The organism is Streptomyces sp. NPDC033136 (assembly GCF_055578235.1).
In genome coordinates this window covers 351,100-406,099 of record NZ_JBVIPD010000005.1, presented here as the reverse complement: position 1 = coordinate 406,099, position 55,000 = coordinate 351,100, and the positions used below count along the sequence as shown (strand labels likewise).

The following is a 55,000-nucleotide window of genomic DNA, read 5'->3' as shown; positions in this document are numbered from 1 at the left end:
GGCGCCGCCGTAGGAGGAGGCGGTGGCGTGCGCGGGGGACGCGGCGGCGGCGACGGGGATGGCGGCGATGAGCGCCGCGGCGGCGACCTGTCTGCGGGTGAGAGACATGGGGGCGGCCTTTCAGGGCGGTGTTTCGGGGCTTTCGGCAGTGCCTCTTACTTCGGGTGTGGAGGGTTGTGGGGGGTGGGGTGGGGGGGGTGGAGGGGTTGAGGGGTGGGGCCGGCGGCGGGGCGCGATGGGTGTCCACCGCCGCCCCTGTCCGGTTGGGGCGTGGGGGGATCAGCGGGCCGGGATCAGCCCTTCTGCTCGTTCCATTCCTTCTGGGCCTCGTTGAGCTGCTCGGCCATCTTGTCCAGGAAGTCCTTGGCGCTCATGTCGCCGAGCAGGACCTTCTGGAAGCCGGCCTCGTTGTCGGCCTTGGAGATGGTGTTCCAGTCCGGCAGGTAGTACGGCAGCTGGACGATGCTGGTGGAGCCGTCGTTGAGGGCCTCGGCGGCGAGCTTGGTCGGCTCGGCCTTGGAGATCCAGGCGTCCTTGGCGGCGTCCTTGTGGGACGGGATGGCGCCGGCCGACTCGTTCCACTTGGAGTTGGACTCGTGCGAGGCGGCGAACTCGATGAACTTCCAGGCGGCCTCCTTGTTCTTGGAGCTCTTGAACAGCCCGAGACCGTCGACGGGGTTGGAGACCTGGACGCGCTTGCCGCCGGGGCCGGTCGGCTGCGGGATGCCGCGGAACTTGTCGGTGCCGAGCGCCTTCACGTGGTCCTGGTAGGAGCCCAGGTTGTGGTTCAGCATCCCGATGGTGCCGGAGTCCCACTGGGCGACCATCTTGGTGAAGTCGTTGTTGAGGTCGGCGGCCGGCGTGTACTTCTTGTACAGGCCGGCGTACTTCTCCAGCGCTTCGACGTTCTTCGGGTCGTTGAGCGTGGTCTTCTCACCGCCGGCGTCCCAGAAGGACGTGATGCCGGACTGCCCGTACATGGCGTCCAGCGCCTGCGCGATGGAGCCCGCGCCGCCGCGGATGGTGTAACCGAACTCGTTCTTCTTGACGGCGGTGAGCTTCTCGGCGGCCTCGTAGAACGCGTCCCAGGTCGTGGGCGCGTCCAGGCCCGCCTTGTCGAACAGGTCGGTGCGGTAGTAGAGGGTGCCGTTGTTCGCGGAGGTCGGGATCGTGAACATGTTGTCGTCGGAGCCGCCGGCCACCTTGACCGACTCGACCATGCCCTCGTTGAGCTTGCCATTGAGGGAGGACTTGGCCAGCCGGTCCTCCAGCGGCTCCAGCGCGTCCTGCGCCGCGATGCCCGCGAGCATGGCCGCGCCGACACCGCCGACGTCGGGCAGGCCGCCGCCCTGGATGGCGGTGTCGTACTTCGACTGCACCTCGGTGGAGGGGATCCCGACGTACTCGACCTTGATGTCCGTGTTCGCCTTCTCGAAGTCGGCGATGATCTCCTTCCAGATGTCGGTGCGGACACCGCCGTTGTTGTCCCAGAAGACGATCTTCCCGGTGCCACTGCCCTCGGCTCCGTCACCCCCACCGCTGCCGTCGTCACCGCAGGCGGTGGCGGTCAGGGCGAGCACGGCCCCCAGAGCGACGGCGGCCGACGTCCGGCGCCTTCCCGTACTGGTGCTGCGATTGCTGATCTTCATTGGTCGGCTCTCTTCTTCTGGATCCAACGGAGATGTGCGGGTGTGGGGGTGTGGGAGTGTCAGTGCCGGTCGTACGGCGCCCAGCCGTCCGACCCGTTCAGGTAGCGGGCGACGGTGTACGACCGTGCCTCGGCGTCACTCAGGTGCGGCCGGTCCTCGGTTCCGGTCTCGGCCGCGCCGGGCCCGTAGTTGCCGTACTCGGCGAACCGCGCGTCCCGCCAGGAGAAGCCGCTCATGTCGGTCCACGGCGCGGCCTTGATCGCGGCGGGCAGCTTCGTGTCCCGGATCAGTACCTGGGCGATGGCGTCCGGCTGGCCGCCCGGGTGCCAGGGCCGCCCCAGGTGGAACGATCCGGCGGGCGCGTCGCTGACGATCTCCGACCGGGTGATCAGGAACCCGTACGGGTTGTCCTTCCAGGTCGAGGCGGCGGTGATGTAGCCGTTGTTCGTCGCCGATCCCCGGCTCAGCGCCCGGATCACCGACCGCTCGATGACGGTGGTGGCCCGCCCGTAGATGAAGTCGACGTCGCCCTCGATGTACGAGTCGCGGATGTAGACCCGGCTGACGGTGGTCAGCCTGGGGCTGTCGGTCATCAGGGTGTCCTGGTTGCCCAGGAAGGCGGTGTCCTCGAAGACGATCCGGTCGCCGGTCGTCTTCATCGCCAGCGCCTGCTCGCCCTTCAGCTCGTGCGCGGCCTCGTCGAAGTCGTTGCTGAAGGTGAGGTTGCGTGCGGTGACGTCGCTCGCGGCGATCCGGACGGTCGCGCTCCCGGTGGAGCCGCCGTACTCGGCGGGTGTGTCGTAGACGATGACCGTGTCCGAGCGGTCCTGTCCAGTCCCCCGCAGCACGATCTTCGGCTTGTCCGCGGGAACGAGCACCTTCTCGCGGTACGTGCCGGGCGCGACCGCGATGGTCACGGGCACGTCGTTGCCGGACGGCACGGCGTCCACGGCCGACTGCACGGTCGGGTACGCCGCCCGGACGTGCAGCGTCACCGCGTCGCCGATCCTCTTCTGCGGGCCGGAGAAGCGCTTGACCAGCGCGGGGACGGCCGCGGCCGGGTCGAGGCGGTAGTCGTAGAACGCCCGTGGGTCGAAGGCGTCACCCCGGGTGTCGTGCCGCCCCGTGGTGTTCCTCAGGATCGAGCCGCGCTGCACCAGCTCGGCCGTGGCATCGGCCTGGTGGGGGTGCTGGACGCCGTCGTAGTAGCTGTTCTCGATGACCATCTCGGTCCTGCCGCGCGCCCAGCTGCCGTACGTCCACTGCGGGTCGCCGTCGGCCACCTGACGGGAGAAGTAGTTGTTGTACAGGTGCGCGTAGGCACAGTTGTCGGCGGACGGGTTGCGCTGCTTCGTCCCCGTGAACCAGTTGTGGTCGATGGTGATCTGCGTCTTGGCGTTGTCCGTCCAGCCGATGCCGAACGCCTTGTTGTGGTCGGCGAACTCGTTGTACGAGACGGTGATGTACTCGCTGTCCTTGCGCACGTCGAGCAGCCCGTCGCCCATGCGCGTGAAGCGGTTGTGGTCGATCCAGACGTGGTGGACGGAGTCCATCTGGATGGCGTCGAAGTCGGTGGTCTTGCCGTCCCAGTCGCCCTCGACGTAGGAGTCCCGGATCGTCAGGTTGCGGATGATGACGTTGTGGGTGCCGGGTTTGAGGTGCAGCTCGCCGTGGACGATCTCGCCGGTGTCGCCGACGCCGATGATGGTCTTGTCGGACGCCACCACGATGTTCGAGCCGAAGGGCTCGACGGCGATCGAGCCCTTGACGCGGATGACGTACGGTTCCTCGGCCGCCGCGTATCGGGCCAGCGAGGCCTGGTCGGTGACCGTGACGACCTTGCCGCCCGCGCCTCCGGTGGTGCCGCCGGCGAGGGCGGCGAAACCGTGCGGCCGGTCGGTGAAGCGGTCGGCGGTCGTGATGGCCGGCGTGGTCCGCGCCGTGTCCGCGGCGGGGGCGGCGGCTTTCGCCTCCCCCACCGCCCCCAGGGCCAGGGCGGCGACCAGGCCGAACACGGCGGCCATGGTTCTGCCGGATCCCGGCAAGCGCTTGCTTCGGAGGTGCGTCATTGCGGCTCCCAACAGGCGGGGTGGTGACGGGTTACAGGGTTCTGATCCGGAACTGCGTGAAGGTGGCGGCGCCTGCGTGTCCGGGGTCGGCGGGCGCGAGGGCGAACAGGCCGAGCAGGGCGCCGACCCAGCGCCACGGGGTGGCGGCGAAGACCGGGCCGGAGGGCCGTAAGCCGTCCCCGACGTCGCAGGAGAAGCGGCAGCGCGCCCCGGCGCCGATCTCGATGCGCAGCCGGGCCCGGCCCTCGGGCGCCTCCCGGGGGTGCGCGGCGTCACGTTCCTTCTCCGCGACCGCCTCGGCGAACCGGTGCACCAGATGCACGGTCCCGTCCGCGCCGCGCTGGAGACCGATCCAGCCGAACGCGTCACCGAGGACCGCGAGTCCGGCCCGCGCGCCCGGTTCCTCGCTGTTGAGACAGAGGTCCACCTCGACCACGCAGGGCGTTCCGGGCAGCCGCTGAGTGAGGATGTGCGGCAGTTTGCGCAGGTCATGCGCGTCGGCCGAGCGGACGCAGGTCAGCCGGAGCCCGTCGCCGGAGTGCTGGGTGGCCCAGCCGTCCTGGGGGTTGGCGGTCCACTGCCACTGGCGGCCGAAGCGTCCGCCGGGGAAGTCGTCGTCGGTGGCGGGCGCGGCGGGCGGCTGCGCCGGCAGATCGGGCCGTGGGTGCACGGCCACGGGGGCGCCCTCGTGGCCGAGCACGGGCCAGCCGTCCGCAGTCCAGCGCATCGGCTGGAGGTGCACGACCCGGCCGTAGGCACCGCGCTGCTGGAAGTGCAGGAACCAGTCCTCGCCGGACGGGGTGCGCACCCAGCCGCCCTGGTGGGGGCCGTTGACGTCGGTGTCCTTCTGCTCCAGGACGATTCTCTCCTCGTACGGCCCGAAGAAGCCGCGCGAGCGGAGGGCGCCCTGCCAGCCGGTCTCCACTCCCCCGGCGGGCGCCAGGATCCAGAACCAGCCGTCGTGCCGGTAGAGCTTGGGCCCTTCGAGGGTGAACCAGCCGGGGATGCGGTCGCCGTCGACGATCACCTTGCCCTCGTCGAGGAGCTCGGTGCCGTCGGGGCGCATACGGTGGCCGGTGAGGCGGTTCTTGACACCGGAGCGGGACTTGGCCCAGGCGTGCACGAGGTACGCCTCGCCGGTCTCGTCGTCCCACAGGGGGCACGGGTCGATCAGGCCCCGGCCCGACTTGACCAGGTGCGGGCGGGTCCACGGGCCCCGGACCGCCGGGGCGTTGACCTGGAAGATGCCCTGGTCGGGGTCGCCCCAGAAGATCCAGAAGCGGTCGTCGTGGTATCTCAACGAGGGCGCCCAGACGCCGCAGTCGTGGCGCGGTGCCCTGAACTCGCCCGCCGGTTCCAGGCGTTCGAGAGCGTGGCCGACCAGGGTCCAGTTGACCAGGTCGCGGGAGTGCAGCAGCGGCAGGCCGGGGACGCGGCCGAAGCTGGAGGCGGTCAGGTAGAAGTCGTCGCCGACGCGCACGACGTCCGGGTCGGACCAGTCGGCGTCCAGGACCGGGTTGCGGTACGTGACGTCGGTCTGCTCGGCGCTCACGGGCTCGCCGCCTTGCGGACGAGGGACGCGGCCGCGTCCCGGTCGAGGCGGCCGTCGGCGACGACGGTGACGACGCGGCGTACGACGGTGTCACCGGACGGGATCGGCAGCCGTTCGTCGTGCGCGAGGGAGGAGCCCACACCCGGGTACTCCTCGGTGCGTACGAACCACGGGTCCCGCCGGGTCTGTCCGGTGGCCCCGGCGAAGACCAGCGTCCAGGTGGAGCCGGCCAGGGCGAGCCAGTCGGCGCGCCGTCCGTGGACCTGGGCCTCGCCCTCGGTGTCGGCGGTGAAGACGTCCGGGGCCGCGGATTCCTTGCGGGCCCGCCAGAAGAAGCCGCCGTAGGCCGCGCCCGGGCGCCCGTTGGTGGCGGGGCTGCCGATGGACAGCGGGTGCGGGGTGACGTTGGTGAGGGAGAAGGTCAGGTCCAGCGCCCAGGCGTGGTCGGTGAGTCCGGTGGCCGCGACCGTGCGGCGTTCACGCAGCAGCTCGCCCGGCGCGGCCACCCAGCGCAGCTCCTCCACGAAGCCGTCGGGGTCGCGCAGCTGGAAGGCGGAGTGCCGCTGGGAGCCGTGGTTGTCCAGCTCGGTCGGGCCCTGGTCGCGGACGAAGGTGCGCCCGCCCCAGAAGTTGTACCCCTCGACGTCGGGAACGGCGACACCGACGCCGAGGTGGTGTGCGTGGTCGGCCGGGCCGAGCTCGGTCACGGCCGTGCCGGCCAGGGTGGTGACGGGGTGCAGGTACGGGCGCGGGGACAGGCGCGCGGGGAGCTCGGGCCGGGTGACGTACCGGCCGACGGGCCGGCCCGCGACGCGCAGGACCGCGGTGTCGGTGGTCATCGGGTGCTCACCTCTTTCCGGCGGGCGGGCGGGAGCGTCCAGGGGGCACCCAGCTCGGAGTACAGGGAGAGGGTGTCGGCGGCGGCCGCGACCAGTCCGTCGATGCCGGGCACGACCCTGCGGTTCTCGCCGGGGATCCGGTGCCAGGCGGTGTCGGGCAGCGGGGCCGGGTCGGGGGCCTGCCGGATCGCCTCCACGACCTTCATGAAGGCGCCGGTCCCGTCCGGGGTGACCAGCAGGCCGGCGCCGGTGGTGAGGTGCGCGACGAGGTTCTCCAGCAGGTCGGTGCGGCCGTACTCGTACTCCTGCGGGCCGTGGCCCGCGCGCTGGAGCAGCGCCCGGTCCTGCTTGTACCAGAAGGTGATCCGGCCGCTGCTGCCGTGCACCAGGACGTACGGCTCGTCGGGCCGCTCGGCGCACAGGGTCGCGGCGACGGTGACCGGGTGGCCCTGCGCGGTGGTGACGCGGACGCAGGAGGTGTCGTCGGACTCGATGGCGTTGGCGCGCAGCAGTTCGGTCTCGATGGCGGTGACGTCCTCGGCGCGGGTGCTGCCGCCGAGGGCGAGGGCGGTGGCGACGGCGTGGGCGAGGGGGTTGGTCAGCGCCCCGTCGATCACGTCGGCGCCGTTCATCCGCCGCTTGCCCGCCCAGGGCGCCCGGCGGAAGTAGGCCTCGTCGCGCACCCAGGCACCGGCTCCGCCGAGCCCGACGAGTTCGCCGATGGCGCCCTGGGCTATCAGTTCGCGGATGGCGGGCAGGGCGTGCGAGCCCAGCGACTGGAACCCGATCTGGCAGGCGACACCGGCCTCGGCGACCCCGTCGGCCATGCGTCGGTACTCGGCGTAGGAGGGCGCGGGCGGCTTCTCCAGGAGGATGTGGACACCCCCCCGCGCGGCCGTCAGCGCGAGGTCGGTGTGCGTCGGGATCGGCGTGCAGATCACCGCGATCCGGGCGCCGGTGGACTCCAGCAGTGCGCCGAAGTCGGCCGACTGCTCGGGGAGTTCGCCGCCGAACTCGTCCTCGGTCAGCGGGGTCAGCTCGCAGATGCCCGCGAGCCGGACCAGTCCCTCGCGCTCGAGCCGGCGGATGTTCTCCACGTGCCAGCGGCCGTGGCCGCGGGCGCCGGCGAGGACGACGGGCAGGGGTGTGCTCATGGGATCCTCCCCGCTCCCGCGCCGCGGGCCACCGCTCGGTCGGCCGACGCGGCGCTGTCGATCTTCGTGTGCAGGGCCGGTGTCCAGCCCACGTCGGCGGTCAGGTCGCGCTCGCTGCCCGAGTTGTAGGCGTTGTGGATCGCGAGCAGGTCGACCGGATAGCCGTTGAAGAGGGTGCCGCTCTGGTGCAGGGCGCTGCCGTTCCAGCTCTTGACCAGGTCGGCCGCCTCGACGTGGCCGGGCGTGGTGAAGGCGTTGTTCTCGGCGTAGAGGGCGGACTCGGTGCCCACGCCGAGGGAGTAGCGGTAGGGCGCGCCGTCGGGGACGACGTACCGGTTGTTGTAGAGGTGCACCTGGCCGAAGCGGACCCGCGGGGCGCGCTGGACGACCGACGTGAACTCGTTGTGGTGCAGGGTGACCCGGAGTTTGCCCCGGTCGCTCGTCGCCGAGTCGCTGTTGCCGATGAGCATGGCCTTGTCGTGGCCGGCGAAGCGGCTCCAGGAGACGGTGACGAGGTCGGAGCCGTTGGTGATGTCCAGCAGGCCGTCGTGGCGCAGGTAGTTGCGGCCGAAGTAGGTGGGTTCCCTGTCGTCCGGGTGCCCCTGGTCGGAGAGCGTGACGTGGTCGATCCAGACGTGCGTGGCGCCGCGCAGCCAGATGTTGTCGTAGGCGGTCTTCCAGTCGCCGAGGCCGCCGGTGTTGGGCTGCCAGACGGGGAAGCAGTCGTAGGCGTCGCGCAGGTCGAGATTACGGATGATCACGTTGTGCGCGTTCTTGACCTGGAGGCTCGCGCCCTTGAGCACCGCTCGGGAGCCCAGTCCGACGATCGTGGTGTTGGAGCCGACGGGCAGCACGATCCGCTCGGCCTGCCGGGCCGCCGACGCCTGGCGGGCCTCCTCCTGCGGGCCGCTGGGCCCCGCCGGGCCCCAGGTGCGGGGGTCGTAGGCGGCGAGGTACTTCTTCAGGCCGTAGCCGTCGGTGGCGTAGTCGGCGCAGTCCAGGCGGTCGCCGTCGTCGTCGGTGTTGGCGTCGACGGTCCCGGCGATCTTGATGATCTTCGGGGTGTCGCTGCCGCCGTCCAGGGCGCGGACCAGTCCGGCGCGGTCGGTCACGGTGTGGACGTGCGCGTCGTCGGCCGCGGCACCTCCGGTGGTGCCGCCCCCGGCCGCCGCCCAGCCGTCGTGCGTGGGCAGGGTGTCGCGGCTGATGTCCCGGGCCTCGGCGTGCGCGGGGACGCACAGCAGCCCCAGCAGGCCGGCGGCCACGGCGAGGTGACGTGCTCTCATCCCTTCACCGCCCCCGCGCTGAACCCGGTGATCAGCCACTTCTGGATGAAGGCGAACACGAGCACCACGGGCACGGCCGCGATGATGCCGCCGGCGGCGAGGGCGCCGAGGTCGACGCTGTCCGCGCCCATCAGGGTGTTGAGGCCGACCGGGATGGTCTGCTTGTGCTGGTTGTTGAGGAACATCAGGGCGAACAGGAAGTGGTTCCAGGAGTGCACGAAGGCGAAGGAACCGACGGCGATCAGGCCGGGCCGCAGCAGCGGCAGGACGACGATCCGGAAGGCCTTGAACCGGTTGCAGCCGTCGACCCAGGCGGCCTCCTCCAGGGAGTACGGCACGTTCTTGATGAAGTTGCTGATCAGGATCATCGACAGCGGCAGCTGGAAGACGGTCTCGGCGATGATGACGCTGGCCAGCGAGTTGATCATCTGCAGCTCGGCGAAGATCTCGAACAGCGGGACCAGCAGCAGCGCGCCCGGCACGAACTGGGAGCACAGCAGGGCCAGCATGAAGAGCTGCTTGACCTTGAAGTTGAACCGGGCGAGTGCGTAGCCGCCGGCCAGCGCGACCAGGGTCGTCATCACCAGCGTGGCGACGCCGACGAGCACGCTGTTCTGGAAGTAGACGCCGAAGCTGCGCTCCGTCCACACCTTCTCGAAGTGGTCGAAGGTCATCGGCCAGGGCACCAGCGAGGTGGAGCCGGCCGGGCGCAGCGAGAACAGCAGGATCCAGTAGAACGGGATCAGCGTGAAGACGAGGTAGATGCCCAGGGGCAGGTAGATCTGCCAGCGGGGCGCCTCGTCCCAGGCGCGGCGGGACGTGCCCACCGGCCGCGGCGGTTCGGGGGTGACGGGTGCGGGGGCGGGCGCGGCCTTGGTGGCCACCTTGGTGCTCACTTGTTCTCGCCTCCGAACTTGCTCATCCGCAGATAGACGATCGAGCAGAAGAGCAGGATCACGAACGCGACCGTGGTCAGGGCCGACGCGTAGCCGAAGTTGTGGGACTCGACGCTGGTGCTGGCGACGTAGAGCGGCAGCGTCGTGGTGACACCCGCTGGTCCACCGCCGGTCAGCGTGTAGAGCAGGTCGACGTTGTTGAACTCCCAGACCGCGCGCAGCAGCGTGGACAGGATGATGGCGTCCTTCAGATGGGGCAGCGTGATGTGCCAGAACTGCTTGATCCGGCTGGCCCCGTCGACCTCGGCGGCCTCGTAGAGGTCCTTCGAGACGGACTGGAGGTCGGCGAGGATCAGGATCGCGAAGAAGGGCACGCCGCGCCACAGGTCGGCGACGATGGCCGCCGGGAACACGGTCGAGGTGTCGGACAGCCAGCTGGTGCCGTAGGAGCCGATGCCCAGGTCCGCGAGGTAACGGGTGATGCCGGTCTGGGAGTTGTAGAGCAGCACCCAGATCGCGGAGGTCAGCACACCGGAGACGGCCCAGGGGGAGAAGACCATGGCGCGTCCCAGGCCCCGCCCGACGAAGGTCTGGTTGACGATGAGGGCCAGGGCGAGGCCGAACAGCAGTTGCAGGCCGACTTCGACGAAGACCCACTTGGCGCTGAAGACGAGACTGTCCCAGAACAGCGGGTCGTCGGTGAAGATGCGGACGAAGTTGTCGAAGCCCGCGAATCCGTTCCGCCAGGGCTTGGTGGGGTTGTAGTTCTGCAGGCTGTAGTAGAAGACGCTGATGACCGGGTAGGCGATGAAGCCCAGCATGAGCAGGGCGGCCGGTGCGATCAGCAGGTAGGGGAGCCTGCGCGGGGTGGCGGAGGCACGGCGCCGCCTCGGTGGCGCGGGCGGTTTCGCCACGGCTGCGGCTTGGGCCATGACTGTTCTCCGTTCTCAGTACGTCGTGCGTGCGCGGGAAGCGCTTTCTTGCTGTGCCGGGTCGTGCCGGGTCGTGCTGAGGTACCTGGGCGGTGCGGTGGTTCAGCCCGCGTACGGGTCCCGCACCGTGCCTGGACGAGCCAGGAACTCGAAGTCGCAGCCGGTGTCGGCCTGCGTGATCTGCTCGTTGTAGAGCGCGCCGTAACCGCGCTCGTAGCGGGTGGGCGGGGGCGTCCAGTCCGCCCTGCGCCGGTCCAGCTCCGCGTCGTCCACATGGAGATGGAGGGTGCGGGCCGCGACGTCGAGGGTGATGGAGTCGCCGGTGCGCACGAGGGCGAGCGGTCCGCCCACATGCGACTCGGGAGCGACGTGCAGCACACAGGCGCCGTAACTCGTGCCGCTCATCCGGGCGTCGGAGATGCGGACCATGTCCCGGACGCCCTGCTTGAGCAGGTAGTCGGGCAGCGGCAGCATCCCGTACTCGGGCATCCCCGGGCCGCCCTTGGGGCCGGCGCCCCGCAGCACGAGCACGTGGTCGGGGGTGATGCCGAGCGCGGGGTCGTTGATGGTCCGCTGCATCGTCTTGTAGTCGTCGAAGACGACGGCGGGTCCGGTGTGCTTGAGCAGGTGCTGCTCGGCGGAGATGTGCTTGATGACGGCGCCGTCCGGGCAGAGGTTGCCGCGCAGCACCGCGACCCCGCCCTCGGCGGCGACCGGGTTGTCCCGGGTCCGGATGACGTCGTCGTTGTGCACCTGCGCGCCGGCGAGCTGCTCCCGCAGCGTGTCGTACGCGACGGTCGGCCGGTCCAGGTGGAGCAGGTCCGTGATCCGGGAGAGGAACCCGGGCAGGCCGCCCGCGAAGTGGAAGTCCTCCATCAGGTACGTCTGTCCGCCGGGCCGTACGTTGGCCAGCACCGGCACCGTGCGGGCGACGCGGTCGAAGTCGTCGAGGGTGAGCCGGACGCCCACGCGGCCGGCCATGGCGATCAGGTGGATCACGGCGTTGGTGGAGCCGCCGAGGCCGAGCACGGTCGTCACGGCGTCGTGGAAGGCGTCGGCGGTGAGGATGTCGCTCAGCTTCCGGTCCCGGTGGACCAGTTCGACGATCGTCATACCCGCCCTGGCGGCCATCCGGTCGTGCCCGGAGTCGACGGCCGGGATGCTGGAGGCGCCCGGGACCGTGACGCCGAGCGCCTCGGCGGCGGCGGTCAGGGTGGAGGCCGTGCCCATCGTCATGCAGTGGCCGGGCGAGCGGGCCAGGCCGCTCTCCAGCTCCTGCATCTCGCAGTCGCCGATGACACCGGCCCGCTTGTCGTCCCAGTACTTCCACATGTCGGTGCCGGAACCGAGGACCTCGCCTCGCCAGTGGCCCGGCAGCATGGGCCCGGCCGGCACGAACACCGCCGGCAGGTCCGCGCTCGCCGCGCCCATGAGCAGGGCGGGCGTGGACTTGTCGCAGCCGCCCATCAGCACGGCCCCGTCGACCGGGTACGACCGCAGCAGTTCCTCGGTCTCCATGGCGAGCATGTTGCGGTAGAGCATGGGGGTCGGCTTCTGGAAGGTCTCACTCAGGGTCGAGACCGGGAACTCCAGCGGGAAACCGCCCGCCTGCCAGACACCGCGCTTGACCGCCTGGGCCCGGTCCCTGAGGTGCACGTGGCAGGGGTTGATGTCCGACCAGGTGTTGAGGATGGCGATGACGGGCTTGCCGAGGTGCTCCTCGGGCAGGTAGCCGAGCTGGCGGGTGCGGGCGCGGTGGCTGAAGGTACGCAGCCCTTCGGTGCCGTACCACTGGTGGCTGCGCAGGTCCTCCGGACGCTTCCTCGGTGTGCTCATATCGACCACCCGGCGGCGATGGCGGCGACCTCGGCCCGCTCGCTCTCGGGCAGCGGCCTGCTCGGCGGGCGGACCTCGCGGCGGCACAGCCCGAGGGAGGCGAGGGCCTCCTTGACGACGGTGACGTTGTTGGCGGAGCCGCTGTCGGCGCGCAGGTCCTCGAAGCGGCGGATCTGCTCCCAGACCTTCATGGCGGCCGGGTAGTCGCCGGAGCGCAGCGCCTCGAGCATGTTCAGGGAGACGGCCGGGGCGACGTTGACGAGCCCGGAGGTGAAGCCGGTGGCGCCCGCGGAGAAGTAGGAGGGCGCGTAGGGCTCGGCGAGGCCGGCCACCCACACGAACCGTTCCAGTCCTGCGTCCCGGGCGAAGGCCGCGAACCTGGCGGCGTCCGGGACGGCGTACTTCACGCCGACGACGTTCGGGCAGGCGTCGGCGAGTTCGGCGAGGCGGGCGCCGGTGAGCTGCGCGTTGCGGATGTAGGGGACGACGCCCAGCTCGGGCACGGCCTCGGCGACGGCGCGGTGGTAGTCGACCCACCCGGCCTGGGAGACGTACGGGTGGACGGGCTGGTGGACCATCACCATCCGGGCGCCGAGGTCCCGGGCGTGCCGGGCGGAGGCGACGGCGGTCGGGATGTCGTGCCCGACACCGACCAGGACGACGGCCCGCTCCCCGGCCTCGTCGATCGTCATCTCCGTGACGAGACGGCGCTCTTCGGGGGTCAGGGCGTAGAACTCGCCGGTGTTGCCGTTCGGGGTGAGGGTCGTGATGCCGCCGTCGAGCAGACGGCGCAGCAGGGCCCGGTAGGTGTCCTGCTCGACGGAGCCGTCCTCGGCGAACGGGGTCACCGGGATCGCCACGACGTCGGCCAGGGCCGCCCGCTGGGTCTCGAACGCCACGCTGCTCATTCCTGACCTTCCTGTTCCAGTCCTGCCTGGGGGAAAGCACGCTGCACGAAGGACGCGATGTGGGAGTGCAGGGCGCGCGCCGCGCCGTCGGCGTCGCCGTCGAGGGCGAGCCGGAGGATCTCGCGGTGCTCGTCGGCCTCCCGCTCCCAGGAGGGCGAGGCGGCCCACGCGACGGCGGAGACGAGGGCGGCCTGGTCGCGGACCTCGTCGAGCATCCGGCCGAGCAGCGGGTTGCCGCACGGCAGGTACAGGGCGCGGTGGAACTCCCGGTTGGCGAGGGAGCGTTCGGCGGTGTCGGTGGCGACATCGGCCCGGGTCAGCGCGTCGCGGGCGGCGTCCAGGGAGGCCCCGCGCCGCACGGCGCGCTTCAGCGCCTCGGGCTCCAGCAGCAGCCGCACGTCGTAGACCTCGCGCGCCATGTCCGCGTCCACCATGCGCACCGTGACGCCCTTGTACTGGCTCATCACGACCAGCCCGGTCCCGGCGAGGGTCTTGAGCGCCTCGCGCACCGGGGTCTTCGACACCCCGAACTGCGCGGCCAGCTCGGTCTCGACCAGCGCCTGGCCCGGCGTCAACTGCCCGGTGAGGATGCGGTGTTTGATCCCCTCCAGCACGTACTGCGTGCGGGAGGGGATCGGCGTGGGCACAGAGGTCATGTGCGCCTCTCGGATCTCGCGTCCCTGGGGATCGCGTATCGGATCTCGCGTATCGCGTCTCATATATGACGTACGAAGTACGACGCGATGACGGTAAGAGGGCGCGTTTGTTTCGTCAATGCTTCTGACGCAGGAAGTAGCAATCGCTTTCTACGGCCTGGGCGTCCACCCCGGATCCCGCCCGCTCAGTCCCACCGCCCGGTCCAGCACGGACGCGTCCGGCCCGACGGGGACGACGGGGCCGAAGATGTCACCCCGGCCGGGGTCGTCGACCGCGGCGGCGAGGAAGCCGTGGCAGACCTGGAGCGCGGCCGGATCGGGGGTGTACACCTGGCCCGTCGCGCGGGCCAGGTCCCAGCCGTGGATCACCAGCTCGTCGGTGGCGACGAGTCCGGCGACCTCGCCGGGCAGGTCCACGCCCCCGGCCCGGGTCATGCCGGTCCAGGCGGCCGGGTCGCGCCAGGCCTCGGCCAGTTCGGCGAGGACCTTGGGCAGCTCCTCGCGCCAGCCCGGCCCGATGTCCGGGAGCGCGAAGTCCGGGCTGGTGTCGGTGGTGACGCCCAGGTCCTTGCGGCCGGCGTCACGGAAGGCGACGGTCAGTCCCACCAGGTGGCCGAGCAGGTGGCGCACCGCGTACTCCGGGCAGGGTGTCGGGTCCGCCAGTCGCTCGTCGGTGACGCCTTCGGCCAGGCGCGCCAGGACCGCCGTCTGCGGTCCGAGGTCGAGGGCCGGGTTGGTGTCGGTCATCCGCTGTTCCTCCTGGTTCGGGTACCTGGAAGGCAGACCGACGGCGACCGCGGAACTCATCGCCCGGCCGCCCGTTTCCTACGGCATCTTCCCGATCCTTGCTCACGGGCCTTAGCGCCACGATGACCAGGCATGACGACCTCGACGACCTGGCCCGTGGTGCGTGTCCTGCGCGACCGCACCGCGGGGCTCTGTCTCTCCGGAGTGGTGGTCTCCGGCTTCGGCACGTCGGCGCTGTGGCTGGCCTCCGGAGTGTGGGTCAAGGACCTCACCGGCTCGGACGGCCTGGCCGCGCTGTGCCTGCTCGCCATGTGGCTGCCGACTCTGGCCGGACCGCTGCTGGGCATCCCCGCCGACCGGGTCCGCCGCAAACCGCTGCTGATCGGCGCGAACCTGCTGCTGGGCGCCCTCCTGCTCGCCCTCGTGGCCGTCGACGGCCCGGGTGATCTCTGGCTGCTCTACGCCGTGCTGTTCGTATACGGCGCCGCGGGCGTCGTCCACGACGCGGCCGAGTCGGCCCTGGTCGCGACCGCCGTCGGCCCGTCCCTGCTCGGCGACTTCAACGGTCTGCGCATGACGGCCGCCGAGGGCATGAAACTCCTGGCCCCGCTGGCGGGCGCGGGCCTGTACGCGGTGTACGGCGGCGCGGGCGTCGCCCTCCTGGACGCGGCCACGTTCCTGCTGGCCGCCTGCCTGTACACGGCGCTGCGGGTGCGGGAGGAGAAGCCCGCGCCGCCCACCGGCAGCCGTCGGCAGCGGACCGCCGAGGGCGCCCGCCACCTGTGGGCACACCCCGTGCTGCGCCCCCTGGTCCTGGCGGGCGGCGCCACCATGCTGTGCGCGGGCCTCAACGGCGCGATGGTCTACGCCGTGGTCGACGGCCTCGGGCACTCCCCCGCGTACGCCGGTGTGCTGTACGCCGTGCAGGGCGCCGGGTCGGTCGCGGTCGGCCTGCTCTCCGGCACCGCCCTGCGCCACCTGGGCGCGCGGCGCTTCGCGGTGTACGGCATCGCCCTGCTGGCCGTCGCGGTGGCCCTGCGGGCGGTGCCGTCCGACCCGGTGACGCTGGTGAGCAGCGCGGCGATCGGCGCGGGACTGCCCGCCGTGCTGATCGCCACGCTGACGTCCGTGCAGCGCGAGACGCCGGGCCTGCTGCTGGGCCGGGTCACCGCCACCGCCAACACGCTGGTCTACGCCCCGAACGTGGCCGGGCTGGCCGCCGGGGCGGCCCTGGTCGAGCTGGTGAGCCACCGGCTGGTGCTGGTGGCCCTGGGCGCGGCCCTGCTGGTGACGGCGGCCGCGCTGGGTCAGCGCCCGGCGAGAGCGGAGCGGACGGTCTCCAGGTCGCCGTCGGACGCCAATCCGGCGTGATACAGCCGCAGTTCGGTGGCGCCGAGCCGACGGGCCTCGGCCGCGTCGGCAGCGAGGGTACCGGGGCTGCCGCCCATGCCGGAGACGACGGTGAAGTTGGCGGCGATGACGGCGTTCTCACGGCCTTCCCGCGCGAACGGCGCCAGGCTGCCGGTGCCGCCCGCGCAGGGCACGACCACCCCGTCCGCGACGGACAGGATGTGCGCCGGGTCGACCCCCGGGTTGGCGCCGACGTGGTACGATACCGGGTCCGCGTGCAGCAGCACCTGGAAGCCCTCGGGCGCCGCCGCCCGGACCGCCGCCACGGCCGCCTCCTGGAGCGTGCGGGCGGTCGCGTCGCGCCACGCGCGCGTGGTGTTCGCGAGCGTCTCGCCGAGGAGCTTCTCGATGCCCGTCCAGCCTCCGTCGGAGGGCGCCACCCCCTGCCACACCGGCTCCAGCGCGGTCCGTACGGCGGCGGCCAGCTCGTCGGCGTCCAGGCCGTGCCGTCCGTAGCCCTCCCGGCAGGACGGGCAGAAGCACAGCGCCATCAGGTACTGCCCGGCGTCCCCGAGGCCGACACCGCCGGTCTTGTCGTGGGCGTGCAGATGCTGCAGGCCGTACCAGCCGAGGGACTCCAGCTCGGTGCCGCGCGCCCCGGGCCGTACGGCCGCCTCGGCCGCCAGGTCGGTCAGGTACGCGCGCGTGGCGGGCTGGGCGATGCACGGCGCCCAGGGGTAGCGGTCGCCGTAGGCGTTGACGACCGAGGTGTCCGGGTGCTCGGCGCCCAGCCGGGAGTTGTGCGCGAGGACGACCCAGGTGTGCACCTCCAGGCCGGCGTCCGTGAGGGCGGCGGCGGCCTCGCCGAAGGCGTCACCGGGGGCCCAGTCACCGGCCGCGTAAGGGCGCAGCTGCCGCCCGTCCCAGCGGGCGTCCGCCGGATACAGCACGGCGGCGTGCTCGGCGGTGACGACGCGGTGGCGCGGGTGGCGGGGCGTGAGGGCGCGCGTGGAGTGGTAGGCGGCGGCCAGCGTCACCTGCTCCACGCCGAGCGCGGCGATCCGCGCGGGCGCCTCCGGATCTCCGTTGACGTCCCAGGGGTAGACGAATGCCGATGCCCTCACTTGGCCTCCTCAAGCAGCGCGTAGCCACGCTCGATCACTTCGGCGAGCTGCTTGACATGATCCTCGGCCGGCTCGTGCAGCGGGGGCCGGACCTCCCCCACGTCCAGTCCGCGCAGCCGTACGCCCGCCTTGACGAGGGCGACGGCGTAGCCGCGGCCCCGGGCGCGCAGTTCGACGAACGGCCGGTAGAAGCCGTCCAGCAGCTTCTCCACCACGCGGTCGTCGCCGTCGCGGAGTGCCTGGTGGAAGGCGAGGGCGATCTCCGGCGCGAAGCAGAACACGGCGGAGGAGTAGAGCGTGACGCCGAGGGCGCGGTAGGCGAGCTGGGTCTGCTCGGCGGTCGGCAGGCCGTTGAAGTACAGGAAGTCGCCGGGGCTCTCGGAGCGGACGGCGCTGACGACGCGCTGCATGAGGTCGAGGTCGCCGAGCCCGTCCTTGAGGCCGATGATCCCGTCCGTGCGGGCGAGTTCGACGACGCTCTCGGGGGTGAAGACGGCGTTGTCCCGCTGGTAGACGATGACCGGCAGGGCGGTCGCTGCGGCCACCTCCCGGTAGTGCCGCAGCAGGCCCTCCTGCGCGGCGACGACGAGGTACGGCGGCATGGCGAGCAGCCCGTCCGCCCCGGCCGCCTCGGCGAGCCGCGCGTAGCGCACGGCGAGCGCCGTGCCGTATCCGGCGCCCGCGACGACCGGCACGCGCCCCTCGGCCGCCTCGACGGCGACCCGTACGCACGCCTCGAACTCCTCGGGCGTGAGCGCGTGGAACTCGCCGGTGCCGCAGCAGGCGAACACGGCGGCGGCTCCGGCCTCCACCCCGCGCCGGACATGCGTGCGGTAGGTGCCGAGGTCCACGGAGCCGTCGGTGCCGTAGGCGGTGACCGGGAAGAACAGCGGCCCGCTGGGGATGTTGAGTCGAGCGGCGAGAGGGGCTGACGTCACGAGCTCTCCCGGTTCCATATTCATGATTGGCGTCTATATTTCTGAACGAGTCCACGCTAAGGTGCCCACTCGGGGCCGGTCAAGCACACGAACCCGCGACGCACCAGCGGATTCACCTCTTCCGTGCCCTACTTGACGGGCTCCGCCCCGGCTCCTTAGCGTGTCCACGCATATGAATGCTGTGCGCTCATGTGCACCGTTGGCGATCAAGGAGACCGCGGATGCCCGCTCCCCGTACCGTCCTGCTCACCGGCGCCGCCGGCGGCCTCGGCACGCTGATGCGGGACCTGCTCCCGGCCTACGGCTACGACCTGCGCCTGCTGGACATGCGCCCGGTCGAGGGCGCACCCGACGCGATCACGGCCGACCTCGCCGACAAGGACGCCGTGCGCGAGGCGGTCCGGGGCGTCGACGCGATCATCCACCTCGCGGGCATCTCCCTGGAAGCCTCCTTCGAGAAGATCCTCAAGGCGAACATCGAGGGCACCTACCACCTCTACGAGGCCGCCCGAGAGGAAGGCGTCGGCCGGATGGTCTTCGCCTCCTCCAACCACGCGGTCGGCTACACCCCGCGCCCCCAGGGCCACGACCCCCTGATCCCGGTCGACACCCCCCGCCGCCCCGACACCTTCTACGGCCTGTCCAAGTGCTTCGGCGAGGACCTCGCGCAGTTCTACTGGGACAAGCACGGCCTGGAGACGGTCTCGGTGCGGATCGGCTCCTGCTTCCCCGAACCGACCAGCGTGCGCATGCTCTCGGTGTGGATGAGCCCCGCCGACGGCGCCCGCCTCCTCCACGCGGCCCTGACCGCCGAGCGCGTCGGCCACACCGTCGTTCACGGCTCCTCCGCCAACACCCGGCTGTGGTGGGACCTCACCACCGCCCGGGCACTCGGCTACGAGCCGCAGGACGACTCCGAGCCATGGGCCGAGAAGCTCATCGCCGAGCAGGGCGAGCTGGACCCGGACAACGAGGCGCACGCCTGCCTCGGCGGCCACTTCGTGACGGACCCGCCGATCTGGCCGTACTGACCGGAAGGAGTCGTCGCGAGAGGGCGGGCGGGCACCGAACGGGCCCGCCCGCCCCCCTGTTCGGGCACGATCGCTGCCCGCTCTCACGCGCCGATCACCGCCGACGCAGGTCCGCGGCGGGCACGCCCCGCGTCGAACGGGCGTAAACGGGCAGCATCGAACCCGCAACAGACCTGGTCAGTGCCGCGACCCCGCTGTAGAAATTCCCCCACGGGCCCCATCGGGCCCGAACGGGCGGCAGCAGCGGAAGGCAGGTGGCGGCATGAGCACGAGGACGGCGGAAGAACGCCAGCGCGAGATCGTGCTGGCCGCGCGGAGCGCCGGCTCCGTCGATGTCACCGCCCTCGCCGCCGAACTGGGCGTGGCCAAGGAGACCGTACGCCGGGACCTGCGCGTCCTGGAGGAACATGGTCTGCTCCGCCGCACCCACGGCGGCGCCTACCCCGTGGAGAGCGCCGGTTTCGAGACGACGCTCGCCTTCCGTGCCACCAGCCACGTCCCCGAGAAACGCCGGATCGCGGCCGCCGCAGCCGATCTGCTCGGGGACGCCGAGACGGTCTTCGTCGACGAGGGCTTCACCCCGCAGCTCATCGCCGAGGCACTCCCCCGGGACCGGCCGCTGACCGTGGTCACCGCGTCCCTGCCCGTCGCGGGCGCGCTCGCCGAGACCGACACCGTGTCCGTCCTGCTGCTCGGCGGCCGGGTCCGCTCCGGCACCCTCGCCACCGTCGACCACTGGACGACGAAGATGCTGGCCGGCTTCGTCGTCGACCTGGCGTACATCGGCGCCAACGGCATCTCCCGCGAACACGGCCTCACCACACCCGACCCGGCCGTCAGCGAGGTCAAGGCGCAGGCGATCCGGGCCGCGCGGCGCACGGTGTTCGCGGGTGTGCACACCAAGTTCGGCGCCGTCAGCTTCTGCCGGTTCGCGGAGGTCGGCGCCCTGGAGGCGATCGTGACGAGCACCCTGCTCCCCGCGGCCGAGGCCCACCGCTACTCCCTGCTGGGGCCCCAGGTCATCCGCGTCTGACGCACGAGCCGCACCCCGCGGGCCCCACCCGAAGGGCCGGCGCACCCCACCGAAGCACCCCCGCATGACACCCGTTTCCCCCAACAGTCCTCTTTGTACCCAAATGTTCAGGAGCACTCCATGAGAACCCAGAGCCGACGCGCGCCACGCGCCCTTCTCGCCGTGGCAGCCGTAGGGACGCTGATCACCTCACTCGCCGCATGCTCGGGCGCCGGCGGGTCCGGATCCACCGGCGGCGACTCCATCAACGTCCTGATGGTGAACAACCCGCAGATGGTGGAGTTGCAGAAGCTCACCGCCGGCAACTTCACCAAGGACACCGGCATCAAGGTGAACTTCACCGTCCTGCCGGAGAACGACGTCCGGGACAAGATCAGCCAGGACTTCGCCAACCAGGCCGGCCAGTACGACGTCGCCACCCTCAGCAACTACGAGATCCCCATCTACGCCGAGAACGGCTGGCTCCACTCCCTGGACTCGTACGTCGAGAACGACAAGGCCTTCGACCAGGACGACATCCTCACCCCGATGACGCAGGCCCTCACCGCGGAGGACGGCAACCTCTACGGCGAGCCCTTCTACGGCGAGTCCTCCTTCCTGATGTACCGCAAGGACGTCTTCGGGAAGGCGGGCCTGACCATGCCCGACAAGCCCACCTGGCAGCAGGTCGCCGACCTCTCCGCGAAGGTGGACGCGGCCGAGTCCGGCATGAAGGGCATCTGTCTGCGCGGCCTGCCCGGCTGGGGTGAGGTCATGGCCCCGCTGACCACGGTGGTCAACACCTTCGGCGGCACCTGGTTCGACAAGGACTGGCAGGCGCGGCTGGACTCCGAGGAGTTCAAGGAGGCCACCCGGTTCTACGTCGACCTGGTCCGGGAGCACGGCGAGGCGGGCGCCGCCCAGGCCGGGTACGCCGAGTGCCTGAACAACATGACCCAGGGCAAGACCGCCATGTGGTACGACGCCACGGCCGGGGCCGGCTCCCTGGAGGCGAGCGGCTCCCCGGTCAAGGGCAAGATCGGCTACGTCCCGGCGCCGGTCGAGAAGACCGACAGCTCGGGCTGGCTCTACACCTGGGCCTGGGGCATCCAGAAGGCTTCCAAGAACGCCGAGAACGCCTGGAAGTTCATCTCCTGGGCCTCCGGCAAGGGCTACGAGAAGCTCGTCGGCGAGAAGATCGGCTGGGCCAACGTCCCCGCCGGCAAGCGGGCGTCGACCTACGACATCCCGCAGTACCGCAAGGAGGCCGCCGCCTTCGCCGACGTCACCCGGGACGCCATAGCGAGCGCCAAGCCCGACGACCCGGGCGTGCAGCCGCGGCCCGCGCCCGGCATCCAGTTCGTCGGCATCCCCGAGTTCACCGACCTGGGCACCAAGGTCTCCCAGGAGATCAGCTCCGCCATCGCCGGCCGGCAGTCCGTGGACAGCGCGCTGAAGAAGGCGCAGGACCTCGCCGAGGCCGTAGGAGAGAAGTACGAGGGATCATGACCGTCGCCACTCCCCCCACCCGGGTCGCCGCCCCCGAGCGGCCGGCGGCCCGGCGGCCGAACCGTATGCGGGCGTGGGCCACCCGGGCCCCCCTGCTGCCCGCGCTGATCTTCATGATCCTCGTGACGCAGCTGCCCTTCGTGGCCACGCTGGTGATCTCGTTCTTCGACTGGAACGCGCTGTACCCGGACGACCGCCACTTCGCCGGCTTCGCCAACTACGCGGAGGTGCTGAGCACGCCCGACCTGCGCAAGTCAGTGGGAACGACCGTCCTGCTGACCGTCACGGTCGTGCTCGTCAGCCTGGTGCTCGGACTGGCGCTGGCCCTGCTGCTCGACCGGAGGTTCCGGGGCCGGGCCGCCGTGCGCACCATGCTGATCGCGCCCTTCCTGCTGGTGCCGATCGCGGCCGCGCTGCTGTGGAAGCACGTGCTGTTCAACCCCGAGTACGGCCTGTTCAACGGCATCCTGAGCTGGATCGGCGGGGACGGCGCGCCCCAGCCGGACTGGATCTCCGAGATGCCGCTGATGGCGGTCGAGGCCTCGCTGATCTGGCAGTGGACGCCGTTCATGACGCTGATCCTGCTCGCCGGACTGCAGAGCCGCGACGCGCAGCTGCTCGAGGCGGCCCGCATGGACGGCGCGAACGACTGGCAGGTCTTCGTCCACATCACGCTGCCGCACCTGCGCCGCTACCTCGAACTGAGCGTGCTGCTCGGCTCGATCTACATCGTGCAGAACTTCGACGCGGTGTACACGATCACCTCCGGCGGCCTGGGCACCGCGAACCTGCCGTACACCATCTACCAGACCTTCTACCAGGCGCACGAGAACGGCCTGGCCTCGGCGGCCGGCGTGATCGTCGTCATCGGCTCGCTCATCCTCGCGACCTTCGCCCTGCGCGTCGTGTCGTCCCTGTTCCGCGCGGAGGTGTCCCGCTGATGAACACTGTCACCACCAGCGCCCCCCGACGGCCCACCCGACGGCCCCCGCGCCGCGGCCGGTTCCAGGGGGCCGCCCTGGGCATGGCCGCCTGGCTGGCCGGTCTCCTGTTCGTGCTGCCCCTCCTCTGGATGGTCCTGACCTCCCTCCACTCCGAGGCGGACGCGGCGACCAACCCGCCCTCCCTGGCGGCCTCGCTCACCCTGGACGGCTACCGCGAGTTCTTCGGCGTCGGCGGGGGCGCCAGCCCCTGGCCCGCGCTCATCAACTCGATGACGGCCTCCGTGGTCTCGACGCTGCTGACCCTGCTCCTCGCCCTGCCGGCGGCGTACGCGCTGTCCATCCGGCCGGTGAGGAAGTGGACCGACGTCATGTTCTTCTTCCTCTCCACCAAGATGCTGCCGCTGGTGGCGGGCCTGCTACCGATCTACCTGTTCGCGAAGAACACCGGCCTGCTCGACAACATCTGGGCCCTGGTCATCCTCTACACGGCCATGAACCTGCCGATCGCGGTGTGGATGATGCAGTCGTTCCTCTCCGAGGTGCCGGCCGCGATCATCGAGGCGGCGCAGATCGACGGCGCCCGGCTCCCCACCATCCTGGGGCGCGTGGTGGCCCCCATCGCCCTGCCCGGCATCGCGGCGACGGCTCTGATCTGCTTCATCTTCAGCTGGAACGAACTGCTCTTCGCCCGGGTCCTCACGGGCGTGGTCGCCGAGACCGCCCCCGTCTTCCTGACCGGCTTCATCACCAGCCAGGGCCTGTTCCTGGCGAAGGTGTGCGCCGCGTCGCTCGTCATCTCCCTGCCGGTGCTCGCCGCGGGGTTCGCCGCCCAGGACAAGCTGGTCCAGGGTCTGTCGTTGGGAGCCGTGAAATGAAGGCCGCCGTCATCGAGTCCGTGGGCAAGGCCGTCGTCGCCGAGGTCCCGGACCCGGCGCCAGGACCGCGCGATGTCGTGGTCGAGGTCGCGGCGTGCGGCCTGTGCGGAACCGATCTGCACATCCTCCAGGGCGAGTTCGCCCCGAAGCTGCCGATCGTGCCAGGGCACGAGTTCGCGGGCGAGGTGGTCGGGGTCGGCACCCGGGTCACCGAACTGGCGGTGGGCGACCGGGTCGCGGTGGACCCGTCCCTCTACTGCTACGAGTGCCGCTACTGCCGTACGGGCCACAACAACCTCTGCGAACGCTGGGCGGCGATCGGCGTGACCACGGCCGGCGGCGCGGCGCGGTACGCGGTCGCCCCCGTGGCGAACTGCGTGAAGCTCCCGGACCACGTCCGCACGGAGGACGCGGCGCTCGTGGAGCCACTGTCCTGCGCGGTCCGCGGCTACGACGTGCTCCAGTCCCGCCTCGGCGCACACGTGCTGATCTACGGCTCCGGCACGATGGGCCTGATGATGCTGGAGCTCGCCAAGCGGACGGGCGCGGCGAGCGTGGACATGGTGGACGTCAACCCGCAGCGCCTGGAGACGGCGCGCCGTCTGGGCGTCTCGTCGTCGGCGGCCAACCCCGACGAACTGGACCGCCCGCAGGGCTGGGACCTGGTGGTCGACGCGACCGGCAACGCGGCGGCGATCCAGGACGGCCTGGACCGGGTGGCGAAGGCGGGCACGTTCCTCCAGTTCGGCGTGGCCGACTACGCGACGCGCGTGACGATCGACCCGTACCGCGTCTACAACCAGGAGATCACCATCACCGGTTCCATGGCGGTGCTCCACAGCTTCGAGCGCGCGGCCGAGCTGTTCGCGAACGGCGTCCTCGACCCCGACGTCTTCATCAGCGACCGGATCCCGCTGGAGCGGTACCCGGAGGCACTGGAGCAGTTCGCGGCAGGGGTCGGCCGCAAGATCGTGGTCGTGCCGTAGGGCACGGACCGCTCCGGGGCGGGGGCGGGCGAAAACCGGTGGGGCGCCTGCCCCTGCCCCCGTACGCTCGCACGCATGCCACGACCACACGGCTTCGACTACGAGCGGCACCCGGGCGGAACCGTCCGCATCACCCATCACGGCCGCCCCGCCACCACGCTGAACAGCCCCCGGGCCGAGCAGTTCCTCGCCGAGGTCGAGGCCTCCGACCCGCAGCTCGTCATGGCCCGCTGGACCGGCAACTACAAGCGCGGCAACGAACGCACCGCCCGCGATCATCCCCGCAACCGCCGTTGACCCGAATGGGCGCAAGGTAAGGGAACGGCAAAACCGCCTCGCTCGTTCACCCGGCATGACAGCTATGACCCCCGGCTCGAACATCCCCCTGTCCGCCGCCCGCGTGACGGTTGACGTCGCCGCCCCGGTGCGGCTCGACGTATCGGGCCTGCTGCTTACCGCCGACGGCAAGGTGCGCTCCGACGACGACTTCATCTTCTACAACCAGCCGTCGGGCCCGGGCGTGACGTACCGCTCGGGCGGCGGCACCACGCCCGACGCGATCGTGGTCGACACGGCGGCCGTGCCGCCCGGCATCGAGAAGATCGTCGTCACCGCGAGCCCGGACGCCGCGGGCCAGACCTTCCGGGGCATCGAACCGACGGCCACGGTCCGCAACGCGGACGACAGCTCCGTCCTTGCCTCGTTCACGCCCCCGCAGCTCGGCGACGAGACGGCTCTGGTGATCGTGGAGATCTACCTGCGCAACGGCCAGTGGAAGGCCCGAGCCGTCGGCCAGGGATACGCCAACGGCCTCGCGGGCATCGCCACGGACTTCGGCGTCACGGTGGAGGAGCCGGCCGCCGCGGCCCCGGCCCAGCCGGTGACCCCGCCGCCGGCCCCGGTGCAGCCGCCGGCCCCGCCCGTCACCTCGCCCACGGCACCTCCGGCCGCCCCGGCCACCCCTCCCCCGCCCGCGCCCGGCTCGGGCAAGGTCAACCTCGACAAGGGCCGCGTCAGCCTCCAGAAGAACCAGACCGTCTCCCTGATGAAGGGCGGCCGCCCGCTGCTCTCCTCGGTCAGGATGGGCCTCGGCTGGGAGCCGGCGTACCGCGGCAAGGACATCGACCTGGACGCCTCGGTCATCGCCTACGGGCCGCAGCGCAACCACATCGACAGCTGCTACTTCGGCAAGCTGCAGATCGTGGGCGGCGCGATCCGGCACTCCGGCGACAACCTCACGGGCGAGGGCGGCGGCGACGACGAGGTCATCACGGTCGACCTCGGCCGCCTCCCCCAGGAGGTCACCGGCCTGGTCTTCACGGTCAACTCCTTCTCCGGCCAGAAGTTCACGGAGGTCGCCAAGGCCTACTGCCGCCTCCTGGACGCCACGACCGGCGAGGAACTGGTCCGCTTCGACCTCACCGGAGCCGAGCCCCAGACCGGCGTGCTGATGGCCAAGCTGATCCGCCAGTTCTCCGGCGAGTGGGACATGACGGCCATGGGCGACTTCGTGAAGTCCCGCACCGTGAGGGGGATGGTGAAGCCAGCGGCCCAGGCGCTGTAGCGCCCTCACGACCGACGTCCGGGACGCCCCCGCCAGGGGGCGTCCGGCGTCCCGAACCCCAGACCGCGCCCGCGCGCCGGACCGCCGCACCGAGCATCCCGGCGACTGGGGCCGCCGGGACGCGAGACCGCCGGGTCCCACCCACGCCGCGTCAGCTGTCCCGCGGCCGCAGCCCCTCCGTCAGCAACCCCAGATAGCGCCGGATGTGCCGGCCCTCCCCGTCCGCCAGCTCCGACGCCGTCGCCATCCCGTGGGCCAGCCGCAGCACATCCCTCGGCTCCACGTCCCGCCGCAGCGTGCCCTCCCGCTGCGCCGCCCGGACCAGCCGCCCCGCCGCGCTCCTCACCGAGTCACCGCAGGCCGTGGCCACGGCCGAGTCGCCCTCGGTGACGGCCGGGCCGAGGAGCGCCGTCAGGCCGCGCATCCGGATCATCCCGGCACCGAGTTCGTACAGCCACTCCACCAGCGCCTCACCCGGCGGCAGTTCGGCCGCGAGCGTGTCGGCCCGGGCCGCGAGCGCCTCGATCCGGTCCAGGTACGCGGCCTCCAGCAGGGCGTGCCGGGTCGGGAAGTGCCGGTACAGCGTGCCGGAGCCGACCCCGGCCCGCTTGGCGATGTCGTCGAGCGACGCCCCTTCCCCGTACTCGGCGAACGCCTCCACGGCCACCCGCAGCAGCCGCTCGTGGTTACGCCGGGCATCCGCCCGCATGGGCCTGACCTGCGCCACGCAACCACTCCTCACGAACCGGGGACCCTCTCCGCACCTTACCGACAACCGCGTCCCGCGAGGCGGACGAAGGCGCGGGCCCGGCGTCCGCGCTCACGGGCGTACCCCGGGATGTCGTGAACGTTCACGTGCGTTCGCCGTCGCGGAGCGGGGCGCCCGAGACCCCGTGGGAAGAGAACTGCACGGCTGGTCCCGAGGCGAGACCCGTACCGCCGTCAGGCGGAGGCGCGGACCACCAACTCGGGCGCCACCCACGCGTCCGCGCCCCGCAGCGGCTCCTCACCCGCGCGCAGCCGGGCCACCTGCTCCACGGCCAGCCGTCCCAGCTGCCGCTTGTCGATGTGCAGGGTGGTCAGGGCGGGTTCCACCAGCTCGCCCAGGGAGAGACCGTCGAATCCCAGCACCGCCAGATCGTCCGGAACGCTCCGGCCGTGGCGGCGGGCGGTGCGCATCGCCCCGACCGCGATCAGGTCGTTGAAGCCGAAGACCGCGGTGATGTCCGGCCGCGCCGCCAGGAGCCGTTCCATCCCGGCCTCGCCGCCGGCCACACTGTGCTCGGGGCAGGTGACGACCCAGTCCTCGTCGACCGGCAGGCCGAGCCGGCACGCCTGCTCCAGGAAGGCCTGCCTGCGGGGGCCGGGGCCGTGCACGCCGTCCAGCATGCCGATCCTGCGGTGCCCAGCGCCGAACAGGTGGTTCATGCCCTGCTCGACACCGGCCGCGGCGTCGATACCCACGGCCGCGAACCGGGTCTGCTGCGGTCCGCGCTCCAGCAGCACCAGCGGCACGCCTCCGAGGTGCCGGGCGAGGACGTCGTCCGGGTCCTTGAAGTAACCCACGACCGCGTCCGCCTGGTGCGAGAGCACGTCGAGGGCCTGCCGCTCCCTGGCCTCGTCGATGCGGGAGTCCCACACGACCACCTGCCAGCCGCGCTGCTCGGCCGCCTCCAGCACCCCGGCGGCCACCTCGGGGAAGAACGGGTTGCGCAGGTCCGGGATGACCAGGCCCGCCGTCACCGCCCCCTTCTGGACGAGTCCACGCGCGAACCGGCTGGGCCGGTAGTCCAGAAGCCGGGCCGCCTCCAGGACCCGCTCCTTGGTCGCCGGGTCGATCTCACCCTTGTCGTTGACCGCCCGGGAAACCGTCTGCCGTGACACCCCGGCCAGGCGGGCGACGTCGTGGATCGTGGCCCGGCGCCGGGCACCCTCGGGCCGGTCGGCACTCGGCTCCGCAGGCTGATTGTCCGTCCACACGTCGAGCACTGTATCCGGCGCCGCACGGCTCCCGGCAGGGGCCGCCGGGCGGTCCTGTCAGCCGTCGAGCTCGGTGAACAGCGTCAGCTGGAGGGCGCCCGGGGCTTCGAGACGGGAGTTGAGGGAGTTCCAGGGGGTGCGCGTCGACTCGGCGACGACCTCGACCTCGTCGATGAACGCGGCGTGGTGGGGGCCGCTGAAATGCCGGATGTCAGTACGAGCTTCAACAAGAGGCCGGACAGGCCCGTGGCCCGCACTCCCCACGCGGTGCGGGCCACGGGTCCTCAGGCCACCCAGGGCCAGTCGGCGTCCCGGGAGGCCTCGATCAGCGGAACCATCCGGAAAGCGGCGTCCGAGAGCCCTCCGAACGTGTGCCGGTTCCCCGTGCCCGACGGGCCGTGGCCCGCCTGGTATCCGGCGAGGTTCCAGGTGTAGACCGGCACGTCGGCCGGGATCTGCTCCGCCGGGTCGCCCCGGTGGTGGTGCGTGTACTGCTCGTCGGTGACGATCAGCACCCGGTCGTGCTTCCTGTAGTGCCGGCGCACCGCCTCGGTCGTGTCGGTGCCGCCGAGGCCGTGGAAGCGGTCGAGGACCTTGAGCACCGACTCACCCTCGCGGAACCTCACGCGCTCGCTCGTCGAGCCGAACTCGACCAGGTCCGCGCGCTCCGCCCGCAGCGCGATCGCCGTGCCGAAGACCGCCGCCGCGTCGGCCCAGGTGAGCTCGGAGCGGCCGGACAGCCGCGACCAGAACATCGAGCCCGAGCGGTCCACGAGCACCAGCGTCCGGCCGGGCAGCGCGGGCACATGGGCCAGCGAGTGACCGAGCGCCCGCTCCAGGGCGTACGACCAGCGCAGCGACGGCGCGTGCTGGTACGCGGCGAGGTAGCGGAAAGGGAACTGCCGCGAGCGCGCGACCTCCGCCGGGTCGCTGATCCGCGCGGCGACCCGCTCGGCCACCTCGTCCGAGACACCGGCCTCGTCGAAGTTGCGCAGGTTGCGCACGAGCGCCATGACGCCCATGGACGGAATCACGGCCTCCCAGGCCGCCCGGTCCATCGGCCCCTGCAGCCAGCCCGCCAGCGCCTCCCACGTCATCCCGGCCTCCGCCAGCCGCTCGGCACCGCCCTCGGCGGTCACGACCGCGCGCCGCTCCTCGACCGGCAGCGCCATGAGCGCGCGGTGCGCGGTGAGGGTGCGGTCCGACGCGGGCGGTACGGCGGTGTCCGGGTGGTGCCGCCGGTCGAGGGCGTACCGGAACAGCTCGCCCTGCCACGGCTTGTCCGCGTCCGGGGCCGCGTGCACGAGGTTGAGGATGTCGCCGAAGCGGTAGCCCTTGGACGCGGTGTCGTACTTCAGCAGCGACTTGCCGTGGTAGAGCCGGCGTACGGCGTCGGAGATGCCGCGCTTGACCGGCTTGGGCACGCTGCGCCCGTAGGTCGCGGTCCAGTAGGCGAGCAGTTCGCCCGGCTCGTCGGGCCGCTGGAGCACGGAGTCGACGACCTGCCGGTTGGACGGGCCGCCGGTCGCGCCCGCGTCCAGGCGGGCCTTGACGTACTCGGCGGCGCCCACGACCGCGGCCGTGCGCAGATGGCCCGCGCCACGCAGCCAGCCGAGCAGACCGGCCGTCCACTCCGGGTCAGTGACGGCGAGTTCGCGCATCAGCCTCGCGAAGCGGTCGTCGCGGTCGGCGCCGGTCTCGTAGAAGCTCTGCTGGCCGGCGAAGTGGGACACGGCGAGCAGGAAGAGCTCGGAGCGCGCGTCGCGCTCGCGGCCCCGGCCTCCCTCGTAGGTCCGCAGCACACGTCCCGTGGACGTCACTCGCGAGACGGAACGGGCTCGTGCCGCCCTGCCGTTGAATCGCGCCATGGTGAATTCCCCCGAATTCGTTCGTGTTTCGAGGGAAACGCGGCAGGAAAAAGGTGGGTGCCCGAGAACAGAAGTCGGCGACGGACTTTTTCCGGATGCTCTGCCTATTGAGCTACAGCGACCCGAAGTCGCTGACGGGACTCGAACCCGCAGCCTTCCGATCCCAGGAAGTAACCGTTGCCTGCGCACCGGGCACCCACCCGATGCCGCGCCTCCCGAGATCAAGTCGGCTGCGGCGTCGGATTCTTTGGAAGAGAAGTAGCCGCTGCCATCGCACCGGGAAGTGCGTGACGTTGTGATCTCACTGTAGGAGGCGCGGTACGGGACCTGCGAGTGAATTAATCACCGCTTCTGGCGCGTCCAGTGACCGGTGACGGCGAGCACGGTGCCAAGCAGCAGGACAGCCAGGATGCCCAGGGCCTGGATGCCGGCGTGAAGGGTCTTGGCGCCCGGTGAGAAAGTGCTGGACGCATCCGCAGCCGTTACCGTTCCTAATCAGTGAGCAGGAGTGAGTCTTGGACCCAGGCCTGGTCAGCTGGCGCATCCCGAACGGTTGTGGATGCGCTGGTCACCCGCGTTCGCGCCGCGTCCGGCGACACGGATCGTGTCCGTGGTCCGGGTATGCGGGGGCGGGTTTCCTCACGCCCACGGGTTCCGTGTCCGGCCTGGGCGGTCCGATGCCCCACACGATCGCTCTGGTCGTGTGGGGGCGGTGCCGTCCGTCGCCGGACACGGTGCCCGAGAGCGCGTCGCCCGATCGCGACGCCAGCGGCGTCGTGGCGGGTGGTCTTGCGGTTCTTGCTGTTGAGGGGCTTCTGCCAGTGCTCGGCGCCCCAGCGGGAGGTGTAGGCGGGGTCGACGACGACGATGGTAATGCCGAGTTCGGCGGCCATGGACACGAGCCGTGCCCGCAGTTTGGCGACGGGCATGCCGGAGATCAGCTTGCGGAACCGCTTCCTGCGGCCGTGCTTCTCCCGCGTCTTCTCCGCGCCGAAGTCCAGGTCCTCGATCGCGATGGAGACGCCTTCGTGCCGTGCCCAGCGAAGGAGGCGGGTGAGGGCGTGCCTCACCTGGGCGTCCCGGTAGGTGGCCGGCCCGTCGAGGTCGTAGAAGAACCGGCGGGGCTCACCCATGGGGTTGCCGTGCTCATCCAGACGCCACGCTGCGAAGTGGCCGGCGTTGGTGTCCACACCGATGAGCCCGTTCGCTCTGGCTGCGGTCAGGGCAACGGTCTGGACCGGCGGGATCGTCCACGACGCGGTGAGGTACCAGCGGCCCCGGACCACGTCCAGGTGGATGCGGTAGGCGACAGCACGGTTCGCCGATACGCGGCCGGCCCACTCTTCGCCGCGGTGGCGGAAGTTGATCCGGCCGTCGAGCACGTACCGGCCGCGCGGGGCGCCGGCCAGGTGCGCCAGCGGAGCCGGGAGCTTGATGCTGACCTCGCCGTCGGAGCTGACGCGGATGGTCTCGTTCCCGAAACGCTTCCCCGACTCCCCGTCTGCCTGGAGGAACCAGCGTCCGGCATTCCAGCGTTGCCGCCACTCGTACTCGGTCAGCTGGGCGGCTTCCAGATTGTGCCGGCTGCGGGCCAGTCGCTTCCCGCCCCGCGCCACGTGCACGACACCGGCCTCACGATCGGACCGCTCGCGCTCCAGCCGGTCTTCCAGCACATGCAGGCGCCGGGTCTTTTGGAACCACTCCCTCTTCGTGCGGTAGCCGCCCGGCGCCCGCTTCGTGCCCTTCTCCCCGACCGGCTGGGACAGGCGGTTCGCGATCGTGCGCACCCCGGCCTCAAGGTTGTGGATGTGGGCGAGTTGGGCACGGCGCGCCAGGCCCCACTGGTCGTGGGTGGCCTTCGTGATGCTCCCGGCCCAGCGCGAGGACGACTCCTCGGTCAGGGCCCGCTTACGCTCCGCCCACTGGTCGCTGCCGTGATCGGTACCCGCCCGGCAACGTGCCTTGAGGTCGGCGGAAGCCAGCGAACCAAGGTGTGCGCCCACCAGGGACAGCACCTCACGGTCCCGCTGGGACATGCCCTTGATGCTGGTGCGGATCGCCACCCCGGACGGGCCCAGCGCAACGAACGGCGCCTCGATCGTGCGCAGTGCGGAGTCAGCCATGCCCGGCGGCCTCCAAAGCCTTGCGGGCCCGGTTCTTCACCGACCGGCGACCGTACAGGCGAGCGCAGAACCAGGTCAGCACCTCCACCACGTCGCGCACCAGATCGTCTTCGGCCTCGCCGTCATCAAGGACCACGAGGCGGCGTCCATGCGCGCCCAAGGCGGCCTCGGCAAGTTCGGTGTTCATCCGGCCCAGCCGATCCTTGTGTTCGACCACCACCGTGGTCACGCCCGGATCGGCCAGCAGCCGCCTGACTTTGGGGCGGGCACCGTTCATACCGGATGCGATCTCCGCCTCCACCCGCACCACCCGGTGGCCGCCCTGCGCCGCCCACTGGGACAGCCGGGCGACCTGCCGGCCCAGGTCAGTCTTCTGGTCATGGGAGCAAACACGGGCATACAGGCCCAGCCCGCCGATCGCTTCGAGCGCGGCATTGACCCCCACGTTCACGAGGATCGTGCGCGAACCGACCCGCTGAGCCGGCACCGGCAGCGTCCCCTCACGGAACCAGCGATACGCGGTCTGCGGATGCCCGCCCTGCGCGTTCGCCCATTCCGTGAGAATCATGCTCTGACAACGACACTCACTCACACATGGTTACGCCCACTCACCCGACCTTGAAGACCAGCAGTTGAAGACCCCCGCCCGCGCCCGCGACGCCCCGCGATACGGACTCAGCCTCCCTGTTGCGACCGCGCCTTGAAGGCTGCCTTCCGCGCTTCCTTCGCGACCTTCTTGTCGGGATGCAGCCGCCCCATGGCCTCGAGCACATCAGCCGTAGCCGGATGATCGACCCGCCACACCGCGGCGAAGAATCCGCTGTGCTGCTGCGCGAGCCCCTCCACCAGCGCCCGCAGCTCCTCGGAGTTGCCCTCCGCCGCCAGCTGCGCGGCCACCGTGTCGATGGTCAGCCAGTACACCATCGCCTCGGAAGGCGCGGGCACGTCCACCGCACCATGTTCGGTCAGCCACACCCGGGCGAGCCCGCCCAGCTCCGCGTCGTCGAGCACCTCCCGCAGCGCCGACTCGGCCGAGGCCCCCACCAGGGACAGCGCCTGCTGGCACCGCAGCCGCCGCAGCGGCGCCCCCGGGTCCGCGCCCCGTGCCGCCGCCAGCAACTCCCGTGCCGCGGCGAGCGGTTCCCGGCGCTCCAGCCACTGCTCCGTCTCGGCCTGCGCCGCCCCCGGCGGAAACACCGCCGTGCCGTCGAGCAGCGCGTCGGCTCCCTTGTCCGCGAAGTCCCCGACGGCCGGCGCCTCGAACCCGGCCTCCTGCAGCCGAACCCGCATGCCGTACACCCCGAGCCGGGTGAGCCGGACCATGCCGTACCGGGAGACGTCGGTGTCGTCGACGGGCGCCGCCGGCTCCTCCTCGGCGTCGGCCATGAGCGCCTCGTCCACGGGCTGGTACTCGACGAACCCCACCGGCTCCAGCATCCGGAACTGGTCGTCCAGCCGCATCATCGCGTCGGAGACCTGCTCCAGGACGTCGTTGGTGGGCTCGCCCATGCCGCTGGGCACGATCACCGAGGCGGCCAGTGCCGGCAGCGGCACCGGGGCGCCGCGGGGGGTGTCCTCGCCGGCGGTCAGCAGGTAGAGGTTGCCGAGCACGCCGTCGAGGAACTCGGCCTCGGCCTCCGGGTCCCAGTCGAGGGCGGAGAGGTCGACCTCGCCGTCCTCGGCGACGAGACCGTCCAGGTCGGGCACGCTCGCGTCGGCGAGCACGGTCTCCAGGGCGGTGAGCCACACGGCGAGCACGTCCTGCGGCGAGCCGCCGGTGAGCAGCGCGAGGCCCTCGCCCGCCGTGACGGTGCCCTCCTCCTCGTCGACGATCTCGAGGAGACCGGTGTCCACGGCCACCCGCCACGCCTCACTGGCGTCGGCGACGGCGTCGTCCCCGCTCAGCCCGAGCGCCTCGGCGGCGGCGGGCAGCTGTTCGTCGACGAGCCCGCCCCCGGCGTCGACCCGGGTCTCCGGCCCGGCCCAGCGGGCGAGCCGGGCGGCCCGGGACAGCAACGGCGTGGACAACGCGTCGCGCGCCAGCTCCGCTTCGGTGTGCAGCCGCACCGGCGGCAGGGGGGAGCTGTCTGACATCGGCTGTTTCTCCTAGCGCACCTCAGGTTACTCAGCCGCTCAGCCTAGACGGATTTCCACCCATGCCGCCCACTTCACCTCCCCGTCAGCCGCCGTACATGGCCGAAACCTTGACAAGTGGCGTGGCCAGGCTGGAGATTGACGCGCGTAGAAGACGGCGGACACTTGTTCACCGGGGCCGGCCCCACCAGGCCCACCGTCCACCGCGGTCTACGCGTGTCACCGCCCCGCCCCGCCCCACAGATGGCGGCAGTCAGCCGTTTCCGCATTCCGCCCTCGTCCCGGCGCCCTGTCACGTCCCCGGAGGGAATCCCGTTGCCGAGCAAGTCGTCCGCGCGTCTCGCCGCGCTCACCGTCGCCGCCGCGTGCTCCGCGGCATCCACGATCGTCCTCACCACCCCCGCACACGCGGAATCGGTCCGCATCCACGACATCCAGGGCAGCACCCGGATATCCCCGTACGCCGGCGAGCAGGTCACGGACGTGGCCGGAATCGTCACCGGCGTCCGGACCTACGGATCGTCCCGCGGCTTCTGGATCCAGGACCCGAACCCGGACGCCGACCCGGCGACCAGCGAGGGCGTCTTCGTCTTCACCGGTTCCGCCCCGAAGGGGGTCGCCGTCGGTGACTCCGTCACGGTCAGCGGCACGGTCTCGGAGTACGTCCCCGGCGGCACCGGGTCCGGCAACCAGTCGCTGACGGAGATCACCAAGCCCACGACCACGGTCGTCTCCAGCGGCAACGCGCTCCCCGCCGCCACGGCCGTCACCGCGAGGTCGGTCCCCGCCGCCTACGCGCCGGCCGGCGACCCCGCCGCCGGGGGCTCGATCAACGCCCTCCCCCTCCAGCCGTCGAAGTACGCCCTGGACCGCTACGAGTCGCTGGAGGGCATGTCCGTCCGTGTCACCGACACCCGTGTGGTCGGCGCGACCGACCCGTACACCGAACTCTGGGTGACGGTGAAGCCGTACGAGAACCGCACCCGCCGCGGCGGCACGGTCTACGGCTCCTACGCCTCCCAGAACACCGGCCGCCTCCAGATCCAGTCCCTGGGCTCGCCTTCCGCCTTCCCGAAGGCGAACGTGGGCGACACGCTCACCGGCACGACGGCGGGCCCCCTGGACTACAGCCAGTTCGGCGGCTACACCCTGGTCGCGAGCGAACTCGGCACCCTGAAGAGCGGGGACCTGCGGCGCGAGACGACGCGCAAGCAGAAGAACGGCGAGCTGGCGGTCGCCACGTACAACGTCGAGAACCTCGACCCGGCCGACAAGACCTTCGCCGCCCACGCCTCCGCGATCGTGAACAACCTGAAGTCGCCGGACATCGTGTCCCTGGAGGAGATCCAGGACAACAACGGCCCGAAGAACGACGGTACGGTCGCCGCCGACCAGACCCTGACCAAGCTGATCGACGCGATCGCAGAGGCGGGCGGCCCGACGTACGACTGGCGCTCGATCGACCCGGCCGACGGCACCGACGGCGGCCAGCCGGGCGGCAACATCCGCCAGGCGTTCCTGTTCAACCCGGAGCGGGTCTCCTTCGCGGACCGCGCGGGCGGCGACGCCACCACGGCGACCGGCGTGACGAAGATCCGCGGCAAGGCGCACCTGACGCTCAGCCCCGGCCGTATCGCCCCCGCCGACGAGGCCTGGAAGAACAGCCGCAAGCCGCTGGCCGGCGAGTTCGTCTTCCGCGGCCGCACGGTCTTCGTGATCGCCAACCACTTCGGTTCCAAGGGCGGCGACCAGAGTCTGACCGCCCAGTACCAGCCGCCGTCCCGCAGCTCCGAGACGGAGCGCCACCAGCAGGCCACCGTGGTGAACGCCTTCGTCAAGGACATCCTCGACACCCAGAAGAACGCGGACGTCGTCACGCTCGGCGACATCAACGACTTCGAGTTCTCGCGGACCACGAAGCTCCTCGAGGGTCGCGGCGAACTGTGGTCGGCGATCAAGTCGCTGCCCAGGAGCGAGCGTTACTCCTACGTCTACCAGGGCAACAGCCAGGTCCTCGACCAGATCCTGATCAGCCCGTCCATCCGCCGCGCCTGCGACTTCGAGTACGACAGCGTGCACGTCAACGCGGAGTTCCACGACCAGATCAGCGACCACGACCCGCAGGTCCTGCGCTTCCGCCCGTAGGACGGCCTGGGGCCGGCCGGCCACTCGGCCGGCCGGCCCCACGTCTCAGCCCGGCAGCAGCCCCAGGGCATGCTCATACCTGCTGCCGGTCGTCCCCTTCAACTGCGGATACGTCCGCACCCGCTCCCACGCATCGGTCGACGGCCCGGCCAGCCCCTGGTCATAGGCCTCCGCGCTCTCCCACTCGGCGTAGTTCAGTACATGCCCGCCGTCCGTACTGACGTGAAAGTGAGCGGACACCAACCCGGCATGCCCCTCCGGGTCGTCCTCCAGAGCCTTCAGCACGAGATCGACCCACTCCTCCCGGCGGTCCTCGCCCTCGAAGTCGGCCCGCACGGTGACGATCAGCCCGGGCACCCGCCCATCCCCCGCGACCCGCTCCCGACTGCGGTACCGCCGGTACCGCCCGATCCCGACCCGCTCGATCCCGGGCACGGCGGTGTCGATCTCGTCGACGCGTTCCTGGCGGTGCGTCTTGAAGAACGCCTCGTAGGCCTGCTCGCCGCGCCACTGCGAGTAGTGCATCAGCGTGGACCCGTCGTACCCCGTGTACACGTGATACCCCAGCAGATCGGCGGTCGGCCAGGGCCGCCGCTCCCAGGCCCGCCCGATCGCCTCCACGGTCCGCCGCTGCCGCTCGGGCGTCCCCACGCGCCAGGTACTGAAGAAGGGAACACCGATGCGGGGGTCGGTGAGGTCGGGGTGCTGCTCGGTTCGACGGCTCATGAACACTCCAGTCGTAGCGCCGGTCGCGTGCACACCTCACCTTTCAACCTCGACCAAGCTTGAGGTCAAGTGGGGTTCAGCAACTCGGCACCCATGAGTGCCCGGTGATGCCGCCGACGCGGCGGCACGACCGCCCACAGCCCGTCCGCACGCCCTCAGTGACGCCCGTGCGCATGCCTCCACCGCAACACCCCGACAGCCACCGCTCCCGCAGCCGCCCCGGCCACCAGCACTGGCCCCGGATGCCGCATCCCGGCCTGCACGACCGTCCGTACCGGACGGGGCCCCGTATGCGTCGCCCTGTCCTGCACGGCATGCCCCGCCTGCGCCGCGCTGCTCCGCAACTGCACCGTCATCGCCCCGGCCTTGTCCCGTAGATCGGCAGCCCGGGCCCGCGCACGCCCCTTCACGTCGGCCTTCCCGGCCAACTCCTCCACCGTGTTCCCCAGTTCACCACGCGTCTGCTCGATCTGCCGCCGCAGCTCATCGGGACCCTTGGCCCCACCCGTCGGCTTCGTCATCGATGCGCCCTTCCCTTGATCTCCTCCACGTCCGCCCTGACGCTGCCGAGCGCCGCTTCAGGCGTGGGAGGCGCGGCCCGCCGCAGCTGCCCCCGCCCGACCGCGGCCAGCACGGCGGCGATCACGAACAGCACCCCGGTCACGATCAGCGCGGCGGCCCACACGGGCAGCACCAGCGAAAGGGCGGCGACACCGGTACCGGCCAGCGCCAGGAAACCGGCGTACGCGACAGCACCCGCCGCACCGACCAACCCACCACCACGCCCCGCCCGCCGTCCCTTCTCGGCCAGCTCCTCCTTCGCGAGCGCCATTTCCTGCCGCACGAGCCGGGAGAGCTGCTCAGCAGCCTGTCCGACGAGCTCGCCCACGGAGTGGCGCTCTTCGCGCACGGCCCGTTGATCCATGGTCCCGGTCACGGTGTTCCGCCTCCTCTCGAAGTAGGAACCCCCGAGTACCCGCCCGCCCCCCCGGCTACCCCTGCAGCCCGACCCCGCCCCCCAGCCCCTGTCGAAGCAACACTTAACAACACCTGGTAGCAGAATTAAGTAGAGCTACACAATCAAGGGGCCGACACTACCCCCATGACGACACCCTTCGGCCGCGCCCTCTGCGCGATGATCACTCCCTTCACCGGCTCCGGAACCCTCGACCTCGACGGCGCCCAGCACCATGCGGCCCACCTGGTGGACCACGGCTGCGACGGCCTCGTCCTCTCCGGCACGACAGGCGAGTCCCCCACCACCACGGACGCCGAGAAGTCCGCCCTCGTCGCAGCCGTCCGGGAGGCCGTGGCCGGCAGGGCGTCGATCGTCGCGGGCATCGGCACACCCGACACCCGCCACACCGTCGAACTGGCCCGAGAGGCCGAAAGGGCGGGCGCGGACGGCCTGTTGGTGGTTTCGCCGTACTACAGCCGCCCCCCGCAGGACGCGATCGAGGCCCACTTCCGGGAGATCGCGGACGCCACCGAAGTGCCCCTCATGGTCTACGACATCCCGGCCCGCACCGGCACCCGCATCGAACCGGAGACGATCCTCCGCCTCGCCGACCACCCCGGGATCGTCGCGGTCAAGGACTGCTCGAACGACTTCCTGGCCGCCCAGAAGGTGCTGGCCCGGACGGACCTGGCGTACTACGCGGGCTGCGACGAACACAACCTCGCGCTGTACGCCGTGGGCGGCACGGGGTACGTCAGCACGGTCGCCAACGTGATCCCCCGCCATCTGCGAGCCGTCCTGGACGCGTTCGACGCGGGCGACACCGCCCGGGCGGCCCGCCTCCAGCAGCGGGCCACCCCGATGATCGAGGCGATCATGTGGGCGGGCCTGCCGGGCACCGTCACGGCCAAGGCACTCCTGAACGCCCTGGCCCGCCCCGCGGGCCCCGTCCGCGCCCCGCTGCGGGCAGCCGACCCGGCCACGACCGCCACCCTGCTGTCGCTCCACGCGGACCTCTCCGAGAGCTGACCCAAGAAGCTGATCCGAGAGCCGGCGGGAGAACGGATCACCGCTCCGCGAACACCGGCTCCCACCTTCCCTTGGTGTTGTCCTTGGGCGACCGGTAGTCACTGAGCGGGGTCGTCTTCTCGCCGCCGATCGTCACGAGCACCAGCCGCTGGTGGTACTCGTTCCCATCCGGCCCGATGTCCCAGGCGACCAGCGACTTCCCGTCCGCCCAGGCGAGCAACTGCTGCCCGCGCACCTCGCGCTTCTCGCCGGTGCGCGCGTCGACGACCATGGAGGACGTCTTCCACTTCCGGCCCGCGAACCCACCGGCGACGAGCTGCCCGTCCGGCGACACTCCCGCCTCGACGGACCACTCCCGGTGCCTTTCCAGCGCGGGTGCGGGGATCTCCTTGCCGGTGAAGTCGTAGAACTTCTCACCGGGTTCGGTGGGCATGCCGGACCAGATGAAACGGCCGTCGCGAGTGAACGCGAAGTCCTGTCGGGAGTTGAGGAACATGTCGAGGTTGCGCGGCCCCCCACCGATCTCCACCCCGGCCCAGGAACTGCTCCCGGAAGCCACGTCGATGACGTGGAACCCGGTCCGGTGCGACTCCGTGAACGGGGCGTCCCAGCCCTCCGAGCCCTGGATCTTCACCCGCCGGTCGGGGTTCTCGCTGTACGTCGTCGCGACGAGCTTCCTGCCGTCGGTGGAGAACTCCACCCCCGCCACCGGCCGGTCGACCGGGATCCACCGCTTGACCTGGCCGCTCGCCAGATCGAGCAGCCCGATCCGCGGCACGGGCAGGTCCCGCTCCAGGACGGCGGCGGTCGTCATCCCGGGGGCGACGGCGACGTACGACCAGCGGTCGTCCTTCGTGTACTTCTTCGTCGTGGGGTTCAGCAGCCAGTACGTGCGCTCGGAGACGGCTCGGTCGGCCGACTGCACCACGGTCGCGTGGGTGTAGTACGCGGCCAGCGCGACACGCCCGGCCGCGATCATGTCGCGCGGCGGCGACTGGTCGGGGTGGGCGGTGATACCGGTCTGCTCCACGCCGCCCGAGGGGCGTACGTCCTGCTTGCCCGAGTCCAGCACGGGCACGGCCACGGCGACGGCGATCACGGCCGCGGCCGCCGCGGCGGCGCTCGCGAGCCGGCGGCCGCGGCGGCGCCGGCGGACCGCCAGCACCCGGTCGGCGAAGCCGGGGGCGGCGGGGGGCTGCCCGTCGGCCTGGTCGCGCAGTGCGTCACGCACGAGTTCGTCGACGTTCACTGACGCACCTCCACGGGCGAGTAGTCACGGGAGGGCCGCTGCTCGGCGGCGGCCGGACCGAGAGCGGCCAGCTCGGGCGCGAGGGCGCGCAGCCGGGCGAGGGAACGATGGGTGGCGGACCGTACGGTGCCGACGGAGCAGCCCAGGATGCGGGCCACCTCGCTCTCGGGCAGGTCCTCGAAGTAGCGCAGCACCAGCACGGTGCGCTGCCGGGCCGTCAGCCGGGCCAGCGCGCCGCGCATCAGCAGGCGCAACTCGGCCGCGCCGGAGGCGTCCGGGTCTGTGCCGGTCTCCGGCGGTTCGGCGACGCTCAGCTCGCGCCTCGGCCACTTCAGCCGCCAGCGGCTGACCTGCTGCCGGTAGAGGACCTGCCGTACGTACGCCTCGGGTTCGTCGATGCGGTGCCAGCGGCCCGCGGCCTTGATCAGCGCGTTCTGGAGCAGGTCCTCGCCCGCGTGCCGGTCGCCGCCGCTCAGCAGGACGGCGGTCTTCAGCAGCGCGGACGACCGATTCGCCACGAACTCCCGGAAACTCTCCTGCGCTTCGGCATCCATCGTCACCTTCGCTCTCCCCCGGGGCGGACCCTGCGTCCGCCCCCCGTACTCCCTGTGACGCGTGCGGGGGCCTCGTGCTATGTCTCCCGCCAGGAAGAAAAAGCGGACGGCCCGTGGCGCAGGTGACTGCGCCACGGGCCGTCCGTCGTTGTGCCGTCTCCGGTTCAGTTCCAGGCGTACCCGTCACCGAACAGCAGCGTGTGCTCCAGCACGTCCTCCGCCGGGTCGTCGATCTGGCCGACGTTGATGTTGATCAGACCGACCCGGTGGCCGTTGTGCGAGCCCGTGTTGGTCTCGTCGGCGTGCGCGGTGCCCGCCGGCAGCCAGCACACCGCCACCGCCGTGACCACCCCCGCCAGCAAGCGCGCCACGGCCCGCCCCCGCTCGTTCCTCATGCCCCGGTCCTCATTTCGTCGGTTCGGCGTCTGATCGGACACTGCGTCCACCCGTTCATCCACCAAACCCACCGCGAGGTCACGCCGTGTCATCCGTACGGGATCGTCAGTTGTGGCTGTGCAGGATCTCGTTCAGTCCGCCCCACACCGCGTTGTTCGGCCGGGCCTCGACCGTGCCGGTGACCGAGTTGCGGCGGAAGAGGATGTTGGAAGCGCCGGACAGCTCGCGGGCCTTGATGATCTGGCCGTCGGGCATGGTGACGCGGGTGCCGGCGGTGACGTAGAGGCCGGCCTCGACGACGCACTCGTCGCCGAGGGCGATGCCGACGCCCGCCTCGGCGCCGATCAGGCAGCGTTCGCCGATGGAGATGATGACGTTGCCGCCGCCGGACAGGGTGCCCATCGTCGAGGCGCCGCCGCCGATGTCCGAGCCGTCGCCGATGACGACACCGGCGGAGATGCGGCCCTCGACCATCGACGTGCCGAGCGTGCCGGCGTTGAAGTTGACGAAGCCCTCGTGCATGACGGTGGTGCCCTCGGCGAGGTGGGCGCCGAGGCGGACCCGGTCGGCGTCGGCGATGCGGACGCCCTTGGGGGCCACGTAGTCGGTCATCCGCGGGAACTTGTCGACGGAGGTCACCTGCAGGTGCAGGCCCTCGGCGCGGGCGTTCAGCCGGACCTTCTCGAGGTCGTCGACGGCGACCGGGCCGAGCGAGGTCCAGGCGACGTTGGCGAGGAAGCCGAAGATGCCGTCCAGGCTCTGGCCGTGCGGCTTGACCAGACGGTGGGAGAGCAGGTGCAGGCGCAGGTAGGCGTCGTGCGCGTCGATCGGCTTCTCGTCGAGCGAGGCGATGACCGTGCGGACCGCGACCACTTCGACGCCCCGGCGGGCGTCCGGGCCGATCGCCGCGGTCGCGCCGGCGCCGAGCAGTTCCGCGGCCCGCTCGGCGGACAGCCGCTCGGTGCCGGACGGGCCAGGGCCGCCTGCGGCAGTCTCGGCGACGAGCTCGGGCGCGGGGAACCAGGTGTCGAGAACGGTGCCGTCGGCGGCGATCGTGGCGAGGCCGGCGGCCACGGCGCCGGTGGTGCGAGGAGCAGTCGTGTCGGTCATGAGGGCAACCTAACCGGCTGACACCGGTCGATGCGAACCGGTGCGGGGACGTCTCACGTGACGGGCGGTACGCACCTTTCGGAGGTGCCCCAGCAGCGCGGACACCCCGCCCGCCGGCATCAGCCGCGGGCCCCCGCGAGAACCCGCCCGAGCACCTCCCGGGCGTACTCCTCGTCGTACGGCACGCCGGTCAGCAGCACCTGCAGGCAGATGCCGTCCAGGACCGCCACCAGTGCCCGCGCGGTGACGGGATCCGTGCGCCGGGACAGCAGCTCGGCGACGCCCTCGGCCCACTCGGCGGCGACGGGCCGCAGGGCGGGCCGGCGCAGGGCGGCCAGGTACAGCTCGTACTCCAGCTCCACGCCCGTGCGTTCACCGGCGAGCCACTCCCCCGTCCAGGCGGCGAGTTCGGCGGCCAGATCGGTCCGGGGGTCCTCCAGGCCGCCGCGTGAGGCGACCACCTTGGCGAATCCCTCGTTGGCCTGGCGGAGCGCGGCGACCAGCAGTTCGTCGAGGGTGGTGAAGTGGTACGTCGTCGAGCCGAGCGGCACGTCCGCCTCGGCGGCGACGCTGCGGTGGCTCAGCCCGGCGATGCCCTTCATCCCGACGACGCGGATCGCCGCGTCGATGATCCGCTGCCGCCGCTCGGGGTCGTGGCGCCGGGGCATCAGTGGGCACCTCCCAGGTTCAGCACCACGACCCCGACGATGATCAGCGCGATCCCGGTGGCCTTGGCGACGGTCATGCCCTCGCCCAGGAAGACGATGCCGATCGCGGCGATGGCGGCGGTGCCGGCCCCGGCCCAGATGGCGTAGGCCGTGCCGACGGAGACCGTCCTGAGCGTCTGGGCGAGCAGCGCGAAGGACACGAGGTAGCCGACGAGCGTGAGCAGCGAGGGCGCGAGCCTGCTGAAGCCGTCGCTGTACTTCATGGCGGTGGTCGCGCCCACTTCGGCGGCGATGGCGCCGGCCAGCAGCAGATAACCCATGTGTACGAGCGTACACATCATCTGTACAACCGTACACAACGGAGGTAGGACACATCTGGATACCGGCGCGAGACCGCTCTCATAAAACGCGCCACAGGCGTCCCACCCGTCCACTACGGTGTCACCGATCACACACCGGGACACCACAACTGCGCCGCCGTCAAGGGTGCCCCGCCGGAGGAACAGCGCATGTCACAAGACGAGTCCCAGCCCCCACAGGACCGCCCCTGGGAGAGCGGCTGGGCCCCGGACACCACCCGGGCACCGGGAACCCGACGACTGTGGCTGGCGGGCGTCCTCGCCCTGGCCACGATCACCGCGTGCGTCACGGCCGTCACCGTGATGGAGAAGGAGTCCGGCGGGCGGGCCCGCGAGGCGGCGGAGCCGACGACCCTCGGCAGCTCGGCCCCCGGCGGCCTGATCTCCTTCGCGACCCCCTCCAAGAGCCCCGGCGAAACCCCGGGCGCGGACCGCGACCGCCCGTCCCCCACCCCCGCCACGAGCGCACCCGCCGACGCCGACCCGAGTCCGAAGCCGCAGAAGAAGGCTCCCAAGCCCTCTGAGTCCCCCACCACGTCGAAGGCGCCGAAGCCCCCGGCCGCGCACGGGACGTCCATACGCTCGGTCAACTACCCGGACCGCTACTGGCGGGTCCGCGAGGGCTACGTCCGCCTGGACCGGATCGGCTCCGGCCCCGAGCAGCGCGAGGACGCCACGTTCCAGCGCGTCTCCGGCCTCGCCGACCCCTCCTGCCACTCCTTCGCCACGGCGGACGGCCGCTACCTCCGCCACCGCAGCTTCGTCCTGGTCGAGGACACCGACGACGGCTCGGCCCTGTTCCGCGAGGACGCCACCTTCTGCCCCCGCCCCTCGTTCCCCTCGGGCGCGGTCATGCTGGAGTCGGCGAACTACCCGGGCCGCTTCCTGCGCCACCGCAACTTCCAGGTCCGCCTGGAACCCTACGAGCACAGTCACCAGTACCGCTCGGACTCGTCGTTCCAGCTCGTGGCCGGTCTGGACTGAGCATGCGTGAGGGCGGCACCCGGAAAGGATGCCGCCCTCACGTCAGGCCTGTGGATCTCAGACGTTGAACCCAAGCGCCCGGAGCTGTTCGCGCCCGTCGTCCGTGATCTTGTCCGGGCCCCACGGCGGCATCCAGACCCAGTTGATGCGCAACTCGTTGACGAGGCCGTCCGTGGCGGACTTGGCCTGGTCCTCGATGACGTCGGTCAGCGGACAGGCCGCCGAGGTCAGGGTCATGTCGAGCGTCGCGATGTTCGCTTCGTCGATGTGGATGCCGTAGATCAGTCCGAGGTTGACGACGTCGATGCCCAGCTCGGGGTCGACGACGTCGTACAGCGCCTCACGGACCTCTTCCTCCGAGGCCGGCTTCATCTCAACGGTCTCACTCATGCCGTCGTCTCCTTCTCGGCGTCGGCTCCGCCCAGTACCTGGGCCGTCGCGTCCTTCCAGGCCATCCAGCTCAGCAGGGCGCACTTCACCCGGGCCGGGTACTTGGACACACCGGCGAACGCGACCGCGTCCTCCAGGATGTCCTCCATCGCGTCGTCGGGTTCGAGCTTCCCCTTGGACTGCATCAGCTCCAGGAAGGTCTCCTGGATCCTGCGCGCGTCGGAGAGTTCCTTGCCGACGAGGAGTTCGTTCAGTACGGACGCGCTCGCCTGGCTGATGGAACAGCCCTGGCCCTCGTACGAGACGTCCTTGATCGTCGTGCCGTCGTACTTCACGCGCAGCGTGATCTCGTCACCGCACGTCGGGTTGACGTGGTGCACCTCGGCGTCGCCATCCCGCAAGCCCCGCCCGTGCGGGTTCTTGTAGTGGTCCAGGATGACTTCCTGGTACATGGAGTCCAGTTTCACCGTCTAGCACGCCCCTCAGCCGAAGAAGTTCCGTACGTGCTCCAGGCCGTCGACCAGCGCGTCGATCTCGGCCGGCGTGGAGTACAGATAGAACGACGCTCGCGTGGTCGCAGGAATTCCGTAGCGCAGGCAGACCGGCCGGGCGCAGTGGTGGCCGACCCGGACCGCGATGCCCTGCTCGTCGAGGACCTGGCCCACGTCGTGCGGGTGGATGTCCCCGAGGGTGAAGCTGATCGCCGCGCCCCGCTCCTCGGCCGTGGTCGGGCCGATGATGCGCAGGTCGGGGACCTCCAGCAGCCGCTTCACCGCGTACTCGGTGAGCGCGTGCTCGTGGGCGAGGATCTTGTCCATGCCGATCGCGTCGAGGTAGTCGATCGCCGCGCCGAGACCGACCGCCTGGGCGATCGGGGGCGTGCCCGCCTCGAACTTGTGGGGCGCCGGGGCGTACGTCGAGGAGTGCATCGACACCGTCTCGATCATCTCGCCGCCGCCGAGGAACGGAGGCAGGTCCTCCAGCAGCTCCTGGCGGCCCCAGAGGACGCCGATGCCGGTCGGGCCGCACATCTTGTGGCCGGTGAACGCCACGAAGTCGGCCTGCAGGGCCTGCACGTCCAGCGGCATGTGCGGCGCGGCCTGGGAGGCGTCGATGCACACCAGCGCACCGACCTCCTGGGCGCGGCGCACGATCGCCTCGACGGGGTTCTGGGTGCCGAGGATGTTGGAGACCAGCACGAAGGAGACGATCTTCGTCTTCTCGGTGATGACCTCGTCGATGTTCGACAGGTCCAGGCGGCCGTCGTCGGTGAGGCCGAACCACTTCAGCTTCGCGCCCGTGCGCTGCGCGAGCAGCTGCCACGGCACGATGTTGGAGTGGTGCTCCATCTCCGTGATGACGATCTCGGTCTCGGAGTCCACGCGGTAGGGCTCGTCGGCCCAGCCCAGCATGTTCGCCACGAGGTTGAGCGACTCCGACGCGTTCTTGGTGAAGATCACCTCGTCGCGCGAGGGCGCGTTGACGAACGCCGCGACCTTGTCGCGCGCGCCCTCGTACAGCGCCGTGGCCTCCTCGGCGAGCACATGCACACCGCGGTGGACGTTGGCGTTGTAGCGCTCGTAGTACTCACTGAGTGCGTCCAGCACCTGGCGCGGCTTCTGGCTGGTCGCCGCGTTGTCCAGGTACACGAGCTTCTGGCCGTCGTGGACCTGGCGGTCCAGGATCGGGAAGTCCTTGCGGATCGCCTCGGTGTCGAGGAGGCCCGGCAGCAATGTCACGCGGATGCGCCACCCTTCGTGTCGGCTCCGTCGAGCTTCGCGTATGCCTCGTAGCCCTCTTCCTCCAGCTTGTCGGCGAGCTCGGCGCCGCCGGACTCGACGATCCGGCCGCCGGAGAAGACGTGCACGTGGTCGGGCTTGATGTAGCGGAGGATGCGCGTGTAGTGCGTGATCAGCAGGGTGCCGACCTCGCCCGTCTCGCGGACCCGGTTCACGCCCTCCGACACGACGCGCAGCGCGTCGACGTCCAGGCCGGAGTCGGTCTCGTCGAGCACCGCGACCTTGGGCTTGAGCAGCTCCAGCTGGAGGATCTCGTGGCGCTTCTTCTCACCGCCGGAGAAGCCCTCGTTGACGTTGCGCTCGGCGAAGGCCGGGTCGATGTTGAGGCGCTGCATGGCCTCCTTGACCTCCTTCACCCAGGTGCGCAGCTTGGGGGCCTCGCCGCGGATGGCGGTGGCGGAGGTGCGCAGGAAGTTCGACACCGAGACGCCCGGGACCTCGACCGGGTACTGCATGGCGAGGAACAGTCCGGCGCGGGCGCGCTCGTCGACGGACATCTCCAGGACGTCCTCGCCGTCGAGGGTGACGGTGCCGCCGGTGATCGTGTACTTCGGGTGCCCCGCGAGGGAGTAGGCGAGCGTCGACTTGCCCGAGCCGTTGGGGCCCATGATGGCGTGCGTCTCGCCCTGCTTCACGGTGAGGTCGACACCCTTGAGGATTTCCTTCGTACCGTTCTCGACCTCGACGGTGACGTGCAGGTCTCGGATTTCAAGCGTTGCCATGGGTGCCTCAGGACTCCTGGGTGAGGGAGACGAGCACGTCGTCCCCATCGATCTTTACGGGGTATACGGGGACGGGGCGCGTCGCCGGAAGGGCGTCGGGCTTGCCGGAACGGAGGTCGAAACGCGAGCCGTGCAGCCAGCACTCGATGTGGCAGTCGTCGACCTCGCCCTCCGACAGGGAGACGTTCGCGTGCGAGCAGATGTCGTGGATCGCGAACACCTCGCCCTCGGTCTGCACAATGGACACGGGCGTGCCGTCGAGTTCCACCCGCTTGGGGGTGTCCTCCTCCAGCTCGCCCCGTCCACAGACGCGTACGAAGGTCATGCGACCGCCGCCTCCAGCTCCTCCTCGATCTTGCCGAGCAGGCGCTCCTCGATGTCCGGCAGACCGATCTGCTGGACCAGCTCGGCGAAGAAGCCGCGGACCACCAGACGGCGGGCCTCGTGCTCCGGGATGCCGCGGGCCATGAGGTAGAAGAGCTGCTCGTCGTCGAAGCGGCCGGTCGCCGAGGCATGGCCGGCGCCGACGATCTCGCCGGTCTCGATCTCGAGGTTCGGTACGGAGTCCACGCGCGCCCCGTCCGTGAGGACCAGGTTGCGGTTCATCTCGTACGTGTCCGTGCCCTCGGCCTTGGCCTCGATGAGCACGTCGCCGATCCACACCGCGTGCGCGTCCTCGCCCTGGAGCGCGCCCTTGTAGACGACGTTCGACTTGCAGTGCGGGACGTTGTGGTCGACCAGGAGGCGGTGCTCCTGGTGCTGGCCCTGGTCGGTGAAGTACAGGCCGAACAGCTCGGCCTCGCCGCCGGGACCGGCGTACTGCACGCGCGGGTGCAGCCGGACCACGTCGCCGCCGAAGGTGACGACGACGGACTTGAAGGAGGCGTCGCGGCCGACGAGCGCGTTGTGCTGCGCGACGTGGACGGCCTTGTCGTCCCAGTCCTGGACGGAGACGACGGTGAGCTTCGCGCCGTCGCCCAGGAGGTAGTCGACGTTGGCGGCGAGCACCGCGTCACCGGTGTGGTCGATGACCACGACGGCCTCGGCGAAGGCGCCCAGCTCGATCACCTGGTGGCCGAAGGCGGTGCCGCCCTCGCCGTGCACCGCGATGCGGATGGGCTCGGTGAGGACGGTCTCCTTCGGGACGGTCACGACCGAGGCCTTCTCGAATGCCGAGTAGGCCTGGGCGGCGACGCGGTCCGCCGGGGTGCCTGCCTTGCCGAGCCGCGCGTCGTCGCGGCCGACGGCCTCGACGGTGACGCCCTCGGGAGCCTGGACGTCGACCTTCACGCCGTTGCCGGTGGCGGCGGCGGTGCCGTCGTGCAGGCCGCGCAGGCGCTCCAGCGGGGTGAACCGCCACTCCTCCTCGCGGCCGTGCGGGACGGGGAAGTCCGCGACGTCGAAGGAGGGGGGCGCGCTCATGCGGGTGGCGACGGTCGACTCGGCCGCCACCGCGATCGAGCCGGTGGTGGTGGAGCCCACCGATGTGGGTCCCCCCGCTCGAGCGGAGCCGAGAGTGGGGGAGTTCTGGGCCTCAGCCATGGCTGTCGTAGTGCTCTCTTTCCTGAGTGGGGCGTCTGCTGGCGAGGGGGCTGGTCAGCCGACCGCGCCCTCCATCTGCAGCTCGATCAGCCGGTTGAGCTCCAGCGCGTACTCCATGGGGAGCTCCTTGGCGATGGGCTCGACGAAGCCGCGCACGATCATCGCCATGGCCTCGAACTCGCTCAGGCCGCGGCTCATCAGGTAGAAGAGCTGGTCCTCGGAGACCTTGGAGACGGTCGCCTCGTGGCCCATGGACACGTCGTCCTCGCGGACGTCCACGTAGGGGTAGGTGTCCGAGCGGGAGATGGTGTCGACGAGCAGCGCGTCGCAGAGCACGTTCGACTTGGAGCCGTGGGCACCCTCGCCGATCTCGACGAGGCCGCGGTAGGACGTACGGCCGCCACCACGCGCCACGGACTTCGAGACGATGTTGGAGGACGTGTTCGGCGCCATGTGGACCATCTTGGAGCCGGCGTCCTGGTGCTGGCCCTCGCCGGCGAAGGCGATGGACAGGGTCTCACCCTTGGCGTGCTCGCCCATCAGGTAGACGGCCGGGTACTTCATCGTCACCTTGGAGCCGATGTTGCCGTCGATCCACTCCATGGTGGCGCCCTCGTAGGCGACGGCGCGCTTGGTGACCAGGTTGTAGACGTTGTTCGACCAGTTCTGGATGGTCGTGTACCGGCAGCGAGCGTTCTTCTTGACGATGATCTCGACGACCGCGGAGTGCAGCGAGTCCGACTTGTAGATCGGGGCGGTGCAGCCCTCGACGTAGTGCACGTAGGCACCCTCGTCGACGATGATCAGGGTCCGCTCGAACTGGCCCATGTTCTCCGTGTTGATACGGAAGTAGGCCTGGAGCGGGATCTCCACGTGGACGCCCGGCGGCACGTAGATGAAGGAGCCGCCCGACCACACGGCGGAGTTCAGCGACGCGAACTTGTTGTCGCCGACGGGGATGACCGTCCCGAAGTACTCCTTGAAGAGCTCCGGGTGCTCCTTCAGCGCGGTGTCGGTGTCGAGGAAGATGACGCCCTGCTCCTCCAGGTCCTCACGGATCTGGTGGTAGACGACCTCCGACTCGTACTGGGCGGCGACACCGGCGACGAGGCGCTGCTTCTCCGCCTCGGGGATGCCGAGCTTGTCGTACGTGTTCTTGATGTCCTCGGGCAGGTCCTCCCAGGACTCCGCCTGCTTCTCCGTGGAGCGCACGAAGTACTTGATGTTGTCGAAGTCGATGCCCGACAGGTCCGAGCCCCAGTTCGGCATGGGCTTCTTCTCGAACAGGCGCAGGCCCTTGAGACGGAGCTTGGTCATCCACTCCGGCTCGTTCTTCTTGGAGGAGATGTCCCGGACGACGTCCTCGTTGATGCCGCGCTTGGCAGAGGCGCCGGCCGTGTCGGAGTCGGCCCAGCCGTATTCGTACTTGCCCAGGCCCTCGAGCTCAGGGTGGGCAGTCTCCGTGGGGAGAGTCATGCGGGGTTCCTCCCGGCCGTGCTTGCAGATGCGTTGTGGGAAATCTTGGGGATGAACGTCGTGCAGACGCCGTCGCCGTGCGCGATGGTGGCGAGCCGCTGTACGTGCGTACCGAGCAGCTCCGCGAAAAATTCCGTCTCCGCCTCGCACAGCTGCGGGAACTGCTCTGCGACGTGGGCGACCGGGCAGTGGTGCTGGCAGAGCTGTTCACCCTTCTGAGGGTGAGGCGCGCTGCGCGCGGTAGCAGCGTACCCGTCGGCGCTCAGGGCCTTGGCCAGCGCTTCGGTCCGTTTTTCGGGCGTGGCGGTCTCGACCGCCCGGCGGTAGGCACCCGCCTGCGCGGCGATCCTGGCGCGGGCGAAGGCGGCGATCGCCTCGCTGCCGCCCTCGCGGTCGGCGATCCAGCGCAGCGCGTCCGCCGCGAGCGTGTCGTAGGACTGGTCGAAGGCGTCCCGGCCGCAGTCGGTCAGGGCGAACACCTTGGCCGGGCGGCCGCGGGTGCGTGTGCCGTAGACCCGCTGCTCGCGCGCCTCGACGACACCGTCGCCCGCGAGGGCGTCGAGATGCCGGCGTACGGCCGCCTGGGTGAGGCTCAGCCGCTCGGCGAGCTCCGCGACGGTCGACGGGCCGTGGTCCAGGATGGACCGCGCGACCCGGTTGCGGGTGGACCGCTCACCGGTCGCGAGCTCCTCCTGCGGTGCCCCCATGGGGGCCTCCCGAGCCTCGCCGACGTTTTTCACAACGCCATTGTTGCGTAATTCCTCGGGGCCGGGCAAGCCGCGTCCGGCGCACCCCACGGTGCCCTGCGTCACTTAGGTATACCTAACGTGACCTGCGGAAACGATCTCCGGTCGAGCAAACCGGTGGCATGCCGAGGCCGCTTCGGGGACACTCCGGAACCATGCCCACACCCCCTCCGACCGGCCCTCTTGTCACCCGGGCGACACTCCTGGCGCAGTTGGGCGAGCTGGGCGTGCGGCCCGGCGAGACCCTCCTCGTGCACTCCTCGCTCAGCGCCCTCGGCTGGGTCAACGGCGGTGCCGTCGCGGTGGTGCGGGGGCTGCTCGACGCGCTCGGCCCGGAGGGCACGCTGGTGGTGCCCACGCAGACCGGTGACCTCTCCGACCCGGCGCTGTGGAGCAACCCGCCCGTGTCACCGCAGTGGTGGCCGGCCATCCGGGCCACCATGCCCGCCTACGACCCGCGCATCACGCCCAGCCGCGGAGTCGGCGTCGTCCCGGAGACCGTGCGCACCTGGCCCGGCGCGCTGCGCAGCGCGCATCCGCAGACCTCCTTCGCGGCGCTCGGCCCGCGCGCGGCGGAGGTGACCGAGGGCCACGCCTCCGACTGCCGGCTCGGTGAGCGCAGCCCGCTGGCGACGCTGGAGGCGATGGGCGCCCGGGTCCTGCTGCTCGGCGCCGGCTACGCCTCCTGCACCGGCTTCCACCTCGCCGAGTACCGGATCCCGTCCCCGCGCGTCGCCGTGGGCCGGCCGGGCCCCGGGGGCTGGGAGACCGTGACCGAGGTGTCGATCAGCTCCGACCGGTTCGACGAGCTGGGCTACGACTTCGAGCGGGACCGGCCCGTCGTCCGCGGCAAGGTCGGGGCGGCCGAGGTGCGGCTGTTCCCGCTGCGGGACGCGGTGGCCTACGCCGAGCGGTGGCTGGCGGTGCACCGGCCGCGCGAGGAGGAGTAGCCGCACCCCCCGGTCCGCGCCCCCGCGCGCCTACCTAGACTCTGGACCCATGCGTAGTGAGCCCGTGGTCCAGGTCCAGGCCCTGGTGAAGCGGTACGGCACGAAGACCGCGGTGGACGGGCTCGACCTGGTGGCCCGGGAGGGTGTGACCGCCGTGCTCGGCCCCAACGGGGCGGGCAAGACGACCACGATCGAGACCTGCGAGGGATACCGGAAGCCGGATTCCGGCACGGTACGCGTCCTGGGCCTCGACCCGGTCGGACAGTCGCGTGACCTGCGGCCACGGATCGGCGTGATGCTCCAGTCCGGCGGCGTCTACTCGGGCTCCCGCGCCGACGAGATGCTCCGCCACATCGCCAGGCTGCACGCGCACCCCCTGGACGTGGACGCGCTCATCGAGCGCCTCGGCCTCGGCTCGTGCGGCCGTACGACGTACCGGCGGCTGTCGGGCGGGCAGCAGCAGCGGCTCGCGCTGGCGATGGCCGTGGTCGGGCGCCCGCAGCTGGTCTTCCTCGACGAGCCGACCGCCGGGCTCGATCCACAGGCCCGCCGCGCCACCTGGGACCTGGTGAGGGACCTGCGCGCCGACGGCGTCTCCGTGATCCTCACCACGCACTACATGGACGAGGCCGAGCAGCTCGCCGACGACGTGGCGATCATCGACGCGGGCCGGGTCATCGCCCAGGGCTCGCCGGAGGAGCTGTGCCGCGGCGGCGCCGAGAACACGCTCCGCTTCTCGGGCCGGCCCGGCCTGGACGTGGGCTCCCTGCTGAAGGCCCTGCCCGCCGACTGCTCCGCCGTGGAGCTGACGCCGGGCGCGTACCGGGTCGCCGGCAAGGTCGACCCGCAGCTCCTCGCGACGGTCACCTCCTGGTGCGCCCAGCACGGAGTGATGCCGGAGAAGATCTCGGTGGAGCGGCACACCCTCGAAGACGTGTTCTTGGAGCTGACCGGCAAGGAGCTGCGTTCGTGACCGCCACCGGCACCGGGATGTACACGCCGAAGCCCGGCGCGGCGCCCCTCACCCGCATGATCGCGGCCCAGGCCGCGCTCGAGACGAAGATGCTGCTGCGCAACGGCGAGCAGCTGCTGCTGACCGTCGTCATCCCGACCCTGCTCCTGGTCCTCTTCAGCACCGTGGACATCGTCGACACCGGCGCCGGCGAGGCGGTCGACTTCCTCGCGCCCGGCATCCTCGCGCTCGCGGTGATGTCGACCGCGTTCACCGGCCAGGCCATCGCGACCGGCTTCGAGCGCCGCTACGGCGTCCTGAAGCGGCTCGCCGCCTCGCCCCTGCCCCGCTGGGGCCTGATGGCGGCGAAGACGCTGTCCGTGCTGGTCACCGAGGTGCTCCAGGTGGTGCTGCTGACGGTGATCGCCTTCGCGCTCGGCTGGTCGCCGCAGGGCGACCCGTTCGCCGTCCTGCTCCTCCTGGTCCTCGGCACGGCGGCCTTCTCCGGCCTCGGCCTGCTGATGGCCGGGACGCTGAAGGCCGAGGCGACGCTGGCCGCGGCCAACCTGGTGTTCCTGCTGCTCCTCGTCGGCGGCGGGGTCGTCGTGCCGCTGGACAAGTTCCCCGCCGGCGCCCAGGACGTGCTCGGCCTGCTGCCGATCTCGGCGCTGTCCGACGGACTGCGGGACGTGCTCCAGCACGGGGCCTCGATGCCCTGGGGCAACCTCGGGATCCTGGCCGTCTGGGCGGTCGTGGGGCTGGCGGCGGCCGGGAAGTTCTTCCGCTGGGAGTAGGGCCCATGACCAGGTGAGGTCCATACCGGGGTCAGGCCCTGGCGGAGTCAGGCCCATGGACGGCTGGGAGAAGTCCCGTGACGGCCGGGAGACGACCCATGACGGACCCTCGTGAAAGCGTGCACAAGCAGCGGCCTACGATGGGACGCGTGCCAAAACTGACCCGTGCCGACGCCGTGGCGGCCCTGCGCAACCCGCTCGCCTTCATCGCCGAACGCTGGACCCCGGAACCCCGGACGGTCCAGCGCGCGGCCCTCTCCGCGATCCTGATGTCGGTGATCATCGTCGCGACCGGCGGGGCCGTACGGCTCACCGGCTCGGGCCTGGGCTGCCCGACCTGGCCCAAGTGCACCGCCGACTCGCTCACCTCCACCAGCGAGATGGGCCTCCACGGCGCCATCGAGTTCGGCAACCGCATGCTGACGTACGTGCTGTGCGCCGCCGTCGGCTGGGCGATCATCGCCGCACGCTCGCAGAAGCCGTACCGGCGCAGCCTGACCCGGCTGGGCTGGGCGCAGTTCTGGATCGTGATGATCAACGCCGTGCTCGGCGGCATCGTGGTGCTGGTCGGTCTCAACCCGTACACGGTCGCGGCGCACTTCGTGGCCACTTCCGCGCTCATCGCGGTGGCCACGGTGATGTGGCAGCGCACCCGCGAGGGTGACGCGGCCCCGCGCCCGCTGGTCGGCAAGGCCGTGCAGCAGCTGGTGTGGTTCCTGGTCGCGGCGGCCGTGCTGCTCATCCTGGTCGGCACGGTGGTCACCGGCGCGGGCCCGCACGCGGGCGACTCCAGCGAGGTCGAGCGGATGCCGGTCGACTGGGAGACGGTGAGCAAGCTGCACGCCGTGCTGGCGTGGATCGTGGTGACACTGACGTTCGCCCTGTGGTTCGTCCTCAAGGCGGTCGGCGCCCCCAGGAACCCGCTGAACCGCACCCGCGAACTGTTCCTGATCCTGCTCGCGCAGGGCGTCATCGGCTACGTCCAGTACTTCACCGACCTGCCCGAGGTCCTGGTGGGCCTGCACATGCTCGGCTCGGCCGTGATGTGGATCTGGGTGCTGCGGGTGGTGCTGTCGCTGCGCGAACGGCCCGACTTCGTGGCGGACGCGCCCGGCCCCGTCGCCGAGACCACCCTGACCAAGGCCTAGCCCAGCCCGTACACCCGGCGCGCGTTCGCCGACGCCAGCATGCCCGCCACCCGCTGCGCGTCGGCCAGGGACCACGCGCCCTCGGCGACCCAGGTGCCGAGCACCCGGCCGAGGGCCTCGCGGAACAGGCGGGCGCCCACCACGTGCAGCTCGGGCAGCCCCTGGGCCCCGGTGGAGAAGAGGATCTTGCCGAAGGGAGCCAGCTCCAGGATCTCGGCGAGGACGGTGGCGGCCCGGGCGCCGGTGCGGACCAGGGCGGCGCCGGAGTCGGCGTAGACGTGCGGGAAGACGGCGGCGAGGTGGGCGGCGTGCCGGTGGTACGGGTACGCGTCCAGCAGGACCAGGTCCGTGCCGAGCCCGGCCGTGGCCCGCACGAAGTCC

At 71.1% G+C, this 55,000-nt stretch carries 55 protein-coding genes and 1 pseudogene (2 of these 56 running past the window's edge); 16 read left to right on the top strand and 40 right to left on the bottom strand.

Translation table 11 applies throughout. The annotated features are described in order from the left end of the window. The 13 genes from ACZ5TL_RS12445 to ACZ5TL_RS12385 form a co-directional block, all read right to left on the bottom strand. Positions 1-108, bottom strand: partial view of a rhamnogalacturonan acetylesterase gene (locus ACZ5TL_RS12445; RefSeq protein WP_468589449.1) — the 5' portion only. Its footprint begins 708 nt before the window's first position; the window shows 108 of its 816 coding nt (coding positions 1-108); the start codon lies at positions 106-108; its stop codon lies off the left edge, out of view. A 185-nt stretch (positions 109-293) separates the two neighbouring features. Further along, entirely contained in the window at positions 294-1,649 is a 1,356-nt protein-coding gene (locus ACZ5TL_RS12440) for an ABC transporter substrate-binding protein (RefSeq protein ID WP_468589448.1), read from the bottom strand. A gap of 59 nt (positions 1,650-1,708) precedes the next feature. Then, positions 1,709-3,718 (bottom strand): pectinesterase family protein, encoded by a 2,010-nt coding sequence (locus ACZ5TL_RS12435; protein ID WP_468589446.1) that lies wholly within the window; start codon positions 3,716-3,718, stop codon positions 1,709-1,711. A 31-nt stretch (positions 3,719-3,749) separates the two neighbouring features. After that, positions 3,750-5,270, bottom strand: coding sequence for a glycoside hydrolase family 43 protein (locus ACZ5TL_RS12430; protein ID WP_468589445.1), 1,521 nt, complete (start codon positions 5,268-5,270; stop codon positions 3,750-3,752). Continuing rightward, a complete protein-coding gene (locus ACZ5TL_RS12425; protein WP_468589444.1) occupies positions 5,267-6,109 on the bottom strand; it encodes a DUF6807 domain-containing protein in 843 nt (280 codons plus the stop codon). Before ACZ5TL_RS12425 ends, ACZ5TL_RS12430 begins: the two co-directional genes overlap by 4 nt. Then, positions 6,106-7,263 carry a Gfo/Idh/MocA family protein gene (locus ACZ5TL_RS12420; protein ID WP_468589442.1) on the bottom strand — a complete coding sequence of 386 codons (1,158 nt, stop codon included), beginning with the start codon at positions 7,261-7,263 and terminating at the stop codon, positions 6,106-6,108. Before ACZ5TL_RS12420 ends, ACZ5TL_RS12425 begins: the two co-directional genes overlap by 4 nt. Next, the gene (locus ACZ5TL_RS12415) at positions 7,260-8,549 is read right to left on the bottom strand and encodes a pectate lyase family protein (RefSeq protein WP_468589441.1); all 1,290 of its coding nucleotides are present in this window, start codon (positions 8,547-8,549) and stop codon (positions 7,260-7,262) included. The genes ACZ5TL_RS12420 and ACZ5TL_RS12415 overlap by 4 nt, the downstream gene beginning before the upstream one ends. After that, complete coding sequence (locus ACZ5TL_RS12410; RefSeq protein ID WP_468589440.1) at positions 8,546-9,445, bottom strand: carbohydrate ABC transporter permease; 900 nt, start codon at positions 9,443-9,445, stop codon at positions 8,546-8,548. The genes ACZ5TL_RS12415 and ACZ5TL_RS12410 overlap by 4 nt, the downstream gene beginning before the upstream one ends. Beyond that, the gene (locus tag ACZ5TL_RS12405) at positions 9,442-10,377 is read right to left on the bottom strand and encodes a carbohydrate ABC transporter permease (protein WP_384156334.1); all 936 of its coding nucleotides are present in this window, start codon (positions 10,375-10,377) and stop codon (positions 9,442-9,444) included. The genes ACZ5TL_RS12410 and ACZ5TL_RS12405 overlap by 4 nt, the downstream gene beginning before the upstream one ends. 102 nt (positions 10,378-10,479) lie before the next feature. Then, entirely contained in the window at positions 10,480-12,213 is a 1,734-nt protein-coding gene (araD, locus tag ACZ5TL_RS12400; RefSeq protein ID WP_468589438.1) for an L-arabinonate dehydratase, read from the bottom strand. Then, on the bottom strand, positions 12,210-13,121 hold the full coding sequence (locus ACZ5TL_RS12395; protein ID WP_468589436.1) for a dihydrodipicolinate synthase family protein: 912 nt from the start codon (positions 13,119-13,121) through the stop codon (positions 12,210-12,212). Before ACZ5TL_RS12395 ends, araD begins: the two co-directional genes overlap by 4 nt. Further along, positions 13,118-13,777: a GntR family transcriptional regulator gene (locus ACZ5TL_RS12390; RefSeq protein ID WP_468589434.1), complete on the bottom strand. Its 660-nt coding sequence runs from the start codon at positions 13,775-13,777 to the stop codon at positions 13,118-13,120. The genes ACZ5TL_RS12395 and ACZ5TL_RS12390 overlap by 4 nt, the downstream gene beginning before the upstream one ends. Positions 13,778-13,927: 150 nt before the next feature. After that, on the bottom strand, positions 13,928-14,524 hold the full coding sequence (locus ACZ5TL_RS12385) for a TIGR03086 family metal-binding protein (protein ID WP_468589432.1): 597 nt from the start codon (positions 14,522-14,524) through the stop codon (positions 13,928-13,930). Between the two features lie 132 nt (positions 14,525-14,656). On the opposite strand from ACZ5TL_RS12385, the gene ACZ5TL_RS12380 reads away from it, so the two are divergent. After that, positions 14,657-15,895, top strand: a complete 1,239-nt coding sequence (locus ACZ5TL_RS12380) for an MFS transporter (RefSeq protein WP_468589430.1) — start codon at positions 14,657-14,659, stop codon at positions 15,893-15,895. Here ACZ5TL_RS12380 and ACZ5TL_RS12375 read toward each other — a convergent pair. Continuing rightward, complete coding sequence (locus tag ACZ5TL_RS12375; RefSeq protein ID WP_468589429.1) at positions 15,832-16,998, bottom strand: hypothetical protein; 1,167 nt, start codon at positions 16,996-16,998, stop codon at positions 15,832-15,834. The two genes, ACZ5TL_RS12380 and ACZ5TL_RS12375, sit on opposite strands and share 64 nt — an antisense overlap. Continuing rightward, positions 16,995-17,936: a 5-dehydro-4-deoxyglucarate dehydratase gene (locus ACZ5TL_RS12370; RefSeq protein ID WP_468589428.1), complete on the bottom strand. Its 942-nt coding sequence runs from the start codon at positions 17,934-17,936 to the stop codon at positions 16,995-16,997. Before ACZ5TL_RS12370 ends, ACZ5TL_RS12375 begins: the two co-directional genes overlap by 4 nt. A 221-nt stretch (positions 17,937-18,157) precedes the next feature. Between ACZ5TL_RS12370 and ACZ5TL_RS12365 the strand changes: the two genes are divergently transcribed. The 8 genes from ACZ5TL_RS12365 to ACZ5TL_RS12330 all read left to right on the top strand — a co-directional run bounded on the left by ACZ5TL_RS12365 (position 18,158) and on the right by ACZ5TL_RS12330 (position 25,857). Continuing rightward, positions 18,158-18,967 (top strand): NAD-dependent epimerase/dehydratase family protein, encoded by an 810-nt coding sequence (locus tag ACZ5TL_RS12365; protein WP_468589427.1) that lies wholly within the window; start codon positions 18,158-18,160, stop codon positions 18,965-18,967. A gap of 262 nt (positions 18,968-19,229) precedes the next feature. Continuing rightward, complete coding sequence (locus ACZ5TL_RS12360; RefSeq protein ID WP_468589426.1) at positions 19,230-20,000, top strand: DeoR/GlpR family DNA-binding transcription regulator; 771 nt, start codon at positions 19,230-19,232, stop codon at positions 19,998-20,000. A 120-nt stretch (positions 20,001-20,120) separates the two neighbouring features. Then, positions 20,121-21,488 (top strand): ABC transporter substrate-binding protein, encoded by a 1,368-nt coding sequence (locus ACZ5TL_RS12355; RefSeq protein WP_468589425.1) that lies wholly within the window; start codon positions 20,121-20,123, stop codon positions 21,486-21,488. Further along, positions 21,485-22,429 carry a carbohydrate ABC transporter permease gene (locus ACZ5TL_RS12350; RefSeq protein ID WP_468589424.1) on the top strand — a complete coding sequence of 315 codons (945 nt, stop codon included), beginning with the start codon at positions 21,485-21,487 and terminating at the stop codon, positions 22,427-22,429. The genes ACZ5TL_RS12355 and ACZ5TL_RS12350 overlap by 4 nt, the downstream gene beginning before the upstream one ends. Next, positions 22,429-23,307 carry a carbohydrate ABC transporter permease gene (locus tag ACZ5TL_RS12345; protein ID WP_468589423.1) on the top strand — a complete coding sequence of 293 codons (879 nt, stop codon included), beginning with the start codon at positions 22,429-22,431 and terminating at the stop codon, positions 23,305-23,307. Before ACZ5TL_RS12350 ends, ACZ5TL_RS12345 begins: the two co-directional genes overlap by 1 nt. After that, positions 23,304-24,293, top strand: a complete 990-nt coding sequence (locus tag ACZ5TL_RS12340; protein WP_468589422.1) for a zinc-dependent alcohol dehydrogenase family protein — start codon at positions 23,304-23,306, stop codon at positions 24,291-24,293. The genes ACZ5TL_RS12345 and ACZ5TL_RS12340 overlap by 4 nt, the downstream gene beginning before the upstream one ends. Positions 24,294-24,368: 75 nt before the next feature. Next, positions 24,369-24,590 (top strand): hypothetical protein, encoded by a 222-nt coding sequence (locus ACZ5TL_RS12335; protein WP_468589421.1) that lies wholly within the window; start codon positions 24,369-24,371, stop codon positions 24,588-24,590. A gap of 64 nt (positions 24,591-24,654) precedes the next feature. Further along, on the top strand, positions 24,655-25,857 hold the full coding sequence (locus tag ACZ5TL_RS12330; RefSeq protein WP_468589551.1) for a TerD family protein: 1,203 nt from the start codon (positions 24,655-24,657) through the stop codon (positions 25,855-25,857). Between the two features lie 151 nt (positions 25,858-26,008). On the opposite strand, the gene ACZ5TL_RS12325 is transcribed toward ACZ5TL_RS12330, so the two are convergent. From ACZ5TL_RS12325 to ACZ5TL_RS12295, 7 genes and pseudogenes are all read right to left on the bottom strand, one after another. After that, complete coding sequence (locus ACZ5TL_RS12325; RefSeq protein ID WP_468589419.1) at positions 26,009-26,584, bottom strand: TetR/AcrR family transcriptional regulator; 576 nt, start codon at positions 26,582-26,584, stop codon at positions 26,009-26,011. Between the two features lie 215 nt (positions 26,585-26,799). Continuing rightward, on the bottom strand, positions 26,800-27,837 hold the full coding sequence (locus ACZ5TL_RS12320; protein ID WP_468589417.1) for a LacI family DNA-binding transcriptional regulator: 1,038 nt from the start codon (positions 27,835-27,837) through the stop codon (positions 26,800-26,802). Between the two features lie 57 nt (positions 27,838-27,894). Next, positions 27,895-28,068, bottom strand: a pseudogene (locus tag ACZ5TL_RS12315) (VOC family protein); the annotation flags it as partial. A 53-nt stretch (positions 28,069-28,121) separates the two neighbouring features. Next, positions 28,122-29,705 carry a TROVE domain-containing protein gene (locus ACZ5TL_RS12310; protein WP_468589415.1) on the bottom strand — a complete coding sequence of 528 codons (1,584 nt, stop codon included), beginning with the start codon at positions 29,703-29,705 and terminating at the stop codon, positions 28,122-28,124. Between the two features lie 491 nt (positions 29,706-30,196). Further along, a complete protein-coding gene (locus ACZ5TL_RS12305; RefSeq protein ID WP_468589414.1) occupies positions 30,197-31,828 on the bottom strand; it encodes an IS200/IS605 family accessory protein TnpB-related protein in 1,632 nt (543 codons plus the stop codon). Continuing rightward, positions 31,821-32,396 (bottom strand): IS607 family transposase, encoded by a 576-nt coding sequence (locus tag ACZ5TL_RS12300; RefSeq protein ID WP_468589413.1) that lies wholly within the window; start codon positions 32,394-32,396, stop codon positions 31,821-31,823. Before ACZ5TL_RS12300 ends, ACZ5TL_RS12305 begins: the two co-directional genes overlap by 8 nt. A gap of 107 nt (positions 32,397-32,503) precedes the next feature. Next, entirely contained in the window at positions 32,504-33,922 is a 1,419-nt protein-coding gene (locus ACZ5TL_RS12295; RefSeq protein ID WP_468589411.1) for a hypothetical protein, read from the bottom strand. Positions 33,923-34,237: 315 nt separating this feature from the next. Between ACZ5TL_RS12295 and ACZ5TL_RS12290 the strand changes: the two genes are divergently transcribed. Continuing rightward, positions 34,238-36,067, top strand: coding sequence for an endonuclease/exonuclease/phosphatase family protein (locus ACZ5TL_RS12290; RefSeq protein WP_468589409.1), 1,830 nt, complete (start codon positions 34,238-34,240; stop codon positions 36,065-36,067). 45 nt (positions 36,068-36,112) lie between these two features. On the opposite strand, the gene ACZ5TL_RS12285 is transcribed toward ACZ5TL_RS12290, so the two are convergent. From ACZ5TL_RS12285 to ACZ5TL_RS12275, 3 genes are all read right to left on the bottom strand, one after another. Further along, a complete protein-coding gene (locus tag ACZ5TL_RS12285; protein ID WP_468589408.1) occupies positions 36,113-36,793 on the bottom strand; it encodes an antibiotic biosynthesis monooxygenase in 681 nt (226 codons plus the stop codon). 155 nt (positions 36,794-36,948) lie between these two features. Beyond that, complete coding sequence (locus ACZ5TL_RS12280) at positions 36,949-37,314, bottom strand: DUF3618 domain-containing protein (protein ID WP_468589406.1); 366 nt, start codon at positions 37,312-37,314, stop codon at positions 36,949-36,951. Then, complete coding sequence (locus ACZ5TL_RS12275) at positions 37,311-37,730, bottom strand: phage holin family protein (RefSeq protein ID WP_468589404.1); 420 nt, start codon at positions 37,728-37,730, stop codon at positions 37,311-37,313. Before ACZ5TL_RS12275 ends, ACZ5TL_RS12280 begins: the two co-directional genes overlap by 4 nt. 165 nt (positions 37,731-37,895) lie before the next feature. On the opposite strand from ACZ5TL_RS12275, the gene dapA reads away from it, so the two are divergent. Beyond that, a complete protein-coding gene (gene dapA / locus ACZ5TL_RS12270; protein WP_468589403.1) occupies positions 37,896-38,780 on the top strand; it encodes a 4-hydroxy-tetrahydrodipicolinate synthase in 885 nt (294 codons plus the stop codon). 37 nt (positions 38,781-38,817) lie between these two features. On the opposite strand, the gene ACZ5TL_RS12265 is transcribed toward dapA, so the two are convergent. From ACZ5TL_RS12265 to ACZ5TL_RS12240, 6 genes are all read right to left on the bottom strand, one after another. After that, entirely contained in the window at positions 38,818-40,029 is a 1,212-nt protein-coding gene (locus ACZ5TL_RS12265; protein ID WP_468589402.1) for a WD40 repeat domain-containing protein, read from the bottom strand. After that, a complete protein-coding gene (locus ACZ5TL_RS12260; protein ID WP_468589401.1) occupies positions 40,026-40,583 on the bottom strand; it encodes a SigE family RNA polymerase sigma factor in 558 nt (185 codons plus the stop codon). Before ACZ5TL_RS12260 ends, ACZ5TL_RS12265 begins: the two co-directional genes overlap by 4 nt. 164 nt (positions 40,584-40,747) lie before the next feature. Next, positions 40,748-40,978, bottom strand: coding sequence for a hypothetical protein (locus tag ACZ5TL_RS12255; RefSeq protein ID WP_468589400.1), 231 nt, complete (start codon positions 40,976-40,978; stop codon positions 40,748-40,750). Positions 40,979-41,084: 106 nt separating this feature from the next. Beyond that, the gene (gene dapD, locus ACZ5TL_RS12250; RefSeq protein WP_468589398.1) at positions 41,085-42,089 is read right to left on the bottom strand and encodes a 2,3,4,5-tetrahydropyridine-2,6-dicarboxylate N-succinyltransferase; all 1,005 of its coding nucleotides are present in this window, start codon (positions 42,087-42,089) and stop codon (positions 41,085-41,087) included. Positions 42,090-42,208: 119 nt separating this feature from the next. Beyond that, on the bottom strand, positions 42,209-42,757 hold the full coding sequence (locus ACZ5TL_RS12245; protein ID WP_468589397.1) for a TetR/AcrR family transcriptional regulator: 549 nt from the start codon (positions 42,755-42,757) through the stop codon (positions 42,209-42,211). After that, on the bottom strand, positions 42,757-43,077 hold the full coding sequence (locus tag ACZ5TL_RS12240; protein WP_468589395.1) for a DMT family transporter: 321 nt from the start codon (positions 43,075-43,077) through the stop codon (positions 42,757-42,759). The genes ACZ5TL_RS12245 and ACZ5TL_RS12240 overlap by 1 nt, the downstream gene beginning before the upstream one ends. A gap of 189 nt (positions 43,078-43,266) precedes the next feature. On the opposite strand from ACZ5TL_RS12240, the gene ACZ5TL_RS12235 reads away from it, so the two are divergent. Beyond that, positions 43,267-44,100 (top strand): AbfB domain-containing protein, encoded by an 834-nt coding sequence (locus ACZ5TL_RS12235; RefSeq protein WP_468589394.1) that lies wholly within the window; start codon positions 43,267-43,269, stop codon positions 44,098-44,100. Positions 44,101-44,157: 57 nt separating this feature from the next. On the opposite strand, the gene ACZ5TL_RS12230 is transcribed toward ACZ5TL_RS12235, so the two are convergent. From ACZ5TL_RS12230 to ACZ5TL_RS12195, 8 genes are read right to left on the bottom strand one after another with little or no spacing between them, the layout of a single operon-like run. Next, on the bottom strand, positions 44,158-44,490 hold the full coding sequence (locus tag ACZ5TL_RS12230; RefSeq protein ID WP_031143572.1) for a metal-sulfur cluster assembly factor: 333 nt from the start codon (positions 44,488-44,490) through the stop codon (positions 44,158-44,160). After that, positions 44,487-44,957, bottom strand: coding sequence for a Fe-S cluster assembly sulfur transfer protein SufU (gene sufU, locus ACZ5TL_RS12225; RefSeq protein ID WP_468589392.1), 471 nt, complete (start codon positions 44,955-44,957; stop codon positions 44,487-44,489). Before sufU ends, ACZ5TL_RS12230 begins: the two co-directional genes overlap by 4 nt. 15 nt (positions 44,958-44,972) lie before the next feature. Further along, the gene (locus ACZ5TL_RS12220; RefSeq protein ID WP_384156476.1) at positions 44,973-46,229 is read right to left on the bottom strand and encodes a cysteine desulfurase; all 1,257 of its coding nucleotides are present in this window, start codon (positions 46,227-46,229) and stop codon (positions 44,973-44,975) included. Further along, entirely contained in the window at positions 46,226-47,011 is a 786-nt protein-coding gene (gene sufC / locus ACZ5TL_RS12215; protein ID WP_468589391.1) for a Fe-S cluster assembly ATPase SufC, read from the bottom strand. Before sufC ends, ACZ5TL_RS12220 begins: the two co-directional genes overlap by 4 nt. A gap of 7 nt (positions 47,012-47,018) precedes the next feature. After that, the gene (locus ACZ5TL_RS12210) at positions 47,019-47,336 is read right to left on the bottom strand and encodes a non-heme iron oxygenase ferredoxin subunit (protein ID WP_390989635.1); all 318 of its coding nucleotides are present in this window, start codon (positions 47,334-47,336) and stop codon (positions 47,019-47,021) included. Next, on the bottom strand, positions 47,333-48,553 hold the full coding sequence (gene sufD / locus ACZ5TL_RS12205) for a Fe-S cluster assembly protein SufD (RefSeq protein WP_468589390.1): 1,221 nt from the start codon (positions 48,551-48,553) through the stop codon (positions 47,333-47,335). Before sufD ends, ACZ5TL_RS12210 begins: the two co-directional genes overlap by 4 nt. A gap of 54 nt (positions 48,554-48,607) precedes the next feature. Continuing rightward, a complete protein-coding gene (gene sufB / locus ACZ5TL_RS12200) occupies positions 48,608-50,029 on the bottom strand; it encodes a Fe-S cluster assembly protein SufB (protein ID WP_062926168.1) in 1,422 nt (473 codons plus the stop codon). Continuing rightward, entirely contained in the window at positions 50,026-50,769 is a 744-nt protein-coding gene (locus tag ACZ5TL_RS12195) for a helix-turn-helix transcriptional regulator (RefSeq protein ID WP_468589388.1), read from the bottom strand. The genes sufB and ACZ5TL_RS12195 overlap by 4 nt, the downstream gene beginning before the upstream one ends. 161 nt (positions 50,770-50,930) lie before the next feature. Between ACZ5TL_RS12195 and ACZ5TL_RS12190 the strand changes: the two genes are divergently transcribed. The 4 genes from ACZ5TL_RS12190 (at position 50,931) to ACZ5TL_RS12175 (ending at position 54,619) form a co-directional block, all read left to right on the top strand. Next, complete coding sequence (locus tag ACZ5TL_RS12190) at positions 50,931-51,725, top strand: AAC(3) family N-acetyltransferase (protein WP_468589386.1); 795 nt, start codon at positions 50,931-50,933, stop codon at positions 51,723-51,725. Positions 51,726-51,774: 49 nt separating this feature from the next. After that, positions 51,775-52,698 (top strand): ABC transporter ATP-binding protein, encoded by a 924-nt coding sequence (locus ACZ5TL_RS12185; RefSeq protein ID WP_468589385.1) that lies wholly within the window; start codon positions 51,775-51,777, stop codon positions 52,696-52,698. Positions 52,699-52,715: 17 nt separating this feature from the next. Then, positions 52,716-53,471, top strand: coding sequence for an ABC transporter permease (locus ACZ5TL_RS12180; protein WP_468589550.1), 756 nt, complete (start codon positions 52,716-52,718; stop codon positions 53,469-53,471). A 140-nt stretch (positions 53,472-53,611) separates the two neighbouring features. Continuing rightward, positions 53,612-54,619 carry a COX15/CtaA family protein gene (locus tag ACZ5TL_RS12175; RefSeq protein WP_468589384.1) on the top strand — a complete coding sequence of 336 codons (1,008 nt, stop codon included), beginning with the start codon at positions 53,612-53,614 and terminating at the stop codon, positions 54,617-54,619. Here ACZ5TL_RS12175 and ACZ5TL_RS12170 read toward each other — a convergent pair. Further along, positions 54,616-55,000: the 3' portion of an amidohydrolase family protein gene (locus ACZ5TL_RS12170; RefSeq protein WP_468589383.1), read on the bottom strand. The gene runs 722 nt beyond the window's last position; 385 of the gene's 1,107 nt are visible here — the last part of the coding sequence; the start codon falls outside the window, past its right edge — the gene reads right to left on this strand; its stop codon occupies positions 54,616-54,618. The two genes, ACZ5TL_RS12175 and ACZ5TL_RS12170, sit on opposite strands and share 4 nt — an antisense overlap.

What these genes read in the sequence shown, in the direction of transcription:
- ACZ5TL_RS12230 (WP_031143572.1), bottom strand. Translation starts at nt 44,490, where the DNA reads ATGAGTGAGACCGTTGAGATGAAGCCGGCCTCGGAGGAAGAGGTCCGT.
- ACZ5TL_RS12385 (WP_468589432.1), bottom strand. Translation starts at nt 14,524, where the DNA reads ATGACCGACACCAACCCGGCCCTCGACCTCGGACCGCAGACGGCGGTC.
- ACZ5TL_RS12405 (WP_384156334.1), bottom strand. Translation starts at nt 10,377, where the DNA reads ATGGCCCAAGCCGCAGCCGTGGCGAAACCGCCCGCGCCACCGAGGCGG.
- araD (WP_468589438.1), bottom strand. Translation starts at nt 12,213, where the DNA reads ATGAGCACACCGAGGAAGCGTCCGGAGGACCTGCGCAGCCACCAGTGG.
- ACZ5TL_RS12310 (WP_468589415.1), bottom strand. Translation starts at nt 29,705, where the DNA reads ATGGCGCGATTCAACGGCAGGGCGGCACGAGCCCGTTCCGTCTCGCGA.
- sufD (WP_468589390.1), bottom strand. Translation starts at nt 48,553, where the DNA reads ATGGCTGAGGCCCAGAACTCCCCCACTCTCGGCTCCGCTCGAGCGGGG.
- ACZ5TL_RS12175 (WP_468589384.1), top strand. Translation starts at nt 53,612, where the DNA reads ATGGGACGCGTGCCAAAACTGACCCGTGCCGACGCCGTGGCGGCCCTG.
- ACZ5TL_RS12395 (WP_468589436.1), bottom strand. Translation starts at nt 13,121, where the DNA reads ATGAGCAGCGTGGCGTTCGAGACCCAGCGGGCGGCCCTGGCCGACGTC.
- ACZ5TL_RS12210 (WP_390989635.1), bottom strand. Translation starts at nt 47,336, where the DNA reads ATGACCTTCGTACGCGTCTGTGGACGGGGCGAGCTGGAGGAGGACACC.
- ACZ5TL_RS12340 (WP_468589422.1), top strand. Translation starts at nt 23,304, where the DNA reads ATGAAGGCCGCCGTCATCGAGTCCGTGGGCAAGGCCGTCGTCGCCGAG.
- dapA (WP_468589403.1), top strand. Translation starts at nt 37,896, where the DNA reads ATGACGACACCCTTCGGCCGCGCCCTCTGCGCGATGATCACTCCCTTC.
- ACZ5TL_RS12180 (WP_468589550.1), top strand. Translation starts at nt 52,716, where the DNA reads ATGTACACGCCGAAGCCCGGCGCGGCGCCCCTCACCCGCATGATCGCG.
- ACZ5TL_RS12255 (WP_468589400.1), bottom strand. Translation starts at nt 40,978, where the DNA reads ATGAGGAACGAGCGGGGGCGGGCCGTGGCGCGCTTGCTGGCGGGGGTG.
- ACZ5TL_RS12260 (WP_468589401.1), bottom strand. Translation starts at nt 40,583, where the DNA reads ATGGATGCCGAAGCGCAGGAGAGTTTCCGGGAGTTCGTGGCGAATCGG.
- ACZ5TL_RS12425 (WP_468589444.1), bottom strand. Translation starts at nt 6,109, where the DNA reads ATGACCACCGACACCGCGGTCCTGCGCGTCGCGGGCCGGCCCGTCGGC.
- ACZ5TL_RS12420 (WP_468589442.1), bottom strand. Translation starts at nt 7,263, where the DNA reads ATGAGCACACCCCTGCCCGTCGTCCTCGCCGGCGCCCGCGGCCACGGC.
- ACZ5TL_RS12240 (WP_468589395.1), bottom strand. Translation starts at nt 43,077, where the DNA reads ATGGGTTATCTGCTGCTGGCCGGCGCCATCGCCGCCGAAGTGGGCGCG.
- ACZ5TL_RS12295 (WP_468589411.1), bottom strand. Translation starts at nt 33,922, where the DNA reads ATGTCAGACAGCTCCCCCCTGCCGCCGGTGCGGCTGCACACCGAAGCG.
- ACZ5TL_RS12335 (WP_468589421.1), top strand. Translation starts at nt 24,369, where the DNA reads ATGCCACGACCACACGGCTTCGACTACGAGCGGCACCCGGGCGGAACC.
- ACZ5TL_RS12280 (WP_468589406.1), bottom strand. Translation starts at nt 37,314, where the DNA reads ATGACGAAGCCGACGGGTGGGGCCAAGGGTCCCGATGAGCTGCGGCGG.
- ACZ5TL_RS12245 (WP_468589397.1), bottom strand. Translation starts at nt 42,757, where the DNA reads ATGCCCCGGCGCCACGACCCCGAGCGGCGGCAGCGGATCATCGACGCG.
- ACZ5TL_RS12435 (WP_468589446.1), bottom strand. Translation starts at nt 3,718, where the DNA reads ATGACGCACCTCCGAAGCAAGCGCTTGCCGGGATCCGGCAGAACCATG.
- ACZ5TL_RS12190 (WP_468589386.1), top strand. Translation starts at nt 50,931, where the DNA reads ATGCCCACACCCCCTCCGACCGGCCCTCTTGTCACCCGGGCGACACTC.
- ACZ5TL_RS12380 (WP_468589430.1), top strand. Translation starts at nt 14,657, where the DNA reads ATGACGACCTCGACGACCTGGCCCGTGGTGCGTGTCCTGCGCGACCGC.
- ACZ5TL_RS12350 (WP_468589424.1), top strand. Translation starts at nt 21,485, where the DNA reads ATGACCGTCGCCACTCCCCCCACCCGGGTCGCCGCCCCCGAGCGGCCG.
- ACZ5TL_RS12365 (WP_468589427.1), top strand. Translation starts at nt 18,158, where the DNA reads ATGCCCGCTCCCCGTACCGTCCTGCTCACCGGCGCCGCCGGCGGCCTC.
- ACZ5TL_RS12355 (WP_468589425.1), top strand. Translation starts at nt 20,121, where the DNA reads ATGAGAACCCAGAGCCGACGCGCGCCACGCGCCCTTCTCGCCGTGGCA.
- ACZ5TL_RS12235 (WP_468589394.1), top strand. Translation starts at nt 43,267, where the DNA reads ATGTCACAAGACGAGTCCCAGCCCCCACAGGACCGCCCCTGGGAGAGC.
- ACZ5TL_RS12300 (WP_468589413.1), bottom strand. Translation starts at nt 32,396, where the DNA reads ATGATTCTCACGGAATGGGCGAACGCGCAGGGCGGGCATCCGCAGACC.
- ACZ5TL_RS12415 (WP_468589441.1), bottom strand. Translation starts at nt 8,549, where the DNA reads ATGAGAGCACGTCACCTCGCCGTGGCCGCCGGCCTGCTGGGGCTGCTG.
- ACZ5TL_RS12440 (WP_468589448.1), bottom strand. Translation starts at nt 1,649, where the DNA reads ATGAAGATCAGCAATCGCAGCACCAGTACGGGAAGGCGCCGGACGTCG.
- ACZ5TL_RS12390 (WP_468589434.1), bottom strand. Translation starts at nt 13,777, where the DNA reads ATGACCTCTGTGCCCACGCCGATCCCCTCCCGCACGCAGTACGTGCTG.
- ACZ5TL_RS12185 (WP_468589385.1), top strand. Translation starts at nt 51,775, where the DNA reads ATGCGTAGTGAGCCCGTGGTCCAGGTCCAGGCCCTGGTGAAGCGGTAC.
- sufC (WP_468589391.1), bottom strand. Translation starts at nt 47,011, where the DNA reads ATGGCAACGCTTGAAATCCGAGACCTGCACGTCACCGTCGAGGTCGAG.
- dapD (WP_468589398.1), bottom strand. Translation starts at nt 42,089, where the DNA reads ATGACCGACACGACTGCTCCTCGCACCACCGGCGCCGTGGCCGCCGGC.
- ACZ5TL_RS12360 (WP_468589426.1), top strand. Translation starts at nt 19,230, where the DNA reads ATGAGCACGAGGACGGCGGAAGAACGCCAGCGCGAGATCGTGCTGGCC.
- ACZ5TL_RS12305 (WP_468589414.1), bottom strand. Translation starts at nt 31,828, where the DNA reads ATGGCTGACTCCGCACTGCGCACGATCGAGGCGCCGTTCGTTGCGCTG.
- ACZ5TL_RS12345 (WP_468589423.1), top strand. Translation starts at nt 22,429, where the DNA reads ATGAACACTGTCACCACCAGCGCCCCCCGACGGCCCACCCGACGGCCC.
- ACZ5TL_RS12330 (WP_468589551.1), top strand. Translation starts at nt 24,655, where the DNA reads ATGACCCCCGGCTCGAACATCCCCCTGTCCGCCGCCCGCGTGACGGTT.
- ACZ5TL_RS12285 (WP_468589408.1), bottom strand. Translation starts at nt 36,793, where the DNA reads ATGAGCCGTCGAACCGAGCAGCACCCCGACCTCACCGACCCCCGCATC.
- sufB (WP_062926168.1), bottom strand. Translation starts at nt 50,029, where the DNA reads ATGACTCTCCCCACGGAGACTGCCCACCCTGAGCTCGAGGGCCTGGGC.